This is a genomic window from Bacteroidia bacterium, assembly GCA_040880525.1.
Lineage (GTDB): Bacteria > Bacteroidota > Bacteroidia > CAILMK01 > JBBDIG01 > JBBDIG01.
Genome location: JBBDIG010000012.1, coordinates 1 through 44229, shown reverse-complemented (window position 1 = coordinate 44229; position 44229 = coordinate 1). Strand labels below are relative to the sequence as shown.

Annotated in this window: 25 protein-coding genes; 15 read left to right on the top strand and 10 right to left on the bottom strand. The window is 45.4% G+C overall.

What is annotated here, in order from left to right; translation table 11 throughout:
• Window positions 1-70: 70 nt before the first annotated feature.
• Both WD077_02225 and WD077_02220 read right to left on the bottom strand, forming a co-directional pair.
• On the bottom strand, window positions 71-262 hold the full coding sequence (locus WD077_02225) for a hypothetical protein (GenBank protein MEX0966028.1): 192 nt from the start codon (window positions 260-262) through the stop codon (window positions 71-73).
• A gap of 27 nt (window positions 263-289) precedes the next feature.
• The gene (locus WD077_02220) at window positions 290-829 is read right to left on the bottom strand and encodes a hypothetical protein (protein MEX0966027.1); all 540 of its coding nucleotides are present in this window, start codon (window positions 827-829) and stop codon (window positions 290-292) included.
• A gap of 153 nt (window positions 830-982) precedes the next feature.
• On the opposite strand from WD077_02220, the gene WD077_02215 reads away from it, so the two are divergent.
• The 6 genes from WD077_02215 (at window position 983) to WD077_02190 (ending at window position 27107) form a co-directional block, all read left to right on the top strand.
• Window positions 983-1366 (top strand): DUF423 domain-containing protein, encoded by a 384-nt coding sequence (locus tag WD077_02215; GenBank protein MEX0966026.1) that lies wholly within the window; start codon window positions 983-985, stop codon window positions 1364-1366.
• A 100-nt stretch (window positions 1367-1466) separates the two neighbouring features.
• Window positions 1467-4748: a HEAT repeat domain-containing protein gene (locus tag WD077_02210; protein ID MEX0966025.1), complete on the top strand. Its 3282-nt coding sequence runs from the start codon at window positions 1467-1469 to the stop codon at window positions 4746-4748.
• A 313-nt stretch (window positions 4749-5061) separates the two neighbouring features.
• The gene (locus tag WD077_02205; protein ID MEX0966024.1) at window positions 5062-18945 is read left to right on the top strand and encodes a CARDB domain-containing protein; all 13884 of its coding nucleotides are present in this window, start codon (window positions 5062-5064) and stop codon (window positions 18943-18945) included.
• A gap of 11 nt (window positions 18946-18956) precedes the next feature.
• Complete coding sequence (locus WD077_02200; protein ID MEX0966023.1) at window positions 18957-20483, top strand: hypothetical protein; 1527 nt, start codon at window positions 18957-18959, stop codon at window positions 20481-20483.
• A 14-nt stretch (window positions 20484-20497) separates the two neighbouring features.
• Window positions 20498-21424, top strand: coding sequence for a hypothetical protein (locus WD077_02195; protein MEX0966022.1), 927 nt, complete (start codon window positions 20498-20500; stop codon window positions 21422-21424).
• Between the two features lie 31 nt (window positions 21425-21455).
• Entirely contained in the window at window positions 21456-27107 is a 5652-nt protein-coding gene (locus WD077_02190; GenBank protein ID MEX0966021.1) for a PKD domain-containing protein, read from the top strand.
• A gap of 79 nt (window positions 27108-27186) precedes the next feature.
• Here WD077_02190 and WD077_02185 read toward each other — a convergent pair whose 3' ends face one another.
• Complete coding sequence (locus WD077_02185) at window positions 27187-28500, bottom strand: TIGR00366 family protein (protein ID MEX0966020.1); 1314 nt, start codon at window positions 28498-28500, stop codon at window positions 27187-27189.
• 193 nt (window positions 28501-28693) lie between these two features.
• Here WD077_02185 and WD077_02180 point away from each other — a divergent pair, with 193 nt between their 5' ends.
• On the top strand, window positions 28694-29557 hold the full coding sequence (locus WD077_02180) for an RNA polymerase sigma factor RpoD/SigA (protein MEX0966019.1): 864 nt from the start codon (window positions 28694-28696) through the stop codon (window positions 29555-29557).
• Window positions 29558-29701: 144 nt separating this feature from the next.
• Complete coding sequence (locus WD077_02175; protein ID MEX0966018.1) at window positions 29702-31045, top strand: saccharopine dehydrogenase C-terminal domain-containing protein; 1344 nt, start codon at window positions 29702-29704, stop codon at window positions 31043-31045.
• A 50-nt stretch (window positions 31046-31095) separates the two neighbouring features.
• Here the strand turns inward: WD077_02175 and WD077_02170 are convergent, their stop codons facing one another.
• The gene (locus tag WD077_02170) at window positions 31096-31497 is read right to left on the bottom strand and encodes an energy transducer TonB (protein MEX0966017.1); all 402 of its coding nucleotides are present in this window, start codon (window positions 31495-31497) and stop codon (window positions 31096-31098) included.
• 327 nt (window positions 31498-31824) lie between these two features.
• Between WD077_02170 and WD077_02165 the strand changes: the two genes are divergently transcribed.
• A complete protein-coding gene (locus tag WD077_02165; protein ID MEX0966016.1) occupies window positions 31825-33522 on the top strand; it encodes a L,D-transpeptidase family protein in 1698 nt (565 codons plus the stop codon).
• Window positions 33523-33549: 27 nt separating this feature from the next.
• Here WD077_02165 and WD077_02160 read toward each other — a convergent pair whose 3' ends face one another.
• Complete coding sequence (locus tag WD077_02160) at window positions 33550-33861, bottom strand: antibiotic biosynthesis monooxygenase (protein ID MEX0966015.1); 312 nt, start codon at window positions 33859-33861, stop codon at window positions 33550-33552.
• On the bottom strand, window positions 33858-34469 hold the full coding sequence (locus tag WD077_02155; GenBank protein ID MEX0966014.1) for an N-acetyltransferase family protein: 612 nt from the start codon (window positions 34467-34469) through the stop codon (window positions 33858-33860). Before WD077_02155 ends, WD077_02160 begins: the two co-directional genes overlap by 4 nt.
• Window positions 34470-34604: 135 nt before the next feature.
• On the opposite strand from WD077_02155, the gene WD077_02150 reads away from it, so the two are divergent.
• From WD077_02150 to WD077_02140, 3 genes are all read left to right on the top strand, one after another.
• Window positions 34605-35213: a DUF1684 domain-containing protein gene (locus WD077_02150; GenBank protein ID MEX0966013.1), complete on the top strand. Its 609-nt coding sequence runs from the start codon at window positions 34605-34607 to the stop codon at window positions 35211-35213.
• 197 nt (window positions 35214-35410) lie between these two features.
• Complete coding sequence (locus tag WD077_02145) at window positions 35411-36043, top strand: hypothetical protein (protein MEX0966012.1); 633 nt, start codon at window positions 35411-35413, stop codon at window positions 36041-36043.
• 4 nt (window positions 36044-36047) lie between these two features.
• A complete protein-coding gene (locus tag WD077_02140) occupies window positions 36048-36437 on the top strand; it encodes a VOC family protein (GenBank protein MEX0966011.1) in 390 nt (129 codons plus the stop codon).
• Window positions 36438-36446: 9 nt separating this feature from the next.
• On the opposite strand, the gene WD077_02135 is transcribed toward WD077_02140, so the two are convergent.
• A complete protein-coding gene (locus WD077_02135) occupies window positions 36447-37871 on the bottom strand; it encodes a GWxTD domain-containing protein (protein MEX0966010.1) in 1425 nt (474 codons plus the stop codon).
• A gap of 29 nt (window positions 37872-37900) precedes the next feature.
• Here WD077_02135 and WD077_02130 point away from each other — a divergent pair, with 29 nt between their 5' ends.
• Window positions 37901-38527 (top strand): WbqC family protein, encoded by a 627-nt coding sequence (locus WD077_02130; protein ID MEX0966009.1) that lies wholly within the window; start codon window positions 37901-37903, stop codon window positions 38525-38527.
• Between the two features lie 99 nt (window positions 38528-38626).
• Here WD077_02130 and rplS read toward each other — a convergent pair whose 3' ends face one another.
• Window positions 38627-38974: a 50S ribosomal protein L19 gene (rplS, locus tag WD077_02125; protein ID MEX0966008.1), complete on the bottom strand. Its 348-nt coding sequence runs from the start codon at window positions 38972-38974 to the stop codon at window positions 38627-38629.
• Window positions 38975-39063: 89 nt separating this feature from the next.
• Window positions 39064-39753, bottom strand: a complete 690-nt coding sequence (gene trmD, locus WD077_02120) for a tRNA (guanosine(37)-N1)-methyltransferase TrmD (GenBank protein ID MEX0966007.1) — start codon at window positions 39751-39753, stop codon at window positions 39064-39066.
• Window positions 39754-40368: 615 nt separating this feature from the next.
• On the opposite strand from trmD, the gene WD077_02115 reads away from it, so the two are divergent.
• Complete coding sequence (locus WD077_02115) at window positions 40369-40707, top strand: helix-turn-helix transcriptional regulator (protein MEX0966006.1); 339 nt, start codon at window positions 40369-40371, stop codon at window positions 40705-40707.
• A gap of 161 nt (window positions 40708-40868) precedes the next feature.
• On the opposite strand, the gene WD077_02110 is transcribed toward WD077_02115, so the two are convergent.
• Window positions 40869-42071: an adenylate/guanylate cyclase domain-containing protein gene (locus WD077_02110; GenBank protein MEX0966005.1), complete on the bottom strand. Its 1203-nt coding sequence runs from the start codon at window positions 42069-42071 to the stop codon at window positions 40869-40871.
• A gap of 531 nt (window positions 42072-42602) precedes the next feature.
• On the opposite strand from WD077_02110, the gene WD077_02105 reads away from it, so the two are divergent.
• A complete protein-coding gene (locus WD077_02105; protein ID MEX0966004.1) occupies window positions 42603-44111 on the top strand; it encodes a hypothetical protein in 1509 nt (502 codons plus the stop codon).
• Window positions 44112-44229 lie beyond the last annotated feature (118 nt).

Genomic DNA, 44229 nt, shown 5'->3' with positions numbered 1-44229 from the left:
CCGCAGGCGGGACGCCTGGGGATAGTTCACACTCGCCAGAGGCGAGCGAGAGCGGGGAGGGCTATGAATATTACGGAAACCGAGCTTTCAATTCCTCAATTTCCTTTTTAATCTTTTTCATCTGCCGTCTATGCATCATCAGGCCAATGCCAGCACCGATTGCTGTAATGCTGGCAAACATTCCTGCTATCCGGATATCACCAAACATTGCTAAAGAAAATAAGAAACCTATCAGGCCTCCAATTAATAATACTATGTCCATGTGGCTAATATTTTACTGATTAAAAAACTATTTCCGAGAACTTAACTCATTAAATTTATCAGCAAGGCGGGTGTAGTGGACGCCTCTTGATATCCAAACTGTAATCCAAATAATGGAGAGGCTGCCACTTATCCCAACAAATATATTTCCCTTTGTGGGTTTGCCATTTACATAAGGAGGTATTGATAACATTGAAAAAAGAAATGCCCCACCCATACACAAATAGGAAATATGCTCCTGATTTCGGAGTCGGATTAAATCATGGGAAATATCCAAATAAAGTTCCTGTTGACTTAGTTGAGTCAAGTCCTCTTTTTGAAACCGTGGCAATGGCGCTTTCATATCAAAATTTCCGGGAACGTTTATGAAATATGAATGACGAACCTTCCTTATTGACTTACTGGTGTCATTCGCTAAATAAAAGTATACATATTCCTGATTGGTATTGACGATTTCAATCATCAAAGTGTCGCCATAGCGGCTGACGGCTTCAACAGGATTTTTAGATTGTGCATAGGCGCAACAAGCAGGAAGAAGCAATCCTAATATTATTACCAAGTGTTTCATATTTCGAATTTACGAAAAACACGTTATAATTCTGCCCTGGCTTCCACCTTATTCATACAGGCGAGGCCGTCTTTAAATCTCTCCCACTCCCACACACACCGATAGCCCACACTCGCCAGAGGCGAGCGAGAGCGGATATGCTAATATTGCAGCATGAGCAAAACATTCCTAATCCTCGGTGCCGCAGCAGCTTTCCTTGCAGTAGCGATAGGTGCTTTTGGCGCACATGCCGTAAAGAGCCGGATTTCGGCTGATCTTCTGGAGATATACAATACCGGAACAGCATATCACTTCTACCACAGCTTTGCCGTGCTGATTGTAGGAATACTGTTGTTTTTGGCGCCACATCCTAATGGCTGGTTGAATTGGTCGGGCTGGCTTTTTCTGGCGGGCATCATTCTTTTTTCCGGCAGTCTCTACACGTTAGCACTTTCCGGCATTCGCACTTTTGGGGCGGTTACTCCATTCGGTGGGCTTTGTTTCCTGGCGGGCTGGCTTTGCATGGCAGTGGGTTCGTGGAGGGCATTTTCCCATTAAAAGGAATAGCGGTGCTTTTTTTTTGGATTTATAATTCCGAACCTCGCTTTAGCATCATTACCTTTCCACCGGCATTTATCTTCACGACTGGTATTAGCCCATGGCCTGGAACGTATCTGAAACCGTTGACCGCATCCTGAATCTGCGGGGAGGAGAAGCGCTGGTGGTGCGTAACCTTTTCTTCCATAATTTTTTTCAGGGAGTGGGCCTGGCCTTTTTTTATTCCACGGCACTCACGCTTTTTATCAGTGAGATCAATATTCGATTCCTTCCGCAGGCTTACGTAACCGGTGCTTTGCTGCTGCTGGCAACCACTCGTATCTACAGCCATTTTGAGCATAAACTGGAGCTTAAGAAGCTCATGTATTTTGTGCTGCTGATGCTGGCGGCTTCTCCGCTGCTTTTTTATGGAGCGTTGAATATTGGCAATGTGTTTTGGCTGCCGGTCCTGATGATTGCCTGGCACAGGATGCTTTATCAACTTAACAGTCTTGAGTTCTGGGGCATATCTGCACTGCTGTTCGATGTGCGGCAAAGCAAGCGGCTGTTCGGCCTCATCAGTGCCGGTGATGGTGCTGCCAAGGCACTGGGATTCCTGGCCGTTTCGGGGCTGGCAGGTTATATTTCCATTCCTGATTTCCTGCTGTTTTCTGCCGGCAGCTTTTTGATCTCCTTCTTCTTTTTACAGAAAGTTTGGCAAAACGCCTCCATTGAACTGTTCGTGCCGCACCAGGAGGATGCTGCGGAGCCGCGTGAACCCGGCTTTATCCGGAACATGAAACGCTTCTTTGGAAACCGTTTCATATTTGTATTGGCCGTTCTTTCCTTTTTCGCCACGGTAACGCTTATCCTTATTGATTTCTCTTTTTTAAGGGAAGTGAAATTCAGGTTTGAGGGAGACGCTGCCGGTGATGCCGCAGGAGCGCGGATCGCTTATTTTCTAGGTTTCTTTTATAGTATTGGGTATGCCGTTATTTTAATCCCCAAAGTCTTTCTTTCGGGAAGGATTATTACCAAACTGGGAGTGAATAATGTGCTGCTGGTCCTTCCCGTTTTCCTTGCCACATTTACCTTGGGGATTATTGCTACGGGACTTGCTGTGCCGCAGCATTCGTTGCTGTTGCTGCTTTTCGGAATAACGGTGGTAGTTACCAATATGCTTTATTATAGCCTCCACGTACCGGTATTCCTCACCCTTTTCCAGCCCCTGAACCGGCACATGCGATTGTTCGGGCATACACTGGTAAAGGGAAATATTGATGCGATAGGAATTATCGTGGCCGGTGCCGGATTGTGGATCATATATCCTTTGAGTGAGAACCAGGGCCTGTTTCCGGTTACGCTTGCCTTATTTATCCTGGCCTCATGCTGGGTGGGCTGGGTATTTATTACCAAAAAACAATACGTAAAAACATTAAGTACAGCCATAAAAAAGAGGTTTCTAGAAGGATCTCAAATAGATACGGATGACCCTGAAACGCGGGAGTTGCTGCGCCAAAAGCTGGCAAGCAGCGAACCGGCCGAAGTGGCGTATGCGGTTCACCTGCTCTTGCAGTCCGGAGATCAAAAGGCAGAAAATCAGCTTGTTCTGCTGCTGGATCATCCTTCACCGCAAATCAGGAGGCTTGTACTTGAAAAACTGGGATCGCTGAATAAAAGGGAAGTGCTTGGAAAAATAATGGATAAGGCAGTTAATGATGAGGATATTGACGTAAGAGCAGCAGCAATTAAGGCTGCTTCGCATCTTGAGGACGATCCATCGGAATTGCTTCTGCCGTACCTGGAGCATGAGTCAGGAGCACTGCGGGAGGCTGCAATTACCGGACTCATGAAGAGTGGCGGGGTAGAGGCGGTGGTAATGGGCGGCCACAAATTGCTGGAGCTCATTGCTTCTCCGGAGGCCGGTGACCGGAAAATGGCAGCCGATATAATTGGCGAGCTGCACATCAAGAACTTTTACCGTCCATTGCTTACATTCTTAAATGAAGATGATGATCCTGTAGTAAAAAAAGCTGCGATCAGGGCCAGCGGAAATATTGGCAATCATCATTTGCTGGATCCGCTGCTGACCTTGCTGGAATCGAGGCGGTGGCAGCAGGAAATTACCCGTGCGCTTTCACAGTTTGGCAAGGAGGCATTGATCAGTATTGAAAAGAAAATAGATTTAGGAAATATTGATCCCCAGGCGCTTTCCGCCCTATGTGTAGCATTGGGAAATATGCGCGGGAAAGCCGGTATTCCTCTTTTACTGAAACTCTCAGAAAGCAGGAACCTGAGGGTAAGGCTGGATGCACTACGGGAATTGCACAGCACCGGATTCCAGGCGGAGATGAAGCATCAGCCAGCGCTGCACCGGAAGCTTGAAGGCAATTTCACCTACCTGGCCTGGTGCTACGGAGCAATGGAAATACTGAAGGAAGAAAATTCCCTGGAAGACCTTCGTCAGTCCCTGGCGCATGAACTGCTCATCCGCGAGGAGATGATATTCCTGATCCTGTCCTTTCAATACGACAGGAAATCTGTGATCAGCATCCGGGAGGCGCTGCGGGTGAAGCGGAAAGAACTCACCGCCAACGCCCTTGAAACTGCCGAGAACCTGCTGCCCAAATGGGTAAGCCAAAGGATCATTGCCCATGCAGAAGATCAGCCTGCGGCAGAGAAGGCAAGGATCCTCACCTCGCGACAATTGCACCCGGAGCTATCAGTGCAGGAAATTGTGGAGCACCTGCTGGAAAAAGGCAGTACTGAGTTCTCCCGCTATACCATTGCACTTGCATTGGCATCGCTTCAGCAATTCCCGCAAATACTCCATAAAGCAGAGGATTATATTGACAATGAAAATAAAATTATGGCAGAAGCAGCCAGGCAAGTATTAAATAAAAATGATACAGTTATGAGCAATCAGGCCAACATCGAGGTAATGACGCGGCATTCCCTCACCGAAATAGAAAAAGTGCTGACGTTAAAAAATACCCGTATTTTCTCTGATACCCCGGAAAATATTCTGGTGGATATCGCATCCATTGTGGTGGAAGAAACGCTTCGGGCCAAAGGAATGCTCTTCCAGAAAGGAGATCTGGGGCAGAATATGTACATTATATATGGAGGGGAGATTTGCATACATGATGGCGGACATCAGTTTGCCATCCTGAAGAAAGGTGACTTTTTTGGAGAGCTGGCGCTTCTGGACCCGGAACCGCGGTCAGCCGCTGCAACTGCAGTTACGGATTGCCTGCTGCTGCGCATTGATCAGGAATCGTTTTATGAACTGATGTCAATCCGGGGTGAAATAGCGCAGGGCATTATGACGATTCTGTGCCGCATCATCAGAGATCAGAACGAAAAGATACTGAGGCTTGAAAAGACGCGACACGGCAATTAATTAAAAGAAGAACATTTCCAACATTGCTGACGGATGAAAGAATCCCAATTTTATTTATTTATCCAAGATAATTTTTTCATGTAATAAGGTTTTTTTAAAATTTTCTTGCCTTCCCCTTATTATAAAATTCAAAAAACATTTCAGTATTACTGGAATAATATTTTTTGAATAGTACAAATATTTTTGCCTAACCGGCTGGAATCCGTTTTTTGTATGATTTTAAAAGACTTACTTTGAAGTAGCTCCTGATATGCAATCAGGCCCGCATTCCTCTCTTTTCCAAATTGCCTTTATTCAGAAATAACACACTTCTATGAGTTTTTCTACTCGCGTGAGGCATAAGCTATTTGGTGCCGGACATCGAAACCGGTTAAAAAGTTTTTGCAAAACAGTTGTGATTCTAACGGTGGGTTGCATTACGATATACGCTCATCCCGCCAATGCTCAGAATTTTGAATACAGTGAGACATTTGTTAACTCGGCATCCTATTGTGCAGGCTCTTCACAATATGACAACTGGAAAACCTTTCGTAGTTCGCTTGATACCAGCGCACATAACTTTTTATCTGTAACCTTTTCCGGATCAATTAACACCACCGGAGTTACATGTAGCTCCGCAGCAGAAGTACGCCAGATAGCGGCTGCACTCAGGAATGGAACGGACGTTACCATCACTTGTAATGGTGTAGATTGGACAGTGGGCACGGGCTGCGGTTCAGGCTGCGGTTCAGGGTCATCATCTTTGGATGCCGTGGAACTGAATGCAAATAACCAGGCGAGAGAATGTTATTGCGATGTTGGTCCTATTTTACGTCCGGCAATTGGAAATCACAATTGGGGTGGGTACGGAACTACTTCTTGCAACGCTCCTACACAAACCATGACCGTGAAGTTCTTTGCGGCCACCGCACCCGATGATGCGGGGATTTCAGCGATTGATTCGCCCGCTCAATTTTGCCCGGGTACGCATAATATTGTAGCAGAGATTAGGAATTATGGCATAAACCAAATTGATACAGTTACCGTGAACTGGTCAATTAATGATACGCTTCAAACCCCGGTCTTATTTACAGGTACGCTGGATACATTTGGTGGGGCTGGTCAGAATTCAGTACAGGTGATGCTGGGTTCGAGGATGTTCAGTGCAGGAATTCCCACAGCGATCAAGGTATGGACAACCGGCCCAAATAACCGGACCGATACGATAAACCGGAATGACACGCTGAAAGTAGTGCGAATGCCGGGGCTTTCCGGAACCTATACCATCGGTGGGACAACACCTGATTATCCAACATTTTCTGCGGCAGTCGCGGATCTGGCATTTGCCGGTGTTTGTGGTCCGGTAGTTTTTGATGTACGGGATGGCACCTATTCGGAGCAGGTTAACATTGGAAAAATTGATGGTGCCTCAGCTTCTAACTTCATCAGGTTCAAATCCGCGTCTGGCGACAGCACCGCGTGTATCCTGAATTATCCTTCCTCCAGAAGCGATAGCAACTGGACCCTGCTGATAGATGGTGCGAGCCATTTAAGTTTTCATGGCATCAGCCTGGGCGCGACCGGCAGCAGCTACGGCCGTGTGGTGGATATCAGAAATGTCAGCCATAACATTAGTTTATCAAATTGCATTATCTCAGGTACTTCAGTTACCTCAACATCTACCCATTATGCCCTCGTTTTTTCTTCAAGCTATAAAAATGATTCCTTAACCTTCAGTAATAATATATTTATTGATGGGGCCTATGGATTGTATTGCTCAGGAAACAATTCCATTGATCGTGAGGCCGGTACGCGTATCATTAATAATCTGTTTTCAGATCAATACTACATGGGAGTTTACCTTACTTACCAGTCGGGATCCCAGGTACTTAATAATGTCATTACTTCCGCCACTACCTATCCTTATGGATATGGTATTTACATGTATTATGTACGTGATGGATTTATGGTGGCAAATAATCGGGTAGCGATTGACAATCTTGAATATGCTGTCTATCTCGGTTATTGCGCTGGCGATTCAGTGAATCGGGGCCATGTGACGAATAATTTTTTCAGTGCAGGACATCCGGGGGCTACGAATCGGGTTTATGGGATTTATCTTTATTCTTCTGCATTTGCGGATATTTTTTACAACAACGTCAGCATCGCATCATCATACCCGGAAAATTATGCCTTCCGGGTTGACTACTCCAGTAATTTACGAATACTCAACAACAACTTCCTGAATCGTGGTGGCGGATATAGTTCATATATGGCGGATACGAATTCTGTTTCTTTATCCGATCATAACAATTATTTTGGCTCTGGAACCGCAGATTTTTATTGGGATGGAGATTTAAACAATTTGAAAGATTGGATGGCGGCTACAGGTATGGATTCCAATTCTTTCAATGTTGATCCGCTTTATGTCAGCGCTGGGGATCTCCATGTAAGGCAGCCTGTCCTTAAACATTCCGGGATACCGGTAGCAGGTATTATCCATGATATAGATGGAGATTCGCGCGATACGCTGGCACCAGATATAGGCGCTGATGAATTTATCCTTCCTCCGGTGGATGCAGGATTGATAGCAGTGGATTCGCCTGTTACGCCTTTTAATCCCGGCAGCAACGCCATTTGGGTTTCCCTGGTGAATGGCGGAACAGACACCTTGCTGACGGATTCAATAGCCTGGGAAATCAATGGTACGCCACAAACCACATATTCCTGGACGGGCAACCTGCCATCCGGGAAAGTAGATTCCGTAATGCTCGGAACCAACTCATTTGGAGCAGGAAAAGCGGATACTATTGTTGCCTGGACTTTTGCCCCGAATGGTATCTCTGATACGCTGAATTACAATGATACCATCTCAAAAATCCTGGTAGCGTCACTAAGCGGAACCTATACGATCGGAGGTACTACACCAGATTTCCCGGATTTTACTTCGGCTGTTTCCGCCCTGCATTCGGGAGGTGTGGCCGGGCCTGTAATTTTTGATGTACGTAACGGAACTTACACCGAGCAAATCGAAATTGGAAGGATTCCGGGTGTGTCAGCCACTAACACCGTTACTTTTCGTTCAGAATCCGGAGACAGCAGCCTGGTGAAAATGGAGTTTTCAACTTCCTCTTCAGCTAATTATGTGGTGCTGCTGCGCGAAGCTCAGTGGATTCGGTTTCATCAAATCTCATTTAAATCGCTGTCATTTAGTTATGCCCGGGTTGTCGCATTAGAGGATGTAAATGGCGATATTCAGTTCTCCAATTGTGTGATGGAAGGCACTACTTCTACTTCCACATCCGATATAAATGCAATTTTCTGGAGCGATTACGAGGCGGTAGACAGCAACCTTGTTTTATCTCAATGCCACCTTAAAAACGGAAGTTCAGCGATCATGCTTTATGGTGATTATGGTTCTGAAAATCCCGGTATAGATATAAGCCATTGCCTGATCGAAAGCCCGGTGCGCTACGGTATCTATTTGGAGTATCTTGACGGGCCTTCTATCAGGAATAATGTTATTCTGCCGGGGACCACTACCACTTTTTATGGCGTTTATATCTATTACTGTCCGTCATTTAGTATTTTAAATAATGACTTTAAACAGAATAATTCGGGTTATGCAATTTATGCCTATGAAAGCTATTCCAATTTATCCAGCCCGGCCACTATTGCCAATAATTTTATTCATATTGGATTTTCCTATGGAAATGCTATTACCGCAGAATATTGCGAATATCTGGATGTTTACTTTAACTCAATTTTACATGCTGTTAATTCCACAAATTATTCAGCGTTAGAATTTTATGCCTGCGATGAACTTAATATTTTGAACAATATTATTTCATGCACTGATGGTTCGATGGCTGTAACTTTTGAAGGCGGTACACAAATAAACAGATCGGATTATAATAATTTTAATGTTACAGGTCCATCATTAGGAGAGCATAGTTCTTCTAGTTATTCAAGTTTGTCGGGGTGGCAGGCAGGCACCGGCCTTGATTCGAATTCGATAGAAGCAGACCCGCTTTTCGTATCAGCTACTGACCTCCATACCACCAACATCCTGCTGCGTGATGTAGCGCTTCCCATATCCAGAATTACAACGGATATTGATGGTGAACTTCGCGATAGCCTGGCACCTGATATAGGGGCTGATGAGTTCCCGCTTCCCGCGCTGGATTGTGCATTGGCAGGTTTCAATTCACCGGATATTCCTTTTTCACCGGGAAATCAACCGGTAAAAGCCATTGTTCTCAATGCAGGGCTCGATACGCTGGACAGTGTGTCAGTCGGCTGGACCATGAACGGAGTGGCGCAATCTCCGGTCACCTGGCAGGGACAACTCGCCACAGGAGATACTGTTCATGTATTGCTGGGAAATCGTTCTTTCACGCTCGGTTCCGGAGTTGACATTATTGCATGGACGTTTTTACCGAACGGCATCCAGGATCCTCTGAATGCAAATGATACTTTTTCACTCAACAATATTTTTCCCGGCCTTTCCGGCACCTATACGATCGGGGGCACAAATCCGGACTTTGCCAATTTTACAGCAGCCGCTACGGCATTGGAACAGGGAGGCGTTTACGGATGGGTTGTATTCAATGTGCGTGATAGTAATTACAACGAACAAATAACACTTAGCGAAATTGCCGGTGCTTCAGCCACCCATACCATTACTTTCCAAAGCCAGACTGGCGATAGCACTGCTGTGAGATTATATTATAGTAGTAACAATTTCTCAGAAAGCTTCGTGGTATATCTTAATGGCGCAGATTATATAAGATTTAAAAACATGACACTGGAAGCTACCAGCGGAGGTTATTCGCGGGTATTCTGGTTGAATGATCGTGCTGAGCATAACATTATTACGAACTGTATCATTCTGGCGCCAACCACCACCTCAACCTCGTATGCCTACAGCCCCATTCTGCTGGATTATGGCGCTTCCAACAGTGGAAACGAAATCATGAATAACCTAATAGAAGGTGGCTCAAGGGGTATTTATTTTTATGGAGGATCTTCTTTTCTGGGAATGAATAATTTAGTGAAGGGAAATATTTTGAGGAATCAAAATTATTGTGGCATTTATGCGGAATATCAGACGGACCTGGAAATATCCGATAATGTGATTGGAATGCCGACCGGTAATTACAGCTCTTACTTCGGAATACTAACAGAAGATACGAAGGAAGAGATTATTATCAGCGGAAATAAACTTGGGGTAGGAGAGGGCCGGTATGGCATTTATATGTACGATCATGAAACTACCGGGGCAAAGCGAGGGCTGATCGCCAACAATTTTATTCATGGTAGTGGCAACCCTGATGTGGAAGGAATGCTTCTCTACTATCTGGAAAATGTTGACATTGTGCATAATTCCATTCACATTACGGCTGAGAGCACATCAACCAACAGAGCGCTGAGTATTTATTATGGCTCAGAAAACACGGTGCAAAACAACATATTGGCACAGAGCGGGGGAGGAGTAGCTTTTTATCTTGCTTCCTTATTTTCTCTGGATTATTCTGATTACAACAACATTTATACAACCGGGTCTGTGCTGGCCTACTACAGCGGGAATCGCGCTACTCTTGCTGATTGGGTTTCGACAACAGGCCTTGACAGCCATTCCATCTCGGTATCTCCCGGATTTATATCCGAAACGGATCTTCATACATTTAATGTGGCATTCAATAATGCCGGAATACCGTTTTCCGGTGTACCAATAGATATTGACGGACAATCACGCAGCAACACAGCGCCCGACATTGGAGCCGATGAATTCAATGCCAGTCCTCAGGATGCGGCCGTTCCTGCTCTGGTCTTTCCGGCTATCCCGTTTTTGGCAGATTCTCATCAGGTATTTGTTCGCCTGCTGAACAATGGCCTGAATGATCTTGACAGCGTAACCTTGAACTGGACCGTGAATGGGGTGGCACAACCTTCAACTAAATGGCATGGCTCGCTGAATTCCGGAGATACCATATCTACTGGCATTGGGTATTTCAATTTTCTTCCGGGAGTTGGATATGATATTAAATTATGGTCTTCATCTCCCAATGGCGGAATTGACAGCATAAATACGAATGATACGTTGGAAGTGAAAGATCTTTATGCTGCGCTGAGCGGCACTTATACCATCGGTGGCGTAAGTCCTGACTTTGCGACCTTCGGGGATGCCGTCACCACACTAACTTATGGTGGTGTGGCCGGGCCGGTAATTTTTAATGTCCGGGATGGCTCCTATAACGAGCAACTCCGGTTTGGCAATATTCCAGGCGCTTCAGATACACGTAGTGTGATATTCCAATCTGAGAACAGCGACAGCACTCTGGTGGAGCTAACTTATTCGGCTTCCCATTCCGATTCAAATTATACGGTGCTATTTGATAATTCTGCATATATCACTTTCAGGGAGATGACATTGATAGCTACCGGTAACACCTATGGGAAGGTTATTTATACCACGAATAATTCCCATCATCTGTCATTTTTGCAAAACCGGATTACAGGTGTGGATCTTTCCACCACTTCTTCCAATATGATCGCGGCACATATTGATGGAACTTCTGATTCTATCATCATTTTCCGAAATAACCTTATTCGCTATGGAAGCATCGGTGTGCAATTCAGTGGTAACTCCAGCCTTTACCAGCGGGATAATCAGGTTGTCAACAACCTGTTCTCAGACCAGTATTATATGGGCATTTATGTCGCCTATGGACACTCTCCGTTGATTGCAGAAAATAAGATTCAGCCAAAAACCTTTTACTCATCCTTTAATGGAATTTACCTCACGAGTTGCCAGTACGACATCCGGATCCTGAAGAACTATGTCAACGGTAATACCAGTATCCGGTACGGAATTTTGATTTACTCATCATCAGGTACGTCATCTAAAAGTGCCTTAGTCGCCAATAATTTCGTGTCCTGTGGGACTTCCTCCTGGCCTTACCCGCTTTACCTGTACAGTTCATCCTACATCGATGTTTATCATAACAGTTTTAATGCGCAGGGAAATAGCAATTCGGGGTATTCCTATATTGCCGCTGGCAGTAACATACGGCTGAAGAATAACATATTTGCCAATAGTTCGGGGGGTAGTGCCTTTTATATTACCTCCTCCTCTGCAGTTACTTCTTCAGATTTTAATAATTTTTATACTTCCGGTTCCACGTTGGGGTATTGGTCACCCACCACTTATAGCAACCTCAGCAGCCTGCGATCGGGGACGGGAATGGATGGCAGTTCCCTTTCCATAAATCCTCAATTTGTTTCTGCTACGGATCTCCACGTGCGGGAATCAATTCTGAATGGAGCAGGAACATTCCTTTCTTCTGTGTCTGAGGATATTGATGGGGAACTCCGGGACAGCATTGCTCCGGATATTGGCGCTGACGAATTCACTACTTTTCCAAATGATGCCGGACTTACAGCCGTAGACTCTCCGGCAGCCGGCTTTATGGCCGGGGTGCATAATGTATGGGTGAAGCTGAAAAATTATGGTTCTGATAGCCTGACGCAGGTCACGATCAACTGGACGCTTAATGGCTCCGGTCAGACTACCGTTAACTGGAATGACACATTGCTTCCGGAAGATTCCGCGCTGGTATATCTGGGACAGGTAAGCTTTTCTGTTGCGAGCGCAGTAAACATTGTGGCCTGGACTTCTCAGCCTAACGGACAAACCGATGGGAGCAGGTTTAATGATACAATTGAATGGTTAAACGTATACCCGGCCCTCTCAGGGATTTATAGCATTGGCGGCACGAATCCCGATTTTCCTACATTTACGGATGCTGTAGACGCACTCAACAATGGAGGCGTTTCCGGAGCCGTAACTTTCAAAGTGCGCAACGGAACCTATAATGAGCAAATCCTTATCGGTTCAGTACCAGGGGCATCTTCTTCCAATACGATCACCTTTGAATCGGAAAATCTTGACAGCAGCCTGGTGACGCTCTCATTTTCCGGAAATAGCAGCAAAAATTATGTGGTGTATCTTAAAGGCGCCAGGTATGTAACATTCCGTAATATGGGGATAAAAGCTACCGGGTCTCACTACGGCCGTGTGATATGGATGACTGACCGTTGTGAAAATGTTTCTTTCAGCAATAACCATATTACCGGGAATAGCGCTACTTATTACTATTATTATCCCATGTTGATCCACATGGGATATTCCGGCCGGGCCAAAAACGTGGTAATAGAGAACAACTATTTTGAAAACGGCAACTACGGAGTGCTGGCTGAGGGTTACAATACCTCAAATCCTGAAACGGGATTAAAAATTGAGGACAATATTTTTGATGATCAATTCCGGTATGGACTCTACCTCTCATTCCAGGCTTCTCCATCTATCCAGGGAAACCAGATGCATACGGCAAGAGGATACCAAGGCCATTACAATATCTACATTTATTATGCAAGTGGTACTCCTGTTATTGCTGCAAACCGGATTGATAACGAGAGCGGCAACATAGGCATTTACTTATATGCGTTCAGCGGGAATTTCTCTAACAGAATGCGTCTTGTCAATAATTTTATCAGTGTGGCCGGTTCGAGTTACCCCCGTGCACTTTTGATAAGCAATTGTAATTATGTAAACATCTATTTCAACAGCCTAAATATTTATGGGACAGATTCGCTGAACAGCCGCGCGCTTGAGGTAACCAGTTCATCCAGCATTTACGCTCAAAATAATAATCTCGTCAATTCAGCCGGGGCGTATGCCGTCTATGCCAGTTCCAATGTGTTTTCGGTTTCTGATTACAATAACATTTACAGTACCGGCAGCAGCCTGGCGTACTACAACTCTGGCAACGTAGGCGATCTTGCCTCCTGGCAAAGTGCCACGGGAAAGGATGCTAACTCTCTTTCTATAGATCCGTTTTATGTCTCGGCTACTAATCTGCATGCACGCCAGACCGGATTGAACGAGATGGCTACAACCATAAGTGGTATTACAACTGATGTGGACGGGGACTTAAGAAGCACATCTACACCTGATATCGGGGCGGATGAATTCAATCCAGTTAGCAAAGATGTAGGCATAGCAAGCGTGATCAATCCTGTAACCGGTTGTGGGCACAGCAGCGCTGAAAAGGTCACAGTGCGGATCAAGAACTACGGCTTCCAGCCTCAGACCAATTTTGATGTAACATATATCAAAGACAATGGGACGCCCATTACACAAAGTATAGGAACTGACACAATCCAGCCCGGTGAGTCCTTCGACTTCACTTTTAACACAACGGTGGATATCGGATCCCAGACCACTTACAATTTCATATTCTATACCTCACTGACGAATGATTCTATACCTGCGAACGACACCCTGAAACAAGCCGTAACAAATTACGCACCTTTCAATCCGTCTGTAATCGCTGATACTTCAGTCTGCTATGGCAATACAGTTCGTCTTTATGCTACTGGCGGAAGTTCTTATTACTGGAGTATTGGCAGCGGCTCGTCTGCAATATATGTAAGCCCTGCTGACACCACCAGCTATAGTGTTACCATAACTAATGCTCAGGGGTGTAAAGAAACGGATACTGTACGAGTGGATGTATTGCCTGTACCTGTCGCGCCAGTGATTACGGTGAATGGAAACGATACCATTTGTTACGGTGATTCGGTGCAGTTAAGCACTTCAGCCACCGGCAATCTTCTCTGGAATACCAACGCCACAACATCTTCCATTTATGCAAAAACTTCAGGCGGATATTGGGTTCGGACTTACAATCAGCACGGATGCTTTACAACCTCTGCCACACAGGCCGTTAAAATGCTTCCATTGCCATCGGTTACCAATTCGGCTGCTGCAGGATTGTGTCCGGGTGATACAGCCATTCTCACTGTAAATGATGGCCAAAGCTATAGCTGGTCTACTGGCCAGACCACTCGGTCAATTTCGGTGAATCCGCCAAATGACAGCAGTTTTACAGTTGCAGTGACGAATGCCATTGGTTGCGTTTATCATGATACAGTGGACGTAGATGTGCTTTTCCTGAACCAACCCGGACCCGTGAGCCAGATGATCCCTGTGGATTCCGCTTCAGAAATTACACTGCCTGTTTCTTTTAGCTGGTTTCCGGGAACTGACGCAACAAAATATGACCTTTATCTATGGCCGGATTCCGCGGTTCAGCCTGGAACACCACTCACTACGAATATTAATGGAATTTCCACGGTGGTTTATTCAGGACTTTCACCCGGAGTGACATATGAATGGCTTATAGTTTCTAAGAATACTTGTAAGGACTCAGCAGGCCCAAGTCAGATCTTTACGCTGAAAGACTTGCCGGATCTTATCGTGCAGTCTGTTTCGTTGCCTTCAAATGCCTTTTCAGGCCAAAATGTGAACGTGAACTGGCAAGTAAGAAATTCTGGGAATGGAAGCACTGGTTCGAGGGTTTGGTATGATGCGGTGTATCTATCTGCTGACAGCATCTATGATCCAGGCACAGACAGTTATTTAGGAAGCGTAAAGAATTTTAGCGCCCTGGGCAAAAACAGCAGTTATTCCCAAAGTTTTGGTTTTACATTACCACAAGGCATTAGTGGTAACTATTACGTTTTTGCCGTTGCCGACAACTATAGTTATTTATCAGAGGCTAACGAAAACAACAACCGAACAAGAAGCACTTCGGCAATGTCGGTAGCGCTGACACCTCCTCCTGACCTGGTGGTTGACAGCATTATTGTTCCAAACAATGTATTTTCCGGACAAACAATGCCCATTACTTTTGAAGTTCAAAATAATGGAATTGGCGCAACTGCCGGAAGCCAGTGGTATGACCGGGTTTATTTCTCTAAGGATTCTCTTTTCAATCCTGCCAATTCGGATCTTGTCGGTACTTTTAAACATACAGGAGTTTTGTTGCCAGACAGTTCGTATACCAGGACAGTCAATTTCCAAATTCCAATCAGCGACTTTGGAAGGCATTATATTTTTATTACCACGGATATTCATAATAATATTTATGAGCATTCTTCAGAGCTTAATAATACCACCCAGAGCGATTCTATTACAGTAATACTTACACCTCCGCCTGACTTAGCCGTCAGGAGTGTTTCAGTGCCGGATTCAGCGCATAATCTGCAATGGATAAGTGTGGATTATGTGGTGGGCAATGAAGGCGGAAGTAGTCCTGTCACCTCGTGGTATGACAGGGTATATATTTCTGATACGGCTGACTTTGTTCCCGGTCGTTCTATTTTGCTTAAAACAAATCTCCGCTACGGGCCATTACAGCCAACTGATTCGTATTCCGTAAGCTCCATCGTTCGAATCCCGCATTACCTCACGGGTCCTTACTATTTCTTTGTTCATACCGATTTTAATGACAGGATATATGAATTCCTGATCGAAACCAATAATATAGGCCGTAGTCCGGATGCCATGGAAGTTACAAACGCTGACCTGCAGGTAGCTACTATTAATACACCGTCAGCAGATTCTTCAGGCAAAGACATCTTGATCTCATGGTACAATCGTAATAATGGTCACGGAAATCTAACGGGCAGAAGTTACTATGACGCAGTTTATCTCAGCCGGTACAGCAGCTTTGATCCTGATTCGTTGACCTACCTTGGAGAACTGTTCAGCAACTCAAACATAAATTCGGGGGACAGCTTACTTCGTCAGAAATTAGTAACCTTACCTAATGGAATTTCAGGAACCTATTATGTTTTTATCTATACAGATTATAAAAATGCAGTTGTTGAAGCATCAGGCGAAGGCAATAATATCACACGCAGCAATGGAATGTCGGTTGTGCTTTCGCCCTGGCCAGACCTCCTGCCGGTTTCTCTCACCCTGCCGGATACGACTACAGCAGGCAATTTAATTTATATTGATTCAGAGATTGAGAATAAAGGCAGCAGTTCCACGGCAAGTTTATGGAGCGATGAACTCTATATCTCAGCGGATTCAGTCTGGAATGCATCCAATGCCACCAGGGTTTCCAGTAACAGCGGGCCTGCTTTCTTACAACCTGACTCGGGTTATTCTGTGATCACACCGGTCGTTCTATCATCAACTTTAGCACAAGGTCTTTATTATTTTTATCTTAAGACGGACAGCAAAAACGAGATTTATGAGCATACTGATGAGAACAATAACCTCCTTAGGAGCAAGGCTGTATTCATATACCGGTATCCTCCCGTGGATCTGACAGTTACCTCGGTATCGGGGCCGGATTCCGCCAATTCCGGGCAGCTCGTCAATGTTCAGTGGCAGGCAACGAACACCGGTCTTGCCCGCACCATTCCCAATCAGTGGTATGATGCGATTTATCTTTCTACCGATACGATCCTTCAGACTTCCGTTGATAAATATGCGGGCGAGCTGGTTCATCACGGGTTTTTGGATACAGGTGCCAGCTACTCCACGGCAAGAAATATCACAATTCCAAATGGTCTTTCCGGGGATTACTATCTCATGTTACTCGCGGATCGTCATGATGTCTGCGATGATGACAACAGAGCGGACAATGTAGGCCTGATGCGTGATAGTTCCGGAAACCCCGCTGTCATCAATATTACCTTCACGCCTCCTCCCGACCTTCAAATTACCAGTGCAGATATTCCAACTGTGGGAACAGCCGGACAGCCCATTAAATTGAAATGGACGGTTGAAAATAACGGAACCGGTCCAACCCTCGCAGGTACATGGACTGACAGGATTTATCTCTCCACGGATTTTTCAATTACCGGAGATCCGGTAATTGCCACCCGAATACACTCCGGAAACCTTGCCGTTAACGGGTCCTATACTGACAGTGTCGAAGCATTTCTCCCGGCAGGTGTATCAGGTGCCCGCGTAATTATAATAGTTACGGATAATGGCAATGCTGTTTATGAATATCTTAATGAAAACAATAATGAATTCAATGGGCCGGTGCTCATTAGCCAGCAACCGCCATCGGACTTGGTGATATCAGAAATTTCTCTGCCCGACAGTGCGATTGCCGGGGAAACAATAAATATCACCTGGAAAGTGAAGAATACGGGATTAAACCCGGCTTCAGGCTATATGACCGATGCGGTTTATTTGTCAACCGATTCATTGTGGGATATTCAGGACGAACTATTTGGTATCAGAAGTGGCACGATCAACATTACGCCAAATGCCGAGGCATCGCGCTCCCTTTCGTCCAAGCTGAAAAATATTCCTCTTGACAACTATTATGTGCTGGTGAAAACGGACATTAAGGAGAACATTCGCGAAAGCAATGACACCAATAATTTAACAGCCTCGACTGATCTGTTGAGTGTGGATGTAAAGCAATTATACCTGAATGTACTCACTCCTGAAATTCTTGAGAATAACACGGAATTATATTATCGCGTAGAAGTAGCTGACACATTAGAAGGGGAATCGCTGCTTGTTACGCTTAAAGGTGATTCCGTAAACGGCAACAACGAATTATACTATCGCCATGATCAAATGCCTACCCGTGTAGATTATGATGAATCTTTCTCTGATCCGTTTGCAGGAAACCAGGAGGTAGTTGTACCGGAACTCCAGGAAGGAAACGGATATATTCTGACTTATGGAAATAAACCGGGAAGTGCATCTCAGAATATTACTCTGCACGCCCGAATCCTTGACTTTGAGGTACGGTCAGTGGAGGCTGATAAAGGCGCTAATGCCGGAACCATCACATTGCTGGTGGAAGGTTCCAAATTTGATCCGCTGATGAGCCTTTACCTTAGGAAAGATTCTATTAAAATAAAGGCTGCGGCAGTTCATTATTTTGATCCTACAACTGTTTATGCTACTTTTAATCTGAAAGGGTCACCTACCGGTGATTATGATGTAATTGCGCAAAAGATAACGGGCGATACCGCAGTATTATATGAGTCTTTTGAAGTAATAACCGGTACGCTGGGCGACCTTCAAACGCATCTGAACTATCCATCCAGTACAAGAGCGAACAGGGTAGTGGCATTGCAGATAGATTTTTCAAATAATGGTAATACGGATCTCCATAATGTGCAAATTGAATTAAAGAGTGTGGCAGGGGCTCCGGTAGCTTTTTCAGTGAGCGGGCTGGCAGAGGAAAAAACTTCCCTTATTCTAAACTTACAGGAAAGCGACCGGTTAGGTGGTGTCCTTCGTCCGGGCTACCATGGAAGCATCGTTGTATACGCTAAATCCACTAAGGCACTAGGATTTATTCTGGTGTTACCAAATCAATAAACTAAGAGGCTATGAAATATATGCGGATATGGTTCATATCTATCCTGGCGGTCTTACTGCTCTTGCCTGCTATGGCAATTGCCCAGGCTGATGCAGGACCTGATACCGTTACTTGTAAAACAGGAACGGTGGTTATTGGTAAAAATACGAATAACGACTGGTGTTATTCATGGTCGCCCATTCACGGCCTGGACAACCCAACTGCACCTAAGCCAACGGCCGATCCTGATTCAACATTGACCTATACACTCACGGTAACCGGAGAAAATTTTAGCTTCAAAAGCACGGATGAGGTAAAAGTAATTGTAATGGACAGCTTGTATTTCCTTGAAGACAATTCACAAGACTATGGATTTGATGATTGGACAAATAAGGGAGGGACAAAATTTCCATGGAAATCAGTAGAGAAGGGCGAAGATGATCCGGTAAAGGCTAAGGTGGTGCCTCCCAACGGATTTGAAGGGGTCTATTTTAAGAGTTCGGTTGTGGCAAAGGCAACGGTTTCACCGGCCCAAATGGGAGCCAACAATCAGACGGTAACTATCACCGGTGTCGCCAAAGGTGCGGATGCGGATATAGAAGGAAACTGCGGCAGCGCAAGTGGAGATAACCTTCATAAATGCGAAGTGGCAGTATATGAGAAGCAATCAAAAACCATTATGATACGCCTGGTGCATGAAGATAATGATGACATTCAGGTAATTCCTGTAGGTAATGGAAAACCCAATCAGGTCTGCATCAACAACGGAACCGATACTATCCTGAACAGCACAGCTTCAGGTGATGATCAGGTGGTGGGTAAGACCATTACTACCGGGGCTGATGGCGTTTGCAATTCCACAGCTTCAGGGAACGATGCACAGGTGATACCGGTCAACCAGGGGCAGCCCAACCAACTTTGTGTGAGGTCGGGTCCCAATAATTTCCGCGACACACATCCAAAATCGGGGGACGATGTAATTACCGGTGACAGCATCTATACAGGTGCAGATGGGATTTGTAATACAGCGGCCAATAATACAGATATTATAAGTTCTAATTATTCCGATGCTGTTATCCTAGCTGCGCTCAATGATGATATTTTTAACCAGGCGGTACATGATTTTACGATCACACGTTTGCCCGCTAAAACCATCAATTTCGATCTTGACAGAGATGGAATGTATGATGATGATGGCGCTTTTATGTCAACCGCTGAAGCACAGCTCATAAGAGATAGTTGCAAAGACGATACGTATGATGCAAACTTCTTTTTGATAGACAATCCGAAATTTGGAAATACAGCTTTAGGCCAAATGGGCTTTAATCAGCGCTATGCTTTTATAAATGTAGCAAACCATAGCGCGCCCAATACTGTGGAACAAACGGGTGCCCATGAGGCGGGCCACGGATTGTTTGGATTGAGACATCCGGGGCCAGGGACAAGTGGTTGCGGTGCAAGCGATGGGGCCTCAAATTACCAGGACCCGGATAATTTAATGGACTATTGTTCCAAAATTAAATTAAGGAAATTTCAATGGGATTTAATTAATCCTTAACCTAATATTCTGATATGAAAATGATACGAAATATTTTACTTTTCAGTATCCTCTTTTTTCTGAGCAAATCTGCCGGAGCCCAGAGTGTTTCTCAACAAATTGATGAGTTGATGGAATTGAACCGGGGCAAGAAAAGCATGACCGTGGATGATGTTGAAATATTAAAATCGCCTCCCGCTGAAATATTGAATGCCTTACAAGAATATGCAGGTGATCCGGATGATAATGTGAGGCTCATTAAGACTATGCTGGAAATAAAAACAGCCAGGGAATATCCATCAGAGAATGTAAAAGAGGAAGTTGTGGAGCGGCTTACGGAGAAACTCAGTGATCCTCTTGCGGCAATATGGCAACAAGCGGCTAAGGCCCTGCAACAGTTCGAGTCCGAAGATTTTAGCAGGACCGCCAAAAAGAATATTTCGGATTTACTTGAGGAGGAAACACCAAAGCGGGAAGCAATCTTGCTGGCTGGTGTCGCACAGATGTCCGGGGAGAAGAAGAGACTTCGGGAAATAATTGCTGACAGCGCCCGGCTGGATCCCGTGGGCCGTGTCGGCAAATGGTACGGCACGTTTACCTGGCATGCATTCCTCGCCCTGGCACGGCTTGGAGAAACTGATGCCATTGAAAAAGTATTGCAGCAGGCTCCTACAGAGCCGGATGAGGTAATCCGGGTTTCCCGTGTTTCGAGGGATGTTGCATTTATCCGGCAACCGGGGTCGATCAAATATCTCGAATCAATCTTAGATACGGATGCGCGCCTGCCTACAACCCGCGAAGGATCACCGGGTAATCTTCACGCTCAATATGCTATGGAGCTCCTGGCTCAAAGCCTTGAAAATTTTCCTGTTCAGCAAAAGGGTTTTGGCTACACAAAGGAAGATATCGAAACTGCCCGTCAATGGATGGATCAACAAAGTGAATACGCCATACGGAAATGAAAACTCCTGAACAGGCTTAAATAATTTAGCCATGAAAATCTGGTACAAAATATTCCTGATAAATCTTATCTCCATTCTTACAGGGTGGGTGGGAATTGCACAGGCACAAATTACAATTGATAAAACCGATGCCACAGGTTGCGGGGAGAACGGTTCTGCAACGGTAACGAACGTGCAGAATGGCACCCCGCCTTTTCAATATAGCTGGTCGAACGGCCAAGCCGGGCAAACCGCGACAAACCTTGCCAAAGGCGCTTATACCGTTACGGTTACAGATTCGAATAATTGTACTGGCACAGAAGAAGTGGTAATTGACGGCCCGCCACCGCTCAGCATAAGCGTTTCAGGAGGTGGAAATATTGAATTTTGTATTCAGGATGGTCCACCGAGCATTACCCTCTCTGCCTCGGCAAGTGGCGGTTCTCCACCGTATACCTATTCATGGCCCGGAGGAAGCCGCACCGTAAGTGGTTCAGGTACTTATTCCTGTACGGTAACTGATACCAATAACTGCTCAAAAACGAGAAGCGTAACAGTCGTTTTTATACCCATTGTTTGCTCCCGCGACCCCAATGATATTATCGGTCCTGAAGGCTTTGGACCGCAAAAATGGATCTCTAAATTTGATGTGCATCCTTACAAAATTCGATTTGAAAATGATCCTGATTTTGCAACTGCCCCGGCCCAAAAGGTAGAGATCAGGCATCCGTTCCCTGATAAAGTAAACAGGTTCTCCCTGCGACTGGCCGATTTTGGATTCGCAAATATGGTTTTTAACGTTCCTCCCAATAGTACATACTATTCACAGCGGCTGGATGTGCGTGATTCATTAGGAGTATATGTGGACGTAGTGGCAGGAATAGATGTATCAAGAAATGAAGCGTTCTGGATATTCCAGGCCATTGACCCTTTGACTGGCTTAGCACCAAATGACCCATTTAAAGGCGTTTTACCGGTAAATGATACAGCCACGCACGATGGCGAGGGTTTCGTGGAGTTTACCGTTATGGCGAAATCTTCTACTGTAACCGGAGACAGCATTAATGCCTATGCCGAAATTGTATTTGATGAGAATTCCCAAATCAATACACCCGAAATTTATAATCTTATAGATGCGGTAGCACCGGCAAGTAGTATAGATTCTTCCCTTGCTCCCATTATTGATTCCAGCCGGATAGTAATTTCGTGGAGCGGGCAAGATGATCCCGGGGGTTCTGGAATCAGAAATTATGCACTCTATTATGCAGAGAACAAAGGACCTTTCCAGAATTACTTGAAAAATATAGAAGACACATTTGTAATTTTTCAGGGAACCCTTGGGAATACTTATGACTTCTTCACGCTCGCTACGGATAACACCGGCAACCAGGAGGCGATGAAAACTGCAGGAGACGAGGAAGTCCTGCTTATCAACACCGATTCTATTCCTCCGGTCCCCGGGTTTACGCTAAACAACGGATGTGTCAGCGATTCTCTTCAATTTACTGATACTTCTTCTATTTCGTTCGGAAGCATTGCCACATGGAAGTATGATTTCGGTGATGATTCCTCTGCGACTTTCACTTCTCCGCCCGGCAGCTTCAAACACAAATATCCAACTGCTGGAACCTACGATGTAACCCTGGTGGCTACTTCTGCCAAAGGGAAAAGCGACTCAACTACTTCGCAAATCACAGTTTATGCGGCACCATCCGCTGATTTTACGGCAGCCAGTGTGTGTGATGGAGACAGTGTAAACTTTACCAATACGACAAGTGGCCCGTCCAGCACATATAGCTGGACTTTCGGAGATGGAGATTCATCATCAGCTCAGCATCCGCAGCATCTCTATGCGGATACAGGGAGCTATCTCGTTCAACTGCTGGCAACCACAACTAATGGTTGCGCTGATAGCAGCGGGAAAGTGATTTCTGTATATCCAATGCCCGTTGCAGATTTCGTTACGGCCAATGTTTGTGATGGCGACAGTGCGAATTTTACTGATCAAAGCACCGGACCGGTAACTGGCTACAATTGGTCATTTGGTGATGCTGCCTCATCCACAGTGCAGCATCCGAAGCATCTGTACGACACTACCGGAACTTTCCAGGTAAAGCTGGTGGTGAACACCACGAACGGCTGTGCAGACAGCACAACAAAAAGTATATCTGTTTTCGAGATGCCCCAGGCTTCTGTTTTTGCAGATCCGGTTTGTGATGGCGACTCCGTGAAGTTTACAAATAACAGTACCGGCAGCATCGTGAGCTATGCCTGGAATTTCGGTGACAGTACTACTTCAAGTTTACAGGCACCTAGTCATCTTTATGCGGACAGCGGAACGTATGATGTGAAACTGGTAGTGGCTACCGCAAATGGATGTCAGGATAGCACCGTTATAAATCTCACCGTGCATCCAACGCCCGTAGCTGATTTCACAGCAGCCGGAGTTTGTGATGGCGACAGTATGAGTTTTACAAGTACAAGTATCGGCAGCATAAGCAGTTTTGCCTGGAATTTTGGTGACAATACATTTTCCGGAAACCAGAACCCAGTGCATTTATATGCCGATACGGGAAGCTACAACGCAAAACTTGTTGTCAGCAATGCTCATTCATGCGCTGACAGTATAATAAAAAATGTAGGTGTATTCCCCAATCCTGACGCATTGCCTACGGTCAGTAATATATGCCTTGGAGATTCTGCGGCATTTATAGACAGCGGAACCGGCAATATCAGCAATTATTTCTGGGATTTTGGCGATACAACCACTTCTTCAGCGCAGTCGCCTAAACACCTGTACAGCTATAGTGGCAGCTACAACGTATGGCTTTGGGTTACTACCGCTAACGGATGCACAGATAGCGGCAGCACGAACCTAACAGTATATCCTGTTCCCACTGCAAACTTCTCTGCCGGCAATGTTTGCGATGGAGATAGCGTCAGTTTTACGAACACAAGCAGCGGCAGCATCAGCGGGTATCAATGGGACTTTGGAAATAATAATTCTTCTGTCGCTCAAAGCCCAAAACATCTGTATTCCGGCAGCGGCAACTACAATGTGAAGTTGGTGGTTACGAATTCCAATGCCTGTTCAGATAGCATTACTAAAAATGTTTCTGTGTATGCTAATCCTGTGGCAGGATTTTCTGCAGCAAATTCCTGCCTCGGAGACTCTACTATTTTCAGCAATACAACCACAGGCAGCATTAGCAGCTACTCATGGGATTTTGGGGATAATAACACTTCATCCTCTGCTGCGCCTCGTCATTTGTACACAACTACTGGCAGCTATGCGGTGAAACTGATCGTTCAAACCGCTAATGGTTGTGTTGACAGCTTTTCGCAGAATGTTCAGGTCTATTCCCTGCCTTCTTCCAACTTTAGTGTTTCAACAGTCTGCGAAGGAGATTCCACCGTATTTACCAATTCTTCAACCGGTGGAATTTCGAATTATTTGTGGCGCTTTGGAGATAACAGCACCTCGTCAGCATCTGATCCAAAGCACCTTTATTCGGCAAGCGGATCCTATAATGCATGGCTCATTGTGGAAAACAGCAATGGCTGCAAGGACAGCATCAGCAAGCCGGTAACAATATACGCAAAACCTACCGCAGGTTTCTCTGCTTCTTCAGTTTGTGATGGTGACAGCCTGCGATTTACAGATACCAGCAGCAGCAATGTGACGAGCTATTCATGGAATTTCGGAGACAACGGCACATCGTCAATTCAAAATCCTGCTCACCTTTACAGTACAGCCGGTAATTATAACGTGAAGCTGGTAGTAAGTACGGGCAATGGTTGCCAGGACAGCGTTACCAGAAATATGGCGGTATACGCGAACCCGGTTGCCGATTTCACCGCAACCAGCGCATGTGCCGGAGATTCCACAGAATTCAGCGATGCGAGTTCCGGGAGCATTGCAGGCTATAGCTGGGACTTTGGAGACAATTCCTCATCCACGGCTCAGGATCCGAATCATTTGTATGGATCCGATGGTAATTATAATGTGGAGCTTACGGTAACTACAAATGATGGTTGTAAGGACAGCATTGTAAAAGGAACAGATGTATTTGAATCGCCCGTTGCCAGGTTTTCCTTTGTAAATGTATGCGAAGGAGATAGCATGATTTTCACTGACAGCAGCAATGGTGCTATTGCATCTCATCAATGGCGCTTTGGTGACGGGACCACCGGCTCCAATCAGAATCCACGGCATTTGTATGATTCGGCTGCCAATTACACGGTAACGCTGATTGTAAATACAGCCAATGCATGTATTGACAGCGTATCACATTCCGTTTCCGTTTATCCCAAACCAGTTGCGGCCTTTGTTACCCAGGATGATTGCTTTGGGGATTCAACCCAATTTGATAACCAGACCACCGGAACAATGGCAAGCTATGGCTGGAACTTCGGAGACGGGAATTTCAGCAATGATTCTGCTCCGGCTCATTTGTATGCTGCCAGCGGAACATACATCGCCACTTTAATAGTGGTGACGCCTGATGGATGCGTTGACAGCATCATGGATTCTTTGAAAATTTTTGAAGTCCCTGTTGCTGATTTCGCGGTAGCAGCCGTTTGCGAAAGCGATTCCAGCCGTTTTATCAATGGAAGTACAATTTCCTCTGGTTCACTCAGTTTTGCCTGGGAATTTGGGGATGGGGGAAATTCAATGGCAGAAAACCCCGTTCACTTATACACGGCTGCCGGATCGTACCAGGTTCAATTGGTGGCTGCGACTCCTGATGGATGCACAGATACTTTCCGGACTGCGGCCATTGTACATCCGGCTGCGGTAGTTTCAATTGATACCCTCGGCAGTACAGAACTTTGCGAAGGTGACAGTGTAGTTTTATCGGCTGATAAGGCATTTGCCATCTATGCTTGGACTACCACCGATTCACTGCGAGAGATAACTGTAAGGACAAGCGGCACATATTCACTTAGTGTAACTGATAGTAATGGTTGCAGTGCCGAGAGCCAGCAAGTGGTGGTAACGGTTGAACCTTCACCAAAACCATTGATTGTAGCCAGTGGTCCGTTACAGTTTTGCGATGGTGATAGCGTCCGGCTGGATGCCGGAGCCGGTTATTCCGCCTATTTGTGGAATAATGCTGATACAACCCAAACCATTCTCGCTACGGCCAGTGGCGAATATTTCGTTGACGTAACCAGTGTTTCAGGTTGTACAGGAGGGTCTGATACGCTTGAAGTCGTTGAATATCCGGCACCCGTTTCACCCGTGATATTCCAGCAGTCAGACACCCTTTTCGTAACGAGCTTCGCACAATACCAGTGGTACAAGGACGGGAACCTCATTCCCGGAGCCACTGACAGCTTTGTTGCACTTAGCGGTAATGGCTCCTATACCGTGATGGGAACAGATACCAATGGATGTTCTGCATTGTCCCAGCCTTTCCTGATTACGGATGTAAAAGACCGGATAGGCGGCCATTATTTCCGGATCTATCCAAATCCGGGAGATGGCTATTTTAACTTCGAAGCAGAACTGAGCAAAGATGTCAGGATGGTCATCACCTTAATAGATGGAACTGGCAAAGTTGAATTCCGCAGTGATATGGGACAAATGAATGGACGGTATAGCAGCCAGTTGGATTTCAGGGATTTGCCAGCAGGAATGTATTTCCTCAGGGTGCAGGTTGGATCTGACGTTTGGATGCGGAAACTGGTAATTCAATAATCCTATAGAACATTTCAATTTGAGATTTAAAAAACGGGAACATTTAAAAAATGGCTTCCCGTTTTTTCTGCCATTCCCTTTACCACAGCAGCAATCCGGTGACGAATATCACCGATCCGGCCAGCAGCAAGAGAGCCGTGTATGGCAGGAGTTGCTGCGCTTTCAGTCCCGTAACGCCCAGGAGCGGAAGGGCCCAGAAAGGCTGAAGCATGTTTGTAATCTGATCGCCATAGGCCAGCGCCATTACGGCCTTTTGCAGGGGTACACCGAGGGTTTTTGCCGCTTCGATAATTATGGGGCCTTGTAATGCCCACTGTCCGCCACCGCTTGGTACAAATAGATTTACCAGCCCTGCGCTGATGAAGGTAAAGAGCGGTAAAGTGGTGCTGTTGGAAATGCTGATAAAAAATCCGGTGAATTCCCTGAGCAGTCCGCTGTCTGCCATAATTCCCATGATCCCCGCATAGAGCGGAAATTGAATAAGGATGCCTGCCGCTCCCAAAATCGCTTCATCTACTGCGCGCAGGTAGCTCCGCATTGCCGGCATCAGCAGCATTCCCAGTCCGAAAAGAAGAAAATTTACATAGTTAAGCGTAAGGATATTCATGAGCCCTCCTTCGCTCCTGGCAGCGGCTACTACAGCGGAAATAAGGATCAGCAGTCCGAAACCGTTCATCAGCCAGCTCCTGGTAGGTTTTTGCATTTCAGCTTTCTTTGGGCGCAGGATTTTCAATTCTTCCGGCACCCGCACTTTCACCCGCTTTGAGATGAGCCACATAAACAATGGCAGCAGCAAAATGAGCGCAGCAGAAATTGCCAGGTTCATGTCAGAAAAAAGGGTTTCGCTTACCGGGATTACGCCAGCCTGGCTTTCGAGAAAATGGCCGGGTTCCGCCACTTTAAGGGGTGCTGACCCGGAAAGTCCGCCATGCCAAACCATCAATCCGCTATATCCTGCTGCTCCCAGCAAAGGGTAATTCACGGCTATGTCATTTCGTGCGGCATATTCACCTGCTTTGCGCGCCATCACCGCTCCGAATATCAGCCCCATCCCCCAGTTGAACAGTGCAATGAACAGCGTCAGCAACATAATGAAAAACACAAGTGCTCCCTGCGATTTACATTGCTTCAGAAAAAAATCAATGATGGCCGATGCAGCAGGCGTCAAAGCCAATACGTGGCCCAGGACCAGGATCAGCATCATCTGCATGGTAAAACTCAGCAACGACCAAAAGCCCGTATACCAAAAACCGAGGATATCCGCTAGGTAGGTTCCGGATCCTGAATTTTCCGGTCGCATGAGGATAAAAGCAAGCAGCATTGTAGTGATGCTCAGCAAGATAGCCAACAAAAAAGGACCAGGAATGGCTTCAATAAAGCTGCGCCTTTTCATTTATATGCAAGGTTGTGGATAAATAGAGGCCAAAAATATCCATTCTTATTGTCATTAAACTTTAATTTGGGACGCCAAAAGCACCGGTTCTCTATGATTTCACGCTTTTTTTCTTACCGGTTGGCACCCTGATTTATGTGTAATTACCCTGTACGAGACTTTTACATTTTGTATTAAACCAACAGAAAAACAGATGAGACAACTTAAGATCACGAAGCAGATTACAAACCGCGACAGCAAATCACTTGAGAAATATTTACACGAGATCGGGATGCTGGATATGATTCAGCCGCAGGAGGAAGTGAGCCTTGCGATCATGATCAAAAAGGGAGATGACCATGCACTGGAGAAACTGGTTGTAGCCAATCTCCGGTTCGTAGTATCGGTCTCAAAACAATATCAAAACCAGGGACTCAGCCTTTGTGACCTTATAAATGAAGGAAACCTGGGCCTGATAAAAGCCGCTAAAAGATTTGATGAAACACGTGGGTTCAAGTTCATTTCGTATGCAGTGTGGTGGATCCGGCAATCCATCCTTCAGGCCCTGGCAGAGAATAGCCGTATGGTTCGCCTGCCACTTAATCGCATTGGTACTTTGAACAAGATCAATCAGAAAGTCAGCGAATTTATGCAGGTTAATGAGCGGGAGCCAACTTCTGAAGAAATTGCGGATATAATGGAAATGCAGCACGATATGATCACCACTACGCAGCGGCTGGCCGGGCGGCACGTTTCAATTGACGCTCCGCTTGAAGATGGTGAGGAGAAAACTTTGCTGGGAATGATGGTGGACACTGATGAACCCAATCCTGATCATTTCCTCATGGCAGAGTCCCTTAAGGATGAAGTAAGAAGTACCATGAATATTCTTTCTGACAAGGAGAAGGAAGTGATAGGCCATCTTTTCGGGATTGGCGGATACAAGGAACTTTCCCTGCACGAAGTGGGTCATAAGCTGGAATTGACGCGCGAACGCGTAAGACAGATCAGGGAAAGCGCATTGCGCAAGCTCAAGGATTCAGAAGAATGTGAACCCCTGAAGTATTATTTAGGATAATGCATTTTTCATTAAGAATACATCAGGAGAAGGCAGGATTTTTTTACAAGTCCTGCCTTTTTTAATTCTGAAGAAAGGGATTGAATTGCCGTTGATTTTTAGGGAAATGCCTCCCGGAGGTTTACATTTCAATATACTTGCAGAATGAAAAAACTACTGATAGCAGGTGCCGGGCGCAGTGCATGGAGTCTCATTCAATATCTGCTGAAACATTCACCGCAGCACGATTGGCAGCTTACTGTTGCTGACGTATTGCAGGAAAATATTGATCGGGTTTTGCCGCAAGGAGCGGAGGTTACGAAGCTGACACTGAACGTAATGCATGAAAACGAACGAAAAGCCGCCATAGCCGGGCAAGACCTGGTGATCTCCCTTATGCCCGTTTCGTTGCACAACCTGATTGCAAAGGATTGCCTGGAGCAGGGTGTGGATTTAATGACGGCCTCCTACATAAGCGAAGAGTTGCAAAAGATGGATCCGCAGGTGAAAGGAAAAAACCTGTTGTTTCTCAATGAAATGGGGCTGGACCCCGGAATTGACCACATGAGCGCTATGCATATCCTGCACCGGCTGGAGGATAAAGGAGGGAAAATAAATGCCTTCAGGTCTTTTGCCGGGGGCCTGATGGCTCCCGAAAGTGATGATAATCCCTGGCACTACAAATTCACCTGGAATCCCTATAATGTGGTAAGGGCCGGAAAAGGGATGGCCAAATATCTGGCTGACAACAGCTTCAGGTATCTTCCCTATCACCGGCTGTTTTCTGAGACCTATCCCCTCACAGTACCAAAGGCTGGCGAATTTGAGGCTTATCTGAACCGGGACTCGCTGAGCTATATTAAAAAGTACCAGTTGGCGGGCGTACAGAACTTCCTGCGGGGAACGTTGAGGATGCCCGGTTTCTGCCGCTCATGGAACCACCTCGTGCGTTTGGGCCTCACCAACGACACCGTGGTCATACCAGACAGCGAGGGCTTGAATTACCTGCAATACCTTGAATTGTTCCTGCCTCCGGGACATTCGGAACCCAAAGAACGTTTAGCGGCTTTGCTCGGAATTGAGGCAGATGGCAGCGAATTGCAAAAGCTGCAATGGCTGGGACTTTTCGATGAAATAAATATTGACATTGAGGAAGCAACACCTGCTATGATCCTTCAGAGCTTGCTGGAACGAAAGTGGAAAATGCGCGATGATGACAAGGACCGGGTTGTAATGATCCATGAGGTGGAATATGAAATTGAGCAGAAAGAACGGCTTCTCCAAAGTGTGCTGGATTTGAGAGGAGAAAACGCCCGCGAAACAGCGATGGCAAAAACAGTCGGCCTGCCCCTGGCAATTGCCGCGCGGCTAAGGCTTGAGGGCCGCATCCGGGTTTCGGGCGTGGTGGCCCCGCTCAAGCCTGAGATCTACAATCCGGTACTCCGGGAGTTGCGCGAGAATGGAATCGGTTTCAAAGAATATGAGGAAGATAAAAAGCCGAAGCTCTGACCCTGACTTCCGTTCCTTTAGTAATTTTTCTATTTCTGACTACTGCCTGATTAAGTAAGTTTATACCGGATGGGCAATACAAATTGAACCCTCACCGTATCTCCCCGCTGGTAGCCCGGTGTCCACTTTGGCATTCCTTCTACAAGTCGAATCGTCTCTTTGCTTAGAAGGCGATGAGGCGATTTTAGCACTTTAATGGATGAAATGGAACCATCCCTCTCAATGACGAAGGTTACGACAACACTCCCAACGATATTCTTTTTTTTTGCTCTGCGTGGATAAACGAGGTTTTCACCGATATATTTATAGAGGGCATCTTCACCGCCTGGAAATTCGGGCGGAACTTCTACGAGATGGGCAGATTGTGCAGTGTCGGTTTCCTGCGCAACTGAAATAGTGCTGATGGTGCTGCATAGCAGAATGCAGAAAATTATTGGCTGAATGATTCTCATGTTTTGTGATTTAGTTATTACCTCTAAAGCTTATCGAATTTTAATCTTTCAATATTAAGCAAAAGTGAACTTTTCCAATTTGCCCCTGTATATATACGTAAGTAATGGAAGTGGGTTATGGGGATAGCAGAGGGATATCTGGAAGAATTAGAAGATGAGTTTAATTTTTTACAATGCATGTTTTAATTCAAGGCCAAATCACAAATCTTATGAAGAGGAATTCCCGGAAAGTGATGAACTGCAAGGGAACGGGTATGGCCTGAATTTTAATAACGGCAGCAAGGGATTATTAATTTAAGAATTAAGAAGAATTAATAAAGGAATTTAATGACGAGGTATTTAATAATAGTTTTATTGGCAGGGGCCACATTTATGAGTTGCAAACGAACGGACCACCCGGATAATCAGTACCAGGGACGGGAGATTGCGGAAGAGGATATTAGTGCGGTCATTCAAACAGTGATTGACTCACATGACATTTCCGGGTTTTTCCCATATCAGTTGGAGGATACGGTTTTATTTAATGCAATGAAATCTTTTTACAGGGCAAGAGAATATGAACTTGCATGGAACGAGGACGATGAATTATTACCGCAAACGGAAGAGTTCATAGCCATTTTGGAAGATGCTGAGAAAGAGGGCCTGGAGCGGGAGGATTATGACATCAGGCGCATTAAGATGTTCAGGGATGATGTATTTGAAAGTGATGAATTTCAAAAGAATATGAAGCTCATTTATCTGGATCTGATGCTGACCGCTAACTATATTTTGTATGCCCACCATACCGTGCGCGGCAGGATTGATCCCGGTACCTTAGGCGGAATCTGGAAATGTACACCGCGCGAATGCGATCTTGCAGCAAACCTCCGTGCAGGAATTGAAGAGCAGAATATTGCTGCCTCCCTGGACAGCCTGAAGCCCCAATACCGGCAGTTCAGGAAGTTGAAGGGCGCACTGTCACTTTACCGGGCGATCATCATGACCGGGGGCTGGGACACTGTGCCGCAGGGTCCGGAACTGGCTGTGGGGGATACTTCAGTCAGGGTGGCAGCCGCATGGAAGCGCCTGAATGCGGAAATTAATCGTAGCGAAAAAGAGAAGGAAGTCCCCCAGATCTTTGACCGGGACCTGGAATCAACGCTCAAATACTTTCAGAAACGGCACGGACTGGAAGAATCCGGAAAACTTGACGAGGCCACTGTTCGCGTGATGAACATCCCGGCCACAGACCGCACCAACCAGATAAAGCTGAACATAGAGCGATTGCGCTGGCTGCCGGATTCTTTTGGATCGCATTACATCCTCGTTAACATTCCTGAATACAAAATGCGCGTTGTAGAAAATGGAAATGAAGCAATGGAGATGAGGGTAATCGTAGGGAAGAAAATGAATTCGACCCCGATTTTTAGCGATACTATGGAATATCTCGTTTTTGCGCCTTACTGGAATGTGCCCAATTCAATCGCCACAGAGGAGATCTTACCAAAGCAAATCGAAAACTCCTCTTACCTCGCTGAACACAACTATGAACTGCTAAGCGGCTGGGGAAAGGATGCATCCGTGGTGCATCCGATCTGGGTAAACTGGAAGAAAATGAAAAGGGATAGTTTTAAATTTCGAATCAGGCAAAAACCCGGACCCTGGAATGCACTCGGCCATGTGAAATTTATCTTTCCAAATGACATGGATATATACCTGCATGATACACCTACCGATCATCTATTTAGTCGTGCGGAACGGGATTTCAGCCACGGATGCATCAGGATTGAAGAACCTGCAAAGCTTGCAGATTTCCTGCTTCCAGACAAGGATACGGAAGAAATAGAAGAACTCATGGCTGCTGAAAATGAAACGGTAGTTCCACTAAAAAAGCAATATCCGGTACACATCCTTTATTGGACAACCTGGGTGGATGATGACGGGAAGGTAAATTTCAGAGATGACCTCTATGATTTTGATCAGGTGCAATTAAATGCTATTGAGCGGCACAGAAACCGCGACCTGGACCTGATTAGCGAAAGATAGGAATCGGTAAGTGCAGAAAGCGCCTGCTCAGGATTCATATTCACGCTCCACTTTGGCCACGCGTACTTTATAACTGCGATACCATTTGGCCTTTCCTTTTTGCTGTGCCACTATATGTTCAGCATTACGCTTCCACCTTTCAATAGACGAAAGGTCACGCCAGTAAGAGACGGTAATGCCCAATTCAGCTCGGGCATTCTCCAATCCCAGAAATCCCTCCTGTTGTGCGGCAAGTGCTTCCATTCGCTCAGCCATTTTTTGATATCCATTGTCGCCCTCCGAACGGACGGACGTAAAGATGACGGCATAATAGGGAGGTTCAGGTGTTTTCGCGATCATAGAGATTGAGAAGGATGATTGATTCTTTGCACTGCGTGTTCTATGGCGGTTTTCCATTCCGGCAGGTTCAGGATAGTGGTATAGTGTTTCAGCGGGGGAGGAGCCGAATCAGCACTGCGAAGTTCCCTGCGTAACCAAATTACGCTGTGCCATTGTCCCATTTTATAGCCGATGTTCTTATATGTGGCAAATGGCTGGAAACCCATCGCCCGGTGAAATGCCTCACTCTCAGCATTCGGGATGGTAATTCCGGCAAGGGCTGTGACGAATCCCTGTAGTTCAAGGCCCTTCAGCAACACATCGTAGAGCGCCCGTGCAATTCCTCTTCCCCGGAAATTTTGTCCGACATAAACTGAAACTTCCGTGGACCATTGATAAGCCTTCCTGCTGCGGTGAGTCCCGCCATAAGCATACGCTACCGTTCTGCCCTCATTTTCGCAAACGAGCCATAAATGAGTCACCTCCGTCAATTCAATCCTGCGCCTCATCTCGTCCGCATCCGGAGGCTCAAGCTCAAAACTTATGGCAGTGTTTTCCACCACCGGACGGTAGATGTCCGCAATATCAGCTTCGTCTCCGGGCCGCGCAGGGCGAATGATAAAAGGCATCTGGCAATGATAAGATTAGATGGCTCAAAGTTGCGTTATTGCGGTGAAATCTTCACATTTGCCTTTTTGAAGAAATTCCCCATTGGGGGATTTAGGGGGCCGTATTTTTGGAAGCAAAATTTTTATAATTTAATTATGAAAAATTATCTCAAATTAATGCTGTTGGTGATAGCGTTCCCGGCATTTGGACAAACCGATACTTCGGGACAGTTGGCTGATGTGCTCGCCTTTCAGCAAAAGATGAACGGGGAGTTTGAAGACCCTGAGACTTCGCCATTGAAGGAAGAGCAGCAGCAGGAATTTGAATCGCTCGATTTTTACCCTGTAAATCTCAACTATCGCGTGGTGGCAAAAATAGCCCGTGTAGAAAAGCAGAAAATCTTTAAAATGAAAACCACTACTGACCGTGAACCGGAATATGTAAAATTTGCGGAAGCTTCATTTACTTTAATGGGTAAAGAATGCAAGATCAATATTTATCAAAACGTGGCGCTGCGGGAACAGGAGAAATACAGGAATTCCCTTTTTCTGCCATTTACAGATTTAACCAATGGTGAGGAAACCTACGGAGGCGGGAGATATATTGATCTCGAAATTCCCGAAGGAGAAGAAATAATAATTGATTTTAATAAAGCCTATAATCCTTACTGCGCCTATAATTCCCGGTATTCCTGCCCTGTGCCGCCAAAAGAGAATTTTATTAATATGAAAATTTCAGCAGGCGTAAAAATGTTTGAATATTAAAATTAAGGAATATCCTGTTTCTATGAAAAATTGCGTAAATATTTAAAGTAATAAGTTTTAAAATCATTTACTTTTTCCAGTTTAAAATATTCATTAATTTATAAGAAATTAATTCTTTAAAAGTAATACCCGGCTTCAAATGAATCATTGAGTTGTTGTTTACAAATGCTTACTTTACACGAAATTAAATGTAGCAGATGAAGGTATTTTTTCGCTTATTTCTGCTGGCTGCCATAACTTATGGCTTGCCAGGTTGCAATGCCCGTGAGAAGCAGGTGCAGGTGCGGATATTGACGCTGGATACGGTATTGGCGGAGTCACGGCCACATATCGAAGGAGTTTTCAGCGCGATGGAGGAACTGCACAAGGCAGTATCGCCCGGTCCTCCGGCTGACGCGCTGCACCGGATCGCAGAGCAGGATACGCTGGCGCTCTTCAGGATGGTGATGAACTACCAGAAAATGCTGACTACCAGAGGTCGGATGGAGGATTTGGAGCCAACGCTTTCCCTGGATTCCAACACGATCACCTTCTTTCTTAACCCGGACATCAATCCTGCAAAGCATATAGATCTGGCAGACCAGCTTCGGTACGTGAATGTGGAAGATATTCGCTATGCGCTTCGCAGAATGCAGGGCCGCGACTGGCCATATTTCATTAGTGAGCCGGAGGAATGGCGGGACGAAGAAAACCGCGATAAGATGATGGCCGATGTGAAGGCGTCCATTCAGCGCTTTGATAAATACCGGTATATCATCGGGGTAGAGGAGAAACTGCTCCTGGCCGGAAAAATGATCACGAGACAACGGTTTAACACCAGAAAAATTTAAGAATATGAAACCAGATAAAAATGTAGTAGGATGGTTCGAAATACCGGTTACGGATATGGAGCGTGCGGTTAATTTTTACCAGACGGTATTCGACATTGAACTGGAAAGGCATTCATTCGGAGATCAGGATATGGCGTGGTTTCCATTTATAGAGACCGGCATGGGTGCAGCAGGCAGCCTGGTTCATCACAAAGACCATTATTCTCCTTCGCAGCAGGGTGTGCTGATTTATTTTACGGCCCTCTCAGGTGACGTAGCCAATGAACTGAAACGGGTAAGAGCAGCGGGAGGCAAGGTGCTGCGGGCCAAAACGCAGATCAGCGAGGATGTCGGCTACATGGGACTTTTCCTGGATACAGAAGGCAACCGGATAGCCGTGCATTCCCGCCAGTAATATTTCCTGTCAGTCGTTCCAGAACCGATCGAGATAGCTGCCGTAGTTGGTGTTGCTTCCGCGCTCATCCAGGTCATTATTTTTATTCGTACGGCTGTAGATCATCTTCCGCCACTGCGGATTATTCCGCTCTCCCTGCGCATCCGAGTGCAGCAGCACAAATTCATCCGGGAGTTGTGTAGGATTGTAAAAGACAAATCGCTTGTTGCTTTGGCGCTCCATCCGGTAGTAGTGCCATAGCTCATAAGGATAGGCCGCAGGCTCATCAGGATAAAGGGCTACGGAATGCGGTGGCCCGTATTGCAGATAGACGCGTCCACGGTCGGTCAGGTATCCGGCCTCCATCGAAGTACCGAAGCGGCCGTTCACGTATTCCAGCCGCTCAAAAAATTCATTCCACTCATATTGTGGTGTGCGGTTGAGTTGAAGCGTCCATTCTTCCATCAGCAATTTTTTCAACTCAGCGCTATCTTTTCCGGCAATCAGTTGCTTTGCTTTTTGATACTTGTCCTTTTCCCGTCTGGGAATAAGAATGTATCCAAGCACTTTCAATTCTTCAAGGTTAGGTTTATGGTATTTAAATGCTTCTGTTTGCGTAATTGAAAATGGTTTTTGCTGAATCTGTAAAAGATTGCCTTTGGTATTTTGCAGTTCCAGCATCAACTGATAATGGCCCGGCTCCAAACCTTCCAGCGGGAAGGCGCTGTTGGCAATCATAACCTGAGAGCCGCGAATGGCCATTTTGCCGCTATAATGCTCCAGTCTTTCATCTCCTTTTTTCAGGTAATAGCGAAGCAGGTAAATTGAATCAGGAGGTGCCGGATAAACCTCTGTATAGAAAAAACCTTGTTTTATGTCCTGCCCAAAACTTCCTCGCACCACAGGAAAGATCAGCAGGTTATGTTTCATAAGCGTATGGTTCGCCTGATATGGTAAAATAGTGTCAGCGATCACCACATCAGAAAATGAGGGCGGAGTTCCTGGATTGAGGACTTCGAGATTTTTATTAATAATATATGCAGGATCAGTATGATTTCTGTCCCGCACCTCAACCACCAAATCGTAGATGCCCGGCTCCAGCGCCACCCTTTTGAGATCCACCAGGCTGAAATCCCGGAAAAACTCGTTCACTCCCGGACTTTGCAGATCGTATTTGTTGGCATAAACCACTTTGGTTCCTTCCGTAACCATCAGGGTTATTTCCAGCGTGGCCTGCCAGCCCGTATCCTTTTTCTCAACGAAGTGAAGGCGCGGTGCCGGAATCTTGAGGTAAATCTCTACATAAGCACTTCCGCCAGGCACTTGAAACTGCGCAAAGTCTGCATAAGCAGTCAGTTTCTGAGCAGATATGCCATTCGGTAAAAGCAGGAGTAATACGGGAAGGAGATAGCGCATGAAGAGCCTTTTCTCAAATTTATTAATTATAGCGTTCATTGCAAGTCAAAATTCATAACCGGAAAAAAATGCCATTGTTATTAATGGATGCAGAATACCTGCCGCCACTTGCTTTTTTTGCCTTTACCGCCCGTGCAGAAGCCGTAATCCTTGACGACCGGGAGCCTTTCCAAAAACAAACTTCCCGCAGCCGAACCACCATCCTGGGTGCAAACGGGCCGCTGGTGCTCAGCATTCCCCTCGAAAAGGGAAAAACAAAAAAAACCGCAGGAGAGGTTCGTATCAATAACAGCAGAGACTGGCAAAGAGTGCATTGGGTCTCCATCCGGTCGGCTTATGGCAAAGCACCTTTTTTTGAGCATTATGCACCATTGATCGAACCATTCTTCAAAGAACGTTATTCAGGCCTTTTTGAATTCAATTTTAAATTGATCGAATTACTGGCCGGGCTGATGAGAATGCCTGTAACGTTTCAGCGCAATTCCGGGCTGAGCGGAGAAATATTGTCAAAGGCACTGGATTTCAGGCAAGGGTCGCCCCAATATTTGGCAGAACAGAATATGCCCCTGAGGGAAGTTGCCTATCTTCAGGTGTTCAGCCAGCGCTATGGTTTTGTTCCCGGGCTTAGCATACTGGATCTGCTCATGAATGAAGGTCCTGAAAGTTTCAGGGTTTTGAGAAAAATGGCCGGTTGAATAACAGCAGAGCCATGCCCCAATAATAAATGCTCCGAACAACAAAAAGCCATTCCCGGTACTGGAAATGGCTTTGTTCTTAAAAGACAAGAATTAAGATTAATATCTTCTTTCTTTGATGCGGGCTTTCTTGCCACTGAGGCCCCGGAGATAAAAAATGCGCGCTCTCCTGACTTTCCCTCTTTTGTTCACCACGATGTGGTCTATGCTTGGTGAGTTTACAGGTATGATGCGCTCCACGCCAATACCGCTGCTCATTTTACGGATGGTAAATGTTTCCGTAGCACCACTTCCACTGCGCTGAAGGACCACGCCCTGAAAAGGCTGCACCCGCTCTTTGCCGGCTTCGCGGATTTTGTAAAAGAGGGTGATGGTATCACCTGCGCTGAATTCCGGAAGATCTGACCTGAGGTTTTCTGCCTGTAACTCTTTGATAATAGCGTCCATTGCTACTTATTTTGAATGAATGGGTTTCAAAAATGAGGTGCAAATGTAGCGATATTCCACTGGAAACCGTACACCGCAAAAAGGCGGAATTATTTCTCCCCGCTATCGTTCAGCAGATCGGGCCTTCTGCTCTGTGTTTTCTTCAGTGCCTGCTCATCCCGCCATGCATCAATCCGGGCCTGGTGGCCGCTCAGCAGCACTTCCGGCACTTTCAGTCCTCGATAGTCGGGCGGGCGGGTATACACCGGTGCATCCAGCAGGTCGCCCTGAAACGAATCCAGCAAGGCAGCACTTTCATCAGAGAGCACACCGGGGATGAGCCGCGCGATGCTATCAGTAACTACGGCAGCCGGCAGTTCACCACCGGAGAGCACATAATCTCCAATGGAGATCTCCCGCGTCACGAAATGATCACGCACCCGCTGATCAATGCCCTTGTAACGGCCACAGATCATCAGCAGGTTCTTTTTCAGGCTCAGATCGTTTGCCAGGGCTTGCGTCAACCGTTCCCCGTCAGGTGTCAGGAAAATGATCTCATCGAAACTGCGACTTTGCTGCAAGGCCTCAATGCAATCCACTATCGGCTGGATCATCATGACCATTCCGGCCCCGCCACCGTAGGCGTAGTCGTCTACATTTTTATGTTTGTTCTTTGAATACTTCCGCAGATCATGTACGGTTATTTCCAGCAATCCCTTTTCCTGCGCACGCTTCAGAATGGACTGGCCTAGGAAGCCATCAAACATACCGGGGAAAATAGTGAGAATAGATATATGCATCGTGCAGCGGGATTTGTGTGAACCGCAAAGTTCGTGAAGGATTGTGCAAAGCGGACAGGGATTAATTTTAACCGGAGTAGTTGTATTTCAAATCATGATTTTATGAAGCCTCTCCTTATTTCTATGAATTTCACAAAGTCTCTTGATTTTATACCGGGAACATATATTAATGATGCTGGGATCCTGTTTGTAAAGTCCTGAATTTTGTTTCATTACATACTCCCAAAAGACTGGTCAAAGGTATTTTTCAAAAATAAACCTTAGCAACCAAGAAATCCTAATCACAAGTTCGACTTTATAAAAAGGCTTAGGAGTATGCTTCCTGAGATGTAAAAAGGTTGAGTTATTTTTATTTATGGTGCATGGTTTTAAGGAAGTAAAAAAGTAATTGCTTTATAAATTATTGTTATCCGGTTTTTTAAAGAAATAAAAGGAGGGGTCCGAGCCCGGTTCGGATGCAAGTCCTTCTGACCAGACCGAAGCCAGACAAATTACGCCTCCCAAGAAATAGCGGCATTTGAGAGCACTTGTACCTAAGCCCTCTCATATCTCTATCACCTTCACTTTTTTAAATAGGATTTTATATCTTTCCGTGCCAATCAACCTTAATCTCCTATGAAATTTAAAAGCTTTGAAGATACAGGCGTGTCCCCGAGTCTGTTGAAAGTGAACATCAACCTCAAGTCTGTGCAGCCGGCTCACCCTGAGAAAAACCCGGAATTCAGCCAAATTCCTGAGGAGCTCTTAAGGAAGCTCCAAACCCTGACCTTTCGGGAAAAGGAAATTCTGAGCATGGTGGCCACAGGCCGGAAAAGCAGTGAAATCGCGGTTGAGCTCTTCATCTCCAAACACACGGTGGATACGCACCGGAGGCATATCATCAGCAAGCTGAAAATTACCAGCATATTGGACTGGCAGCGTGCAGCAGAATATTTTTATAGATCTGCTTACTGACAAATTTCCCTAAATTGAAATCCAGTAAAAGAGGCGCGAATTCGGGGAAGAGCGCCTTGACCGGTTCCATTCTGTCATTCCAGGGGCGGGAACAATCTGTGGAATCACGTCACGAACATTGTTCTTTCAGGAAATACTGTCCTTCCACACATTTCTTCCCATCACAATTTTCCCAGCAACTGATACACCTCAAGGCTCCCCTTGCCTTTAATCAACTGCTCCCCCAGGCTTTGGCAGCGGAAGCGTTTGCAGATTAGCCTACACGTGCTTCCCGACACCCGAATTTGCCCGGCCTCGCCAGATGATTCCATGCGGCTGGCGAGGTTTACCGCATCGCCCCAAAGATCATACATGAACTTTTTCCTGCCGATAACGCCTGCCACCACCGGCCCTGAACTTATACCAATCCGCAAGTCCAACTGGTGGCCGGAAAACGTATGCTGCCGGAAATGCACCATTGCCTCAAGTGCCAGGTCGGCCACCACCATCGCATGGTCGGGGCGCGGTTCGGGCACGCCAGCCGCTATCATGTAGCAATCGCCAATGGTTTTAATCTTTTCTACCTTGTATTTTTCCACTAAGTCGTCCATATAAGAGAACACGGCATTCAGCACATTCAGCAATTTGTTCGGGTTCAACTGCGCGGTCAGAGGCGTAAAACCAACAAGGTCGGCAAACATGATGGTCACCTCATCAAAATGCTCGGCTATGGTGGTTTGTCCGGCTTTCAATTCCCCGGCTATTTTCGCGGGCAGGATGTTCAACAACAGCCCCTCTGACTTTTCTCTCTCCTTATGTAGCAATACGTGGGCTTCGTCACGCTTTCTTATAAAATAGCTGATGAGGATAAAGGCCACGAAGGACACACCTGCCAGGTTCAGCAGCAACAACACATTGCTTACCCATGCCGTAATTTCCACCGGCTGAAGATAAGGCTGAAGTACCACCGTAAACAGCAAAAGCACCATGAAAGCCACGAACCACGGTAAAGCACGTTGACGCTTATCAAACAAGAGCGCACCCAGCGGAGAGGTGAGCGACCACAACATAACACCACTGGAAGCCGTAAGCCCACCCAGCGTAAGCGTAAGCATGAAAGGCAGTACCAGCGTAATCAGTAATTGAGAAAAGCGGAAAAATGCAAAACGCCCGGTACGGCTAAACACACCAATCCCAAGAAAACTAATCACACTGTAGCTCCAGGGAATAACAGCCGCCCAGATTATATCCTGCCAATAATAAATGGCCCCCCAAAAAATGCCCATCGTGGCAATAAGGACCGATGAAATGGTGAGTATAGATACCTTTAACCGACTTTCCTCCAAACCGTCAAAAGGCTGATATCGAGCAGGAATACTTGCCACTTTTTTTGCGAAAGCTACGGAAGTAAAGGGTTTTGTGGAGGCTCATCAGGGCATTAAATCCACCGTCTGCTGCTGGGGTTCGTCATTGCAGCCGGGGTATTCCTTTGTTTCTACTCACAATTTACTGATTCCGGAAGTTTTTGGACGTTTTCACAAATTGGGGTATTATTTCAATAGTAGCGTTTTGGGCTGTTATCGCTGTTTGTTGGTTTTTGTATACTCAATAAATACTCATTAATGAGTATTGACAATGTGGGATTGGTCGCTGACCTTTGACTTATTGTTCTTTAGGAACTGAAGATTCTGAAGGGAAAATGAGAGAGGTTGTGAGGAGGGTTGAGATAGACCTAGGCTAATGCCTTAAGCCTCATCCGCTGAACCTTTAGCTCTCCCTACCTTACATTTTTTTCATTTATAAAATCTACGTTTTCAGGCTGTATGAGCGGTTGTTGTGAAAGATACTCATTAAATGAGTATTGTGTAGAGAATGGAAATGGTTGAACTTTGTCAAAAATAATAAAATATAAAACTATGAAGAGCTTTTCAATCAAATTTTTGATCGTGATCCTATCTTTGTTTTACACTTCAACATTGTTTGGACAAACAGATATTGATGTAGAAATTCTTTCTGAAATTATAGGAAAGAAACAAAAGGAACTTCAAAAAAGAGTGTTGTTTAATATTGTATCGAAGAGAGTTGAGACTTCAAATTATGCTACATATAATACTCTTTATTGGTCAATGGAAATTTTGCTTACTGAAAAGAATTCTGAAATTATATCGGCAAAGCTGATTGATCAAATTGGCCTATTTACCCTAACGCATGAACTAGTTAAGGACTATATGAATAGATATCCCATGAGCTTTGAGAACCTATCATTAAAAAAAGGGGATTCAACCATTCAAAACTCATTGACCTTTCATAAGGCGTTTAGCATTAAGTTAGATTCTTCTGATGTTAGACTAAGAAAAGATCGATCAAAGGTGTTGATGGCAGAGACTTCAGAAGCCAATAAATGGACTAATTTCCTAATAGATACCTGCTATCAACGATTATATTTAATGCTTGTAAAAAATGGCAAAATAGAAGAAGACCTGCAAAGAAAATATTTTGAAGATGGAATAGGCAAAGAATTTGACTATGAGAATAAGGTGGATGATGATGTTAAGCAAATTTTCAAGGATTTAGAAAGCAAGTATTTCAATGGTAATGATTGGAAAGATGATAATATTCCAGAATTTTATAACAAGTATTCTGAGGTTATGGATTTTCAGGGATCTGTAGTTTCCGATCGAAATCTTAAGGCTGTCAAAAATACCTTAACAGATATTATCAAGGAATACCAGACACAAGTTCAAAATGAGACTTTTGTTAAAATACTAGATATACTAAAAGAATATTTAATATTAACGGCAATAATCAACAATGATAGGCCGACAAGTTTTAGTTATAAGGTTGATTGGGAAGGGGCAATACTTGCTTTGGAGGATGAGTTTACAAATGCGAGATTAACCTCATTGGAACATACATTTGTGGGGGTTAAACCATATTTCCTGATCGGCTTAAATTATGGGGTATTCGCTAATGAATTAACCATAAAAGTAAATGAGACTTTTACAGACACATTGAATCAATTAGCATTTGCCAGTGAGAAGTTTGGGCTAAAGTTCATTCTTGCGGATTTCGAATATACTAGGTCATTTGGCCCTAATCAGTCATTCAAATATCGTGGTACCTGGCGATATTGGGATAATTATGCTCCAAGTAAGCCTTTAATAAATAATATTTACTTTCACTTATTTGGATCTGGACTTATTTATAATATAGTGAATCTTAAAACTAATAGAAATTTTGAACTTCCGTTAATCGGAGTAGGGTTTGGGGTAGAGTTTTTTAATTCACTTGAGGCTAACGTCAACTATTCTTTACCTCTTGATTTAAATGACGATCCTATAATTCTTCCAAAAAGAGGTATGTTATCTATCGGGTTTGATGTCCCTATCTTTGAATATTTGAGCGAGGTCGGTCAAGGTGACTAACCATAGGGGCTTGCTTAAGGTGGGAGTCCAAAAACTCAGAATTGACAAGTGGTGGATAACTACTTAGAGTCTGTCTATAAACACAGGAGTGTTGATAACTAAGGGTTTCATGCGACCA

What these genes read in the sequence shown, in the direction of transcription:
- WD077_02130 (MEX0966009.1), top strand. Translation starts at nt 37,901, where the DNA reads ATGCCATTGTTATTAATGGATGCAGAATACCTGCCGCCACTTGCTTTT.
- WD077_02170 (MEX0966017.1), bottom strand. Translation starts at nt 31,497, where the DNA reads ATGAGAATCATTCAGCCAATAATTTTCTGCATTCTGCTATGCAGCACC.
- WD077_02140 (MEX0966011.1), top strand. Translation starts at nt 36,048, where the DNA reads ATGAAACCAGATAAAAATGTAGTAGGATGGTTCGAAATACCGGTTACG.
- WD077_02215 (MEX0966026.1), top strand. Translation starts at nt 983, where the DNA reads ATGAGCAAAACATTCCTAATCCTCGGTGCCGCAGCAGCTTTCCTTGCA.
- rplS (MEX0966008.1), bottom strand. Translation starts at nt 38,974, where the DNA reads ATGGACGCTATTATCAAAGAGTTACAGGCAGAAAACCTCAGGTCAGAT.
- WD077_02195 (MEX0966022.1), top strand. Translation starts at nt 20,498, where the DNA reads ATGAAAATGATACGAAATATTTTACTTTTCAGTATCCTCTTTTTTCTG.
- WD077_02190 (MEX0966021.1), top strand. Translation starts at nt 21,456, where the DNA reads ATGAAAATCTGGTACAAAATATTCCTGATAAATCTTATCTCCATTCTT.
- WD077_02150 (MEX0966013.1), top strand. Translation starts at nt 34,605, where the DNA reads ATGAAAAATTATCTCAAATTAATGCTGTTGGTGATAGCGTTCCCGGCA.
- WD077_02185 (MEX0966020.1), bottom strand. Translation starts at nt 28,500, where the DNA reads ATGAAAAGGCGCAGCTTTATTGAAGCCATTCCTGGTCCTTTTTTGTTG.
- WD077_02175 (MEX0966018.1), top strand. Translation starts at nt 29,702, where the DNA reads ATGAAAAAACTACTGATAGCAGGTGCCGGGCGCAGTGCATGGAGTCTC.
- WD077_02200 (MEX0966023.1), top strand. Translation starts at nt 18,957, where the DNA reads ATGAAATATATGCGGATATGGTTCATATCTATCCTGGCGGTCTTACTG.
- trmD (MEX0966007.1), bottom strand. Translation starts at nt 39,753, where the DNA reads ATGCATATATCTATTCTCACTATTTTCCCCGGTATGTTTGATGGCTTC.
- WD077_02160 (MEX0966015.1), bottom strand. Translation starts at nt 33,861, where the DNA reads ATGATCGCGAAAACACCTGAACCTCCCTATTATGCCGTCATCTTTACG.
- WD077_02105 (MEX0966004.1), top strand. Translation starts at nt 42,603, where the DNA reads ATGAAGAGCTTTTCAATCAAATTTTTGATCGTGATCCTATCTTTGTTT.
- WD077_02220 (MEX0966027.1), bottom strand. Translation starts at nt 829, where the DNA reads ATGAAACACTTGGTAATAATATTAGGATTGCTTCTTCCTGCTTGTTGC.
- WD077_02145 (MEX0966012.1), top strand. Translation starts at nt 35,411, where the DNA reads ATGAAGGTATTTTTTCGCTTATTTCTGCTGGCTGCCATAACTTATGGC.
- WD077_02180 (MEX0966019.1), top strand. Translation starts at nt 28,694, where the DNA reads ATGAGACAACTTAAGATCACGAAGCAGATTACAAACCGCGACAGCAAA.
- WD077_02115 (MEX0966006.1), top strand. Translation starts at nt 40,369, where the DNA reads ATGAAATTTAAAAGCTTTGAAGATACAGGCGTGTCCCCGAGTCTGTTG.
- WD077_02205 (MEX0966024.1), top strand. Translation starts at nt 5,062, where the DNA reads ATGAGTTTTTCTACTCGCGTGAGGCATAAGCTATTTGGTGCCGGACAT.
- WD077_02210 (MEX0966025.1), top strand. Translation starts at nt 1,467, where the DNA reads ATGGCCTGGAACGTATCTGAAACCGTTGACCGCATCCTGAATCTGCGG.
- WD077_02225 (MEX0966028.1), bottom strand. Translation starts at nt 262, where the DNA reads ATGGACATAGTATTATTAATTGGAGGCCTGATAGGTTTCTTATTTTCT.
- WD077_02135 (MEX0966010.1), bottom strand. Translation starts at nt 37,871, where the DNA reads ATGAACGCTATAATTAATAAATTTGAGAAAAGGCTCTTCATGCGCTAT.
- WD077_02155 (MEX0966014.1), bottom strand. Translation starts at nt 34,469, where the DNA reads ATGCCTTTTATCATTCGCCCTGCGCGGCCCGGAGACGAAGCTGATATT.
- WD077_02165 (MEX0966016.1), top strand. Translation starts at nt 31,825, where the DNA reads ATGACGAGGTATTTAATAATAGTTTTATTGGCAGGGGCCACATTTATG.